The organism is Photobacterium obscurum (genome assembly GCF_026191635.1).
In the GTDB taxonomy this organism is placed as follows: domain Bacteria; phylum Pseudomonadota; class Gammaproteobacteria; order Enterobacterales; family Vibrionaceae; genus Photobacterium; species Photobacterium obscurum.
Genome location: NZ_JAKRRW010000017.1, coordinates 1 through 57,671, shown reverse-complemented (window position 1 = coordinate 57,671; position 57,671 = coordinate 1). Strand labels below are relative to the sequence as shown.

Annotated in this window: 37 protein-coding genes; 29 read left to right on the top strand and 8 right to left on the bottom strand. The window is 47.7% G+C overall.

What is annotated here, in order from left to right:
• Positions 1-157 precede the first annotated feature (157 nt).
• The 13 genes from MD588_RS18580 to MD588_RS18520 all read left to right on the top strand — a co-directional run bounded on the left by MD588_RS18580 (position 158) and on the right by MD588_RS18520 (position 18,012).
• On the top strand, positions 158-1,573 hold the full coding sequence (locus MD588_RS18580; protein WP_265699098.1) for an SLC13 family permease: 1,416 nt from the start codon (positions 158-160) through the stop codon (positions 1,571-1,573).
• A gap of 17 nt (positions 1,574-1,590) precedes the next feature.
• A complete protein-coding gene (locus tag MD588_RS18575; RefSeq protein WP_265699097.1) occupies positions 1,591-2,916 on the top strand; it encodes an ATP-binding protein in 1,326 nt (441 codons plus the stop codon).
• Positions 2,917-2,925: 9 nt separating this feature from the next.
• Positions 2,926-3,399, top strand: a complete 474-nt coding sequence (locus MD588_RS18570) for a response regulator (protein WP_265699095.1) — start codon at positions 2,926-2,928, stop codon at positions 3,397-3,399.
• 219 nt (positions 3,400-3,618) lie between these two features.
• Positions 3,619-4,533, top strand: coding sequence for a pseudouridine-5'-phosphate glycosidase (locus tag MD588_RS18565; RefSeq protein WP_265699093.1), 915 nt, complete (start codon positions 3,619-3,621; stop codon positions 4,531-4,533).
• Positions 4,534-4,678: 145 nt separating this feature from the next.
• Positions 4,679-7,219: a zinc/cadmium/mercury/lead-transporting ATPase gene (locus MD588_RS18560; RefSeq protein WP_265699092.1), complete on the top strand. Its 2,541-nt coding sequence runs from the start codon at positions 4,679-4,681 to the stop codon at positions 7,217-7,219.
• A 314-nt stretch (positions 7,220-7,533) separates the two neighbouring features.
• Positions 7,534-8,301 (top strand): uridine phosphorylase, encoded by a 768-nt coding sequence (udp, locus tag MD588_RS18555; RefSeq protein ID WP_265699091.1) that lies wholly within the window; start codon positions 7,534-7,536, stop codon positions 8,299-8,301.
• 1,066 nt (positions 8,302-9,367) lie between these two features.
• Positions 9,368-11,968 carry an alpha-glucosidase gene (gene ygjK / locus MD588_RS18550; protein WP_265699090.1) on the top strand — a complete coding sequence of 867 codons (2,601 nt, stop codon included), beginning with the start codon at positions 9,368-9,370 and terminating at the stop codon, positions 11,966-11,968.
• Positions 11,969-12,207: 239 nt separating this feature from the next.
• Positions 12,208-12,885 carry a TetR/AcrR family transcriptional regulator gene (locus MD588_RS18545; protein ID WP_265699089.1) on the top strand — a complete coding sequence of 226 codons (678 nt, stop codon included), beginning with the start codon at positions 12,208-12,210 and terminating at the stop codon, positions 12,883-12,885.
• A gap of 40 nt (positions 12,886-12,925) precedes the next feature.
• Complete coding sequence (locus MD588_RS18540; protein ID WP_265699088.1) at positions 12,926-13,678, top strand: outer membrane lipoprotein-sorting protein; 753 nt, start codon at positions 12,926-12,928, stop codon at positions 13,676-13,678.
• 24 nt (positions 13,679-13,702) lie between these two features.
• Complete coding sequence (locus MD588_RS18535; protein ID WP_265699087.1) at positions 13,703-14,932, top strand: ABC transporter permease; 1,230 nt, start codon at positions 13,703-13,705, stop codon at positions 14,930-14,932.
• A 1-nt stretch (position 14,933) separates the two neighbouring features.
• A complete protein-coding gene (locus MD588_RS18530; RefSeq protein WP_265699172.1) occupies positions 14,934-16,151 on the top strand; it encodes an ABC transporter permease in 1,218 nt (405 codons plus the stop codon).
• Positions 16,152-16,153: 2 nt separating this feature from the next.
• Positions 16,154-16,837 carry an ABC transporter ATP-binding protein gene (locus tag MD588_RS18525; RefSeq protein ID WP_265699085.1) on the top strand — a complete coding sequence of 228 codons (684 nt, stop codon included), beginning with the start codon at positions 16,154-16,156 and terminating at the stop codon, positions 16,835-16,837.
• A complete protein-coding gene (locus tag MD588_RS18520) occupies positions 16,834-18,012 on the top strand; it encodes a hypothetical protein (RefSeq protein WP_265699084.1) in 1,179 nt (392 codons plus the stop codon). Before MD588_RS18525 ends, MD588_RS18520 begins: the two co-directional genes overlap by 4 nt.
• 77 nt (positions 18,013-18,089) lie before the next feature.
• Here the strand turns inward: MD588_RS18520 and MD588_RS18515 are convergent, their stop codons facing one another.
• The gene (locus MD588_RS18515) at positions 18,090-19,256 is read right to left on the bottom strand and encodes a Card1-like endonuclease domain-containing protein (protein WP_265699082.1); all 1,167 of its coding nucleotides are present in this window, start codon (positions 19,254-19,256) and stop codon (positions 18,090-18,092) included.
• A gap of 391 nt (positions 19,257-19,647) precedes the next feature.
• On the opposite strand from MD588_RS18515, the gene treR reads away from it, so the two are divergent.
• The 4 genes from treR to MD588_RS18495 all read left to right on the top strand — a co-directional run bounded on the left by treR (position 19,648) and on the right by MD588_RS18495 (position 24,690).
• Positions 19,648-20,595 carry a trehalose operon repressor TreR gene (treR, locus tag MD588_RS18510; protein ID WP_265699081.1) on the top strand — a complete coding sequence of 316 codons (948 nt, stop codon included), beginning with the start codon at positions 19,648-19,650 and terminating at the stop codon, positions 20,593-20,595.
• A 195-nt stretch (positions 20,596-20,790) separates the two neighbouring features.
• The gene (treB, locus tag MD588_RS18505) at positions 20,791-22,221 is read left to right on the top strand and encodes a PTS trehalose transporter subunit IIBC (RefSeq protein ID WP_265699079.1); all 1,431 of its coding nucleotides are present in this window, start codon (positions 20,791-20,793) and stop codon (positions 22,219-22,221) included.
• A gap of 130 nt (positions 22,222-22,351) precedes the next feature.
• Complete coding sequence (treC, locus tag MD588_RS18500; RefSeq protein ID WP_265699078.1) at positions 22,352-24,028, top strand: alpha,alpha-phosphotrehalase; 1,677 nt, start codon at positions 22,352-22,354, stop codon at positions 24,026-24,028.
• Between the two features lie 32 nt (positions 24,029-24,060).
• Positions 24,061-24,690 (top strand): DUF1349 domain-containing protein, encoded by a 630-nt coding sequence (locus MD588_RS18495; RefSeq protein ID WP_265699077.1) that lies wholly within the window; start codon positions 24,061-24,063, stop codon positions 24,688-24,690.
• A 52-nt stretch (positions 24,691-24,742) separates the two neighbouring features.
• Here MD588_RS18495 and MD588_RS18490 read toward each other — a convergent pair whose 3' ends face one another.
• Positions 24,743-25,381, bottom strand: a complete 639-nt coding sequence (locus MD588_RS18490) for a LysE family translocator (RefSeq protein ID WP_265699076.1) — start codon at positions 25,379-25,381, stop codon at positions 24,743-24,745.
• Between the two features lie 339 nt (positions 25,382-25,720).
• Between MD588_RS18490 and MD588_RS18485 the strand changes: the two genes are divergently transcribed.
• The 8 genes from MD588_RS18485 to MD588_RS18450 all read left to right on the top strand — a co-directional run bounded on the left by MD588_RS18485 (position 25,721) and on the right by MD588_RS18450 (position 42,685).
• Positions 25,721-26,329 (top strand): DUF1449 domain-containing protein, encoded by a 609-nt coding sequence (locus MD588_RS18485; RefSeq protein WP_265699074.1) that lies wholly within the window; start codon positions 25,721-25,723, stop codon positions 26,327-26,329.
• A gap of 160 nt (positions 26,330-26,489) precedes the next feature.
• A complete protein-coding gene (locus MD588_RS18480) occupies positions 26,490-28,565 on the top strand; it encodes a flotillin family protein (protein WP_265699073.1) in 2,076 nt (691 codons plus the stop codon).
• Between the two features lie 106 nt (positions 28,566-28,671).
• Positions 28,672-33,594, top strand: a complete 4,923-nt coding sequence (locus MD588_RS18475; protein WP_265699072.1) for a DNA repair ATPase — start codon at positions 28,672-28,674, stop codon at positions 33,592-33,594.
• Entirely contained in the window at positions 33,581-34,282 is a 702-nt protein-coding gene (locus MD588_RS18470) for a phospholipase D-like domain-containing protein (RefSeq protein WP_265699071.1), read from the top strand. Before MD588_RS18475 ends, MD588_RS18470 begins: the two co-directional genes overlap by 14 nt.
• Positions 34,283-34,290: 8 nt before the next feature.
• Positions 34,291-35,355 carry a toxic anion resistance protein gene (locus MD588_RS18465; protein WP_265699069.1) on the top strand — a complete coding sequence of 355 codons (1,065 nt, stop codon included), beginning with the start codon at positions 34,291-34,293 and terminating at the stop codon, positions 35,353-35,355.
• Positions 35,356-35,564: 209 nt separating this feature from the next.
• Positions 35,565-37,430, top strand: a complete 1,866-nt coding sequence (locus MD588_RS18460; RefSeq protein ID WP_265699068.1) for an MFS transporter — start codon at positions 35,565-35,567, stop codon at positions 37,428-37,430.
• 682 nt (positions 37,431-38,112) lie between these two features.
• A complete protein-coding gene (locus MD588_RS18455; RefSeq protein WP_265699067.1) occupies positions 38,113-38,967 on the top strand; it encodes a hypothetical protein in 855 nt (284 codons plus the stop codon).
• 25 nt (positions 38,968-38,992) lie between these two features.
• On the top strand, positions 38,993-42,685 hold the full coding sequence (locus MD588_RS18450; RefSeq protein WP_265699066.1) for a zinc-dependent metalloprotease: 3,693 nt from the start codon (positions 38,993-38,995) through the stop codon (positions 42,683-42,685).
• Positions 42,686-42,935: 250 nt separating this feature from the next.
• Here MD588_RS18450 and MD588_RS18445 read toward each other — a convergent pair whose 3' ends face one another.
• Both MD588_RS18445 and yccS read right to left on the bottom strand, forming a co-directional pair.
• Positions 42,936-43,256 carry an antibiotic biosynthesis monooxygenase family protein gene (locus MD588_RS18445; RefSeq protein ID WP_265699065.1) on the bottom strand — a complete coding sequence of 107 codons (321 nt, stop codon included), beginning with the start codon at positions 43,254-43,256 and terminating at the stop codon, positions 42,936-42,938.
• Between the two features lie 80 nt (positions 43,257-43,336).
• Positions 43,337-45,502 (bottom strand): YccS family putative transporter, encoded by a 2,166-nt coding sequence (yccS, locus tag MD588_RS18440; protein WP_265699064.1) that lies wholly within the window; start codon positions 45,500-45,502, stop codon positions 43,337-43,339.
• A gap of 250 nt (positions 45,503-45,752) precedes the next feature.
• Here yccS and helD point away from each other — a divergent pair, with 250 nt between their 5' ends.
• Positions 45,753-47,858, top strand: coding sequence for a DNA helicase IV (gene helD / locus MD588_RS18435; protein ID WP_265699063.1), 2,106 nt, complete (start codon positions 45,753-45,755; stop codon positions 47,856-47,858).
• Positions 47,859-47,886: 28 nt separating this feature from the next.
• Here helD and MD588_RS18430 read toward each other — a convergent pair whose 3' ends face one another.
• From MD588_RS18430 to torT, 3 genes are all read right to left on the bottom strand, one after another.
• Entirely contained in the window at positions 47,887-48,873 is a 987-nt protein-coding gene (locus tag MD588_RS18430) for an alcohol dehydrogenase catalytic domain-containing protein (RefSeq protein WP_265699062.1), read from the bottom strand.
• Positions 48,874-49,058: 185 nt separating this feature from the next.
• Positions 49,059-49,517 carry a methylglyoxal synthase gene (locus MD588_RS18425; protein WP_265699061.1) on the bottom strand — a complete coding sequence of 153 codons (459 nt, stop codon included), beginning with the start codon at positions 49,515-49,517 and terminating at the stop codon, positions 49,059-49,061.
• Positions 49,518-49,673: 156 nt separating this feature from the next.
• Entirely contained in the window at positions 49,674-50,756 is a 1,083-nt protein-coding gene (gene torT, locus MD588_RS18420) for a TMAO reductase system periplasmic protein TorT (RefSeq protein ID WP_265699060.1), read from the bottom strand.
• A 93-nt stretch (positions 50,757-50,849) separates the two neighbouring features.
• On the opposite strand from torT, the gene torS reads away from it, so the two are divergent.
• Positions 50,850-53,789: a TMAO reductase system sensor histidine kinase/response regulator TorS gene (gene torS / locus MD588_RS18415; RefSeq protein ID WP_265699059.1), complete on the top strand. Its 2,940-nt coding sequence runs from the start codon at positions 50,850-50,852 to the stop codon at positions 53,787-53,789.
• A gap of 67 nt (positions 53,790-53,856) precedes the next feature.
• Positions 53,857-54,495, top strand: a complete 639-nt coding sequence (locus MD588_RS18410; protein ID WP_265699058.1) for an HAD hydrolase-like protein — start codon at positions 53,857-53,859, stop codon at positions 54,493-54,495.
• On the opposite strand, the gene MD588_RS18405 is transcribed toward MD588_RS18410, so the two are convergent.
• Positions 54,492-54,626, bottom strand: a complete 135-nt coding sequence (locus tag MD588_RS18405) for a hypothetical protein (protein ID WP_265699057.1) — start codon at positions 54,624-54,626, stop codon at positions 54,492-54,494. The two genes, MD588_RS18410 and MD588_RS18405, sit on opposite strands and share 4 nt — an antisense overlap.
• A 102-nt stretch (positions 54,627-54,728) precedes the next feature.
• Here MD588_RS18405 and MD588_RS18400 point away from each other — a divergent pair, with 102 nt between their 5' ends.
• Positions 54,729-57,527, top strand: coding sequence for a M16 family metallopeptidase (locus MD588_RS18400; protein WP_265699055.1), 2,799 nt, complete (start codon positions 54,729-54,731; stop codon positions 57,525-57,527).
• Positions 57,528-57,671 lie beyond the last annotated feature (144 nt).

Here is a 57,671-nt window from a genome sequence, read left to right as displayed (position 1 = left end):
CCGTTTGGGTATATACCTACCACGCAAGTAGGACATCTTGCAGTAGGACTTTATGTCTGTTGTCGTTTCTTCCGACTAATAAAAGCTTCGGAATATCACAAAGGATGAATACAGCCATGAGGGAACAATTTTTTTGTTTTAAGGGAATAACCACGTCATGCGTCAATACATAAGGTACATTGTACCGATTCTGATACCTCTCCTGATATTAATCTTGCCGGCGTCGGCATTTCCGGTCGAAGGTCTAACCGTGATCCAGCAGCGAGTGATAGCCATTTTCCTGCTTGCAGCTTTGTGCTGGGTATTGGAGCCTATCCCGATTTATGCCACCTCTGTGGTGATCATCGTACTGGAGCTGCTGCTACTGTCCAATAAGGGGCTCTATTTGTTCAGGCAGGCTGAGGGGCAGCCTCATTTCGGTGAATTACTGACGTATAGCGATATCATGGCGACGTTTGCCAGCCCAATTATCATGCTGTTCCTTGGTGGTTTCTTTCTCGCGATGGCAGCGACCAAATATCGTCTGGATGTGAACTTGGCGCGGGTGTTGCTGAAGCCATTTGGCACCCAGCCTAAGTACGTCATGTTCGGTTTGATGCTGATCACTGCAATCTTCTCTATGTTTATGTCGAATACCGCGACAACGGCGATGATGCTATCGATATTGGCACCCGTTATCGCGCTATTTGGAGCTAAAGACCCGGGTAAAATTGCCTTTGCGCTATGTATTCCGGTGGCAGCTAATATTGGCGGTATCGGCACCCCAATCGGAACACCACCGAATGCCATCGCCCTGAAGTACCTGACCGGCGAGAACCTGATCACCTTTGGCGAGTGGATGTTTTTCGGGGTGCCTTTCGTTGCCGTACTGCTGGTTTTCGCCTGGGTACTGATCAATATGCTGTATCCGGCCAAGCAGGAAAAAATCGAGCTGACAATCAAAGGTAAGTTTCTTAAAACGCCTAAGGCTATGACGGTTTACATTACTTTCGCCCTGACCATTATTCTGTGGTTGATGGGCTCATCGCATGGAATGAACTCCTATACCGTTGCACTCATCCCGGTGGCTGTTTTCTCCTTAACCGGCATTATCAACAAGGAAGATCTGAAAAAAATCTCCTGGGATGTACTCTGGCTAGTCTCTGGCGGTATTGCCCTGGGGTTGGCTCTCGACCAGACGGGCTTGGCGCGGCTGATGGTTCACAGCATTCCATTCGATAGCTATTCACCTTATATCGTTCTTGGCGGTTCAGCACTACTTTGCCTTCTGATGGCTAACTTTATGTCGCATACAGCTACAGCCAACTTACTGATGCCAATCATGGCGGCGCTGGGTACGTCAATGACATCTCTGGTTCCGCTTGGTGGTGAAATCACCCTGATTCTGGTAGTAACGTTCGCCGCATCGCTGGGCATGTCATTGCCAATTAGTACCCCGCCGAATGCACTGGCTCATGCAACAGGCCATGTCGAAAGCAACCAAATGGCACGCGTCGGCGTGATCATTGGTGTGGTGGGGGTGTTATTAAGCTTTGTCATGATCTGGGCATTACACCTCATTGATCATATTTGACAGGAAGCGGAGAACTAATGCATCAACCGAAAGCATTACAGCGCATCATTGATGTCTATTTTCGGGAACCCTCTCGAACTATTGCAGTTAAAGCTGGCACGCAGGTGCTCAAGCAGGATGGTTTTAACGATAAGTTGTACTGGGTGAAGAAGGGAGAGCTTTCTGGTTATCTTTATAACGAAAACAGTGGATTGACGGCAAAAGTATTTAGTGTCGAACAGGGCATGTTTTTCGGTGTGCACAGCTTTTTCGCCCAGACTTTGATGGCATCGACCACGGTTATCGCCGAGAAAGATAGCGAGTTAGCTTGGATTGACCTAGAAACTGAAGCGGTGGAGCCCGAAACATACGGCTCTTTCAGCGAACAGTTTATGCCTGTCATGGTACATGAACTGGCACAGCGTCAGATGCTTACCGGGATGCAGGCACTGGAGAAAGAGAAGGCATTGCAGAAGCTCTATGCTGCAGAGCAGATGACGACATTGGGTCAACTGGCGGCCGGTATTGCTCATGAACTGAACAATGCCGTCGGGGTACTGAGCAGCAAGACCGAAGGGCTACAGAATGCTATCTGCTATTTCTTGGAAGAAAACAAGCCAGAAGTCAGCCCCTATCTTGATCTTGGTATTTGTGACGGCCAGTCATCGACTTCTGCAGAAGTACGAAAACGCGCCAAAGAACTGCAGGAAAAGCATGATTTATGTCGTGACAAAGCCAGACAGCTTGCTCGTGCTCAACCGAAAGGAGAGATCCCGGATCACTGGCTCGAAAACCTTGATGAGGCATTGCAGTACTGGGATATGGGGCGCGATCTGCATGATATGCGCTTAGCGTCGAAGCATGCCGCCAGTATTGTGCGTTCGGTAAAGCAACTTGGCGGCACGGATAATGCTCGGCAGCCGGATCTCGATATCAACGATACGATCCATAAGTCGCTTTCGTTGCTGCAGAGCAATCTCCGTCGGGTCAATGTGGTCTTGCGTCCGGCAGTGCTACCAACAATGACTGCCAGTGCCACCGAGTTGGTGCAGGTGTGGGTGAACATTATCAAAAATGCCTGTGATGCGATGGAAGATACTTCCGAGCCGCAGATAGAGATTATCACCCGACATTCAAAAAACCGCTTGCTCATCACCATCAGTAATAATGGGCCGATGATTGATGAAGCCACGCGGAGAAAAGTTTTTCAGCCAAACTTCACCACCAAAAAAGGAGGGTTGTCGTTTGGTTTAGGACTGGGTCTGTCCATCGTTCAGCGCATTGTCCATAGCTATGGCGGGACGATTGCGCTAAAGAGCGACCCAGAGAAAACCAAATTTCGGATTAAATTGCCAATCGCGTAAGGGATGGTTATGGAAAAGCTAAATATCATCTGTGTAGATGACCAAAGGGAAGTTCTGAGTGCGGTACTGAAGGACTTGTCACCGCTGAATGATTTTTTTCATGTAGAAGATTGTGAATCGGCGGATGAAGCATTGGAACTGATGGACGAGCTGGATGCTGAAGGCGAGTTTGTTGCATTGGTGATCTCGGATCACGTGATGCCGGGGAAAACCGGTGTTGAGCTACTGACGGATATTTCTCAGGATCCACGGTTTGTGAAGACGAAAAAAGTATTGCTGACCGGTCAGGCGACCCACCAAGATACCATTGCGGCCATTAACCGCGCCCGTATCGAGAGCTACTTTGAAAAGCCATGGAAAGCTGATGCACTGCTAACTACGGCGCGCAGCCTGATCACCGAATATGTGTTCGATATGGGGCTCGATTACCAGCCTTGGACCGACATTCTGGATAACAGTGTGGTATTCAGACGCCTTCGCTAGTGCCTGACGCCACAACTTCAGTGTAAGTATGAATGCAGGGACGTTTCTTTCCTGCATTCCCTTTCGTTTTTCCGCAGTTATCTTCCATCCCGGCTCTAAAACTCTAACTCCCAGTACCAATAGTGATCAGATGACCTGTCTATTTGCTGTGCTTGCAAAGGCTTACTACTATCCAAACAGAGCAGGTTTGTAGGGCAACGAAGTTGCAAAGGAGGCTGTATGTTAGAAAATTATCTGGATATTCATCCGGAGGTAGCAACAGCCCTGAACCTAGATAAGCCTGTTGTTGCCCTTGAGTCGACCATCATTTCTCATGGCATGCCCTATCCTCGAAATGTCGATACTGCGCTCAAAGTGGAGCAGGCTGTCAGGGAAAATGGTGCCGTACCTGCAACGATTGGGATTGTAAAAGGTCGACCGAAAGTAGGTATGACCCCAAAGGAAATTGAATCTTTAGGCAAAGCGGGGCAACGGGTAATTAAAACCAGCCGCCGTGATATCCCATTTATTATTACGAGGAAGCTTGACGGAGCAACAACGGTTGCATCGACCATGATCCTGGCGGATATGGCAGGAATAAAGGTATTTGCCACCGGCGGTATTGGTGGTGTTCATCGTGGGGCTCAGCAAAGTTTTGATATCTCGGCAGATTTACTCGAATTGGCTCAGACCGACGTCGCCGTTGTCTGTGCGGGTATCAAATCGATTCTCGATATTGGCCTGACACTGGAATATCTGGAAACACAGGGCGTTCCGGTCGTCGGCTACCAAACGGAGATGTTACCGGCTTTTTATACCCAGGAGAGTGAGTATGGCGTTGATTATCAGCTTGATACACCCGAGCAGATTGCATCGGTAATGAAGACAAAGTGGAAGATGGGGCTGAAGGGGGGAATGGTTATTGCCAATCCGATACCGGTACAATATTCGATGAACAAGGTGGTGATTGATAGCGCCATTGCTGACGCATTGGATGAGATGGAGAAAAAAGGGATCAGCGGTAAGGCTTCAACGCCATTTTTATTGGCAAAAGTAGCCGAGAAAACGGCTGGAGAAAGCTTGAAATCAAATATTGGGCTAGTACTTAACAATGCGAAACTGGCTGCGCAGATTGCTGTGAATTACTCAAAATAAACAGTAATGCATAGCCTCTTTCCACTGTTGTCGAAATATTCTCCCGCCTCATGTATTTTTACTCTTTTCTCCCTTGACCTTAGACCCGACTCCAAGGTTTATAGTTAGTGTATTGGTCATACAAAGCATACCGAGGAGAGCGATCATGTGTGCACAATGCAATAATAAGAAACCACATATTCATTCCGTAAAACCCGCTACGGCATCAGCAACTTCAGTTAAGGTTGAGAGCGGCGCTACTCAGGGCTGTTGCAGTGCGACAACCTGCACTCATATTCAGTCGACAGAATCAGAAAATAACTGTGAGTCCGGCTCCGACGATGACCCCGCGGCCGGTCGACGTCTAATACATTCTTCATCAATTCTCGCTGATAGTGGGGTAAAACCTGCTGTATTCTCAATGACATCAGCATCCTCTGCTCTGCATTCAAAAAAAACGAAGCAATCTTTCAGCCATAGCCTTGATATGAATCACCAAGCGGCGCCTTCTGAGGAGGCGGCCAGTTGTTCAGGAAGTTGTTGCGAATCGGCAGTATTACTAGAAGACGAGCAGGCAGTCGAAGAGGCTTTGAACCAATCAACTCATAGCAAGACCTTGAGCTGGAAAGTACAGAATATGGATTGCCCTAGCTGCGCCAGTAAATTGGAAAAAGCCATATTCAGCATTGTGGGTATTGAAACTGCCAAAGTGATGTTTGCGACACAAAAACTGGTTGTTAGCTGTCGCTCCGAAGACATGGCTGCAACAATTGAACAAAAAGCGAAACAAACAGGATTCCCTTTGGTTTCAGCGCGCAGCAAAGACAGTGAAACGGAAGGAAAGAGCCTTCTACAGCAGAATACTCCCGTCATTATCATCGCATTGATGATGCTGCTGTCTTTCTTGGTAAGCCGGAGTTCGGAAACCTACGGTCTGATTGCATTCACCTTGACGACTCTGCTAGGTCTGCTTCCTATTGTAAAAAAAGCCATTGCGCTTGCTAAAGGTGGAACCCCGTTTTCTATCGAAACCTTGATGAGCGTGGCGGCTATTGGCGCATTGTATCTGGGCGAAACCGCCGAAGCGGCAATGGTCTTATTGCTATTTTTAATTGGTGAACAGCTTGAAGGATATGCCTCCTCCCGTGCCCGGAGTGGTGTTAAGGCCTTAATGGATCTTGTTCCTGAACAGGCAACGGTTATCCATCTTGATGGCAGTAAAACAAAGGTTGCAGCCGAAGATCTTAAGAAAGGAGACATTATTGAGGTTGCACCGGGCGGGCGTTTACCGGCGGACGCGGAATTGCTCAATACCATTGCCAGTTTTGATGAAAGTGCGTTGACCGGTGAATCGGTGCCTGTCGAGCGCCAGCCTGGTGAGCAGGTTATGGCTGGATCCTTGGTCTCGGATAAGGTTGTTCGCCTGAAGATTGTGTCAGAGCAAGGTGAGAACGCCATTGATAGGATTTTGCACCTTATTGAAGATGCAGAGTCCCGCAAAGCTCCGCTAGAACGATTCATGGATCGGTTTAGTCGCTGGTACACTCCGGCGATGATTGTGTTGGCTGCGCTTGTTATCGTCGTGCCGCCTCTGATGTTTGCCCAATCATGGGATGAATGGATTTATAAAGGGTTGACGCTATTGTTGATTGCCTGCCCTTGTGCGCTGGTGATTTCAATACCGGCGGCGATCACTTCGGGACTGGCTGCTGCAGCACGTCGAGGTGCACTGATCAAAGGTGGCGCAACATTAGAGCAGCTCGGCCATATAGAAATGATTGCGTTTGATAAGACCGGTACTCTGACTCAGGGTAAACCTGTAATGACCGATATTGTTAGCTGGGATGGGGACAATAACAAATTACTCCGACAGTCAGCTGCAGTAGAGGCTGGTTCTTTGCACCCGTTAGCTCAGGCCGTCGTCAAGGCTGCCGAGCAGCGTGGTTGGCCGGTAACTGAAGCGGAAGATCGCGAAGCGTTACCAGGACGAGGTATCCAAGGTGTGGTTGATGGCGATACCCTGTTGCTTGCGGCGGCTGATCGTTTGCCAGAATCTGTTGTCCTGAGTGAAGAGCAGCAATCTGATGCTCACCACCTTGAAAGCGAAGGTAAAACATTGGTTGTTGCTGTTAGAAATGGCCTGCCGGTGGGAATGATAGCCTGGCGCGATAACCTTCGTGACGATACCCCAAAAGCAATAAAGAGCCTCAAGGCAATGGGAATCCAGTCTGTGATGCTGACTGGGGACAACCCGAGAGCCGCTGCGGCCATTGCCAAAGAGATCGATATCGACTACCGGGCAGGCTTGCTTCCGGCAGATAAAGTCTCCGAGGTTGAACGGGCTAACCTGAATGCAAAAGTGGCAATGGTTGGTGATGGAATTAACGATGCGCCAGCAATGAAGACGGCTTCTGTAGGGATTGCTATGGGAGGCGGTGCGGATGTTGCGCTTGAAACAGCAGATGCAGCATTGACGCATAACCGAGTGTCCGAGCTGCCGACTATGATAGCCCTATCAAGAGCGACTTTAGTAAACATCCGCCAAAATATCTTTTTGGCGCTGGGACTTAAAGGCGTGTTCTTGGTGACTACCTTGTTTGGTCTAACCGGTTTATGGGTGGCGGTACTGGCTGATAGCGGAGCGACAGCCTTAGTGACGCTTAATGCGCTTAGACTATTGCGCTTCAAAGCCAAAACAGAAGAATAGTGGTCAAAAAGCGGTCGTAAATGGCAAAAAGAGCACCACCAAAGTGGTGCTCTTTTTGTCTTTGTTTTTGTGATACAGAGCATAAGTAATCGATTTTCTGTGATCTACCTCTCTCTTTTGTGAGAAATGAAATTAAGTGTATTTTGATCAATGTGATTACCGTCACTAAAAACTGTGATTCTATCAGCTATCGTTAACGGGTGTTCTGAGAGTACTTATTGCTGAGTACTGCCAAAACAATGATTAATTTTGATGAATAGCCGCTGGCCTCAAACTTCCCTAACGAAGCGGCATACTATAAAAAGGATATGATTATGTCTGACAACACAGTTTTCCATTTAGGCGTAAACAAAGCAGATCTTAACGGCGCAGAGCTAGCAATTATTCCAGGTGATCCAGCACGAGTTGAAAAAATTGCCAACCTAATGGATGAGCCAGAGTTCCTAGCAAGTGCACGTGAATACACTGTTTACCGCGCAAAGCTAGATGGTAAATCTGTTGTTGTTTGTTCTACTGGTATCGGTGGTCCGTCAACATCTATCGCCGTAGAAGAGCTGGCTCAGCTAGGTGTTCATACTTTCCTACGTGTAGGTACAACAGGTGCAATCCAGCCACACATCAATGTGGGTGACATGATCGTATCGACAGGTTCAGTACGTCTAGATGGTGCAAGCCTACACTTTGCTCCAATGGAGTTCCCAGCAGTTGCAGACTTCAGCGTAGCAACAGCAATGAAAGCAGCTTGTGATGCAGACGGCGCGACAGTACACACAGGTGTAACAGCGTCTTCAGATACTTTCTACCCAGGCCAGGAGCGTTACGACACATTCTCTGGCCGCGTAGTACGACGTTTCCAAGGTTCAATGAAAGAATGGCAGGAAATGGGCGTTCTTAACTTTGAAATGGAATCAGCAACACTACTAACCATGTGTGCAAGCTCAGGTCTACGTGCTGGTTGTGTTGCAGGTGTCATCATCAACCGTACTCAGAAAGAAATCCCAGATCACGCGACATTGAAAGAAACTGAAGCGCGTTCTATTAAGGTGGTAGTTGAAGCAGCTCGCCGTATGCTAGCCGAGTAACTGTTACCACTGGTTATTTGCCTCAATCTCATTATCGGGAATGCTCATTTATGGTTATAAACTCCGCGTTCCCTCTTCGAGCTTGAGGCAAATTCCTGCGTGCTAGCGAGCTACTACTTCTTAAACCGATGCCTAGGCATCGGTTTTTTATTGCCTGGGATTTTAGCGTTGGAAGTGCTCATTGATTATCATCAACAGCGCGCTTCCGCCTCGTTCTCCAATAAAATCTCGTCGAGTTTGTATACCATTAACTTTTCTAACCGATGCTCAGGCATCGGCTTTTTATTGTCTGGGTTTTAACGTTGGCAATACTTATTGCACATCATTAACTGCGAGCTGTAGCTTTGTTCTTAAATTTTTCTATTCGACTTATTGTTATTGATGCTTATCTGGTTTGCTTCTATTTGTTTTAACCAATAGATATGGTTGATGTATGAGTTTAGCTTGGATGAAACTATTGGATCTAGCAGTCTCAATTACATTGATATAGCTCTCATTTTTGCCACTTAATCTTTCTACATATTTATTCTCATCCTCTACGTTTTGTTCCCATGTCTGTTTTTTGTGCTTGTTATTGTAACGCACGAGACTTTGAAGAAACCTTGTTTGCATAGCTGTTACATTATTTTTAGTAAAATGTATATTCGAGGTCTTGGTGAGATGATTCTGATTTATTTTCTGTGATGCTACACGAAAAAATTAGTGGCTAAAATTTAGTTTAAAGATGATTAATGTAACGAATGAATTTTTTATACACCTGTTTTACATCGAGGTTTTATTGATTTTTATATTATTGATTACAAAGAGTATGTGATGTTGATTCAAGGATGATTTATGCAAATGAGTGAGATTGAATAAATACTGAATGAGTATATAAATGTTAAAAACATAATTGATTTAGTGAAAAATAAAACCGTGATAGCGATCTATTTTACTTAAACTTTTACCTCATATTATCTCCCTCGTTTTACAAGCCATGAAACTTAGGCAGTGGCATACAAATACCCGTGCATCACGACAAACAATCCAGACACGGGAATACAAAGATAATAATGGGGGAACACCAATGACATTTCGCAAAACGCTCTTAGCCGTTTTAATCGGTTCGACTGTGGTCCTTGCTGGCTGTAACAGCAGCAGTAGCAGTAGTAACGACGGTAAAACCATCGAACTTCCAACGCCTCCCGTAAGTGATTTCATCAATGTGATTGACCGTGCTGGTAACCCTGAATACCTACGCGATTATGATGAGTACAGTAACCTGAAATATAACGCATTTGTTGATAACGGTGCTTGGCATGGCCATCTGCTTCCTGCTGATTCCGACGGTTACGGGGCTTTTGGTGGCATCATGCAGGTGACGCAAGAGTATGCCCACTTTATGTCGAATCAGGAGTTCGACAAGCTTCACCTCGTTGATCAAACCACAGGCCAGACGATTGACCTGTCAGCGGCTGAGGCAACTGTCTACAGTACTCCTGGCTCATTGGTCCAGGTTCTGAAGACTGACATGGTTAATGTTCAAATGGTTTTGCGTTTTGTCACTGACCGCACGTCATTGGTTGAGACTCAAATTACAAACCTGACAGAACAGGATATGGATCTGCAGCTCGTCTGGGATGGTGAGTTACTGCAAAATGCATTATTGAATGACAAGCTCGAAGCTAAATCTGTCGATGAGATGTATCCAAAATACAATCGTCAGATCAGCGCCCTTCATAATGGTATCAAAATTAATTTCGGTGATATGAAAGGAAACTGGGCAATTCGAAATGATGCCGATGCCGAATTCCGTATCGAACGTTCTATTGATACTGATACGGTTGCAAAAGATACCTCATTTGAATCTGTTGGTGAAATGTCAGTGGCAGCTGAAGATACCGCGACTATCTATACCACTTATTCAAACCTTCATAACTTTAAAGAAGTACAGACAGAAAGAGAGAAAGTTGCTGATATCTTGGCACACCCGCAGCGATATATGGAACAAGCCCAGCAGCGCTGGGATGGTTACCTGGCGAAAGGGATCACCAACAACCAGGCAACACCGGAGCAGGCTCGCGTAGGGGTGAAATCTATCATGACCCTAAACGGTAACTGGCGTTCGGCTGCCGGTGACATCGAGCAGGCGACGGTGACGCCGTCTGTGACTGCTCGTTACTTCTCAGGGAATCTGACTTGGCCGTGGGATACGTGGAAACAAGCTTATGCCATGGCGCACTTTAACCCAGATGTGGCGATGGATAACATTCGTACTGTCTTCCAATTCCAAGTGCAGGCTGATGACGTGATTCGTCCGCAAGACAAAGGCTACTTGCTGGATGTGGTGACATACACCAAACCAGAAAGCCGTGGTGGTGCAGGTTCAGAGAACTGGAATGAGCGTAATACCAAACCATCACTGGCTGCATGGTCAGTCATGGAGGTATATAACGCCCTGAGGAACGAATTTGATCGTCCGGCCGATGCTCAGGCATGGATTGATGAAATGTATCCACATTTGGTTGCGTATCACGATTGGTGGCTGGCTAACCGTGATCATAATGGCAATGGGGTGCCAGAGTATGGCGCGGCGGTGGATCCGATGCATAATACCGATGATGGTCATATGTACGTATGGGTGAAGTCGGCAAGTGATTTGACTGAAAATACCGATCTGGATCAAACCATTGATGGTGTTCCTGCGGTCATTAAAGACCCTAAAAACGAAGATTGGTACCAGGTTGTCGGCATGAAGAACTACAACACGGTACTGGATAAGATCACCTATGAAGCGTTGCACGTAGGTTCGCAAGAAGCGGCCGGCTGGGAATCGGGCATGGATAACGCCGCCCGCTTTGGTTTTATTAACTCTGAGCAGTTAGCGCAATATGCCTTAGACACCAATCAAACGGTTGAAGAAGCGAAAAAAGACTGGGAAGTCCGCTTTGCAGAAAACCGTTCGGCTGAAGATGAGTTGCTTGGATTCTCCATGCTGCAGGAGTCAGTCGATCAGGCCTCTTACATGTACTCGGATAACAAATACCTGGCAGAGCTGGCTAAGTTAGTATCAGAGGGGACTAAAGGTAAAGATCGTGGCCAGGAATTCCTGACTGGCGCAGAAAAAATCAAAGATTATATTAATACTTGTATGTTTGACTCTGAGACCAACTTCTATTACGACATCCATATGAATGTTGAAGCGGATGGTACGACACCTAAGCCTTTGGCTAACGGCTGTGCTGGACTACCAATTAAAGAGCGGGGCCGAGGCCCAGAAGGTTGGGGGCCATTATTCAACGGCGCAGCGACACAAGAACATGCTGATAAAGTTGTCGCAACTATGATGGATCAGGATGAGTTCAATACTTCTGAGAAGTACCTTGGTGAAGGGATTTCGTTGCCAACAGCATCGCAATCGAACCCCGCTTATGATGCCGATATCTACTGGCGTGGCCGAGTCTGGCTGGATCAGTTCTATTTCGGAGTGCGGGCAATGGAAGAGTATGGTTATGGTCCCGAGGCAATCCATATGGCCAATGAGCTATTTGCCAATGCGGAAGGAATGACAGGGAACGGCGCGATTCGCGAGAATTATAACCCGGAAACCGGAGCGGTACAGGGGGCGACAAACTTCTCCTGGAGCTCAGCCCACATGTATATGCTATACCGTGAATTTTTCAAGTAAGACAGAGCGCTATACATAATACAGCAATACAAAACGCCACCGTGATCGGTGGCGTTTTTGTTGGTTTAGCTAGATATAACTAGTCATTGATGAACTATGCATGAATGTTGCGTTGATCATAATTTAAACAAAAGAGTGGCAGCTTAATTTGTATTGCATAAATGCTGTGTATATATTTTAAGCACATACCGACGGTCGGTCGGTTGTGTGTTTATTGAACGATTGCAGAGAAAAGTCCTATGGCCAGAGTTGTAAAAGCCCCAGAGGAGCGACGTAGTGAATTTATCGTAGCCGCGCAGAGCCTGTTCTACACCAAAGGGTATGAGAGCACATCCGTTAATGACCTGATCACTGCCGTTGGAGTCTCAAAAGGGGCTTTTTATCATTATTTCGATTCAAAGCAGGCGGTTCTTGAGGCTCTGGTTGATGACATGCTGTCGGATTACCGCCAGCTGGTGGGGGGGCTTGTTACTGATCCTAAATTAGATGCAATCAGTAAATGGAACCGGCTGCTTGAGATAACCAATAACTGGAAGATTGAACAGAAAGAGGGGCTGCTTAGCTTTACCAAAATTATCAATATGGAAGAGAACTTGACGCTTAAGCATAAGCTGAAGACTAAAAGCATCAAGCTACTTGTTGTCGATTATGCCGCGATTATTGAGCAAGGGATTAATGAAGGTGTGTTTGATGTCGAGTCTCCTGTTGTTGTCGCAGAGTTGGTGGTTACGGTGTTGCAGGCATTTTCTGAAGGGCTCACGGATTTGTTGCTCAATCAAGAGGGATATGAGCAACCGCTGCAGTGCGCAATAACCAAGCTTAGGACGACACAAGCCTCGGTAGAGCGGATCCTAGGAGCACCTGCTGGTTCGTTATTGCTGATTGAGCCAGAAACGTTATCAGCTTGGTTTGAGTAAGCGCCCGATTTGCATCGTAACCTTTACTGAGGGAGAGATTATGCGTGTTTTATCCACTATCGTACTTTGTTTGATAGGCATGTTTTCAGTATCGCTCTACGCACAGACGGCGACCGATATCGTAAGAAAATCGGATCTGCAGATGCGCGGAGATTCCAGCTATTCCGAAGCAACCATGAAGATCATCCGTCCAACCTGGACTCGCTCGATGAGTATGAAAAGCTGGACCAAAGGGCTGGATTTATCCTTGGTGTTGGTGACAGCACCGGCAAAAGACAAGGGGAGTGCCTCACTCAAGCGTTACCGTGAAATGTGGAACTGGATCCCAAGTATCGAAAGAGTGGTAAAAATAGCCCCCTCGATGTTAAGCCAGTCATGGATGGGCTCAGATTTCACCAATGATGATTTGATCAACCAATCTTCTATTGTGGTTGACTACCGGCATCAGATGGTTGGTAAGGAAACGTTTGATAATGATCCTGCCTGGGTGATTGATGCTTATGCCAAGCCTAATGCGCCGGTAGTATGGAATAAAGTGCGGTTGTGGATTTCCCAGAAAACCTATCTGCAACGCAAGGTCGAGTTCTATGATGAGTTTGATGAACTGGTTAACACCATGACAACTTACGATGTGAAAATCCTTGGTGGGCGCCAACTTGCAACGAGAATGGAGATGATCCCAGCGGATAAACCCGGAAACAAAACCCAGATAGTCACTCACCAGGCCCAATTCGACTTTGACATCAAAGACAGCTTTTTCTCTCAAAGTCAGATGAAAGCATTGCGCGACTAAGCTTGCTCGGCACGTGGAGTCTATATGTTAGTGAAATTAGCTTGGAGAAATTTGTGGCGTCAAAAACGTCGGACGATCCTGACAGCGTCGGCATTGGCACTGGCGTTGGCTTTGTCGTTATTTATGCGTTGTCTTCAAGAAGGGAGCTATGCCAACAATATTGAGAATGCGGCCCGTTTCTATACCGGGCTGCTGCAGATTCAGCATCCTGAATTTTCCGAAAGCCAGAGCATTGATGATTTACTGCCCCTGAGTGAACCGTTTATTGCACCTGCTAAGAACCACCCGAACATCAAGCGGATTTTACCCCGTGTAGAGTCCTTTGCGTTAGCGGCTGCGGGGGATAAGTCGAAAGGGGTCATGGTGATGGGGGTGATGCCCGAACAGGAAAATGACTATTCGGGGATTGCCGACAAGCTGAGTGAGGGGGAATTTCTGACTGCCGATGATCAGCAGGTTTTGATTGGTGAAGGCCTGGCCCGTTTTCTCGAGTTGCAAGTCGGGGATGAAATTATTCTTTATGGCCAGGGCTATCGGGGGCAGACAGCTGCCGGTCTGTATCGCATCAAGGGAATTTTGGATTTTCCGATGCCCCAGCTTGATAACCAGTTGGTATATATGCCGTTGGCTTTGGCCCAGACACTTTATAGCTCCGGGTCGCAGGTAACGGCCTGGGTGCTGCATACCAATGTGTTGTCTGACCTTCCCCAGACATTGGCAGAGCTCGCTGAAGGTTATAACGGGCAGGCGCGTGTACGTGACTGGCAGGACTTGTCTCCGGAGATGGCGCAGCAAATTGTGATGGATAAAGTCGGCGGTATTATCATGATGTATCTGCTCTATGGCGTAGTGGGTTTTGGTCTGTTTGCCACGCTATTGATGATGACACTAGAGCGGCAGCGTGAATTCGGTGTCATGCTGGCTACAGGGCTGTTACGACGAAAGCTGCTTGTGCTTATCAGTATTGAATCGATGTTTATCGCAATGTTTGGTGTGGCTATCGGGCTGGTTATTTCAGCGCCGGTTTTAACTTGGTTTTACTTTAATCCGATAGAGCTCACAGGCGAGACAGCCGAGATGATCCTGGAGATGGGGTGGGATCCTGTTCTCCCTGTGTTGCTTGAGCCCTGGTTGTTCATCAACCAGATTGTGATCGTCTTGGCTCTGCTGGTTCTTTGCATGATCTATCCGATGTGGCGGGTATACCGCCTGGATTTAGTCAGTGCGCTGAAAGGAGGTGGCCATGCAGGTTAATATGCTGGTTAAGTTGGCCTGGCGTAACTTATGGCGCAATAAATTACGAACCGGCATCATGCTTAGTGCCATGATATTTGGACTGATTGGTGTTGTCAGCATGATGGGTTTTCTCACCGGCATGTATGGCAGCATGATCCATAACGCGATAGCCTGGCAAACGAGCCATATTCAGGTACACAACACCCGCTATCTCAATAACCCCGACATCAATTCAACCATTGTGAATGCTAAGGCAATAATCGACAGAATTCAGCAGCAGCCTGGTGTTATTGCCTGGTCTCCGCGCTTTCTAGCCGATGGCATGGTAGCGTCGGCGCGGAGTAGCCGCGGAGTAAGGATAAATGGTATCGACTTGGCGTCAGAAGCGCAGGTAACCCCGTTGGCCAGTAGTATCAAGCAAGGCGAGTGGTTGTCGTTAGAGGGGCGAAATCCGGTATTAGTGTCAGGTAAAATCGCTGAGCGGTTACGGCTGAAGGTTGGGTCTAAAGTGGTGCTGACTTTTACCAATGCTAGCGGTGATGTAACGGGTGCTGCATTTCGGGTACGCGGAATATTTAAAACCCCATCGTCGGGTTTTGACGAGGGCAATGTATTTGTCAGGCGTGCCGATCTTATGGCATTGGCCGGTATTGGCGGTGTTCATGAAATAGCGGTATTGCTTGATGACGATAATGCAGCCTTTGCGCTCAGTGATAAATTACAAGGCCTGACATCAGAGAAAAATACCGTCCGTGACTGGCAGCAGGTACAGCCAATGCTGGCATCGATCATTAACCAGATGGGGACCAGTAATGCAATTATGCTCGGTATTTTTGTGGCGGCCCTGGGTTTTGGGATCGTCAATATCATGCTGATGTCGGTATTCGAGCGTACTCGTGAATTTGGGGTATTGATGGCTGTGGGTATGCAGAAACACAAGGTATTTCTGCTGATCATGCTGGAGACGACATGGCTCGGAACGACAGGGGCATCATTAGGAATATTAGGCGGTGTCGGGCTAATGCACATGCTACAGCAAACGGGTATTCCCCTTGGCACCATGGCTGAAGGGTTAGGAGCCTTTGGTGTCGATACCATCTTATACCCAATAGTTTCCATGAGTGATTATCAAATGATTTTTATGACTGTGGTTGCTGCGAGCATGCTGGCTGCACTCTATCCGGCGCGCCAGATCCTCAAGCAGCGCCCGGTTGATGCTATGGCGGAGAAACATTAATCATGACGATTCAAACCAGCCAACTGTGTAAGACCTATAACCAGGACTCGGACTATCCGGTCCATGCGGTGAAAAACCTCGATTTAACCATTGAGCAGGGGGAATTTGTTGCTGTAATGGGACCGTCAGGCTCTGGTAAAACCACCTTGCTGAACATGCTCGGTGGGATCGATCAGCCATCATCCGGTGAAGTTCGTATTGATGATTGCGATATTTGCGAATTAAAAGAAAAAGAGCTAATCGCTTTTCGCCGTGATCATATTGGTTTTATTTTTCAGGACTATAGCTTGCTGCCGGTCTTAACTGCATTGGAAAATGTCGAATTCGTCATGCAGTTGCAAGGGCACAGCGAAAAGGAGTGCCGGCAAAGAGCCAGCGCGCTACTGACACAAGTTGGTCTGGCTGATCAGCAGCATAAGATCCCGGCCAAACTCTCTGGCGGTCAGCAACAGCGGGTAGCAGTAGCACGTGCCCTGGCCCCGCGGCCTCGTTTTGTGATGGCCGATGAACCCACCGCCAATCTTGATGCGCAGAGTACCGCAGAGCTGCTTGATATTATGCAGCAATTAAATGAAAAAGAAGGCACGACGTTTATTTTTTCCACCCATGATCCTAGGGTGATCAAACGGGCCCGACGGGTCATTGTATTTGAAGACGGTGAACTGAAGGAGGATCGTCGCCAGTGAAGACAAACACCTTGATTGCAGGTGTCTTCGTTAGCCAATTAAGCTTTTCGGTGCTGGCACAGATCCCTGGACTGGAACCCGAAAAAAACTGGGATTTGAACGGTTACGTGAAATACATGGCGACCGGCATTTTTCCTGATGAACAAAATAATGGCCTTGATCACCTGGTACACCAGCGCTTCAATTTCGAGTATCGGTTTAGCAGTGATGTTCGTTTTAATCTCGGGATGAGAAATCGTCTATTGTTCGGTGATACCGCCGAAACACCAGGTTATGGCAAGCTGATTGGTTTTGACCCCGGCTATATGGACTTGTCTACTAATTGGTTGGACAAGAACGGAGTTGTCGGTAATTCCCAGCTCGATCGGATCTATCTTGACTGGCAGAAACAGGATTGGCAATTGCGTGCCGGCCGATTCAGGATCAACTGGGCGATGACGACATTATGGAATCCCAACGACATCTTTAACTCTTATTCTATTTATGATTTTGACTATGAAGAGCGGTCAGGAAGTGATGCTGTAATGGTGAGCCGAAAGCTTGGTTTTGCCAGTTCAGTTGACGTCGTTTATAACCCGAGCCAAGACAGCGAGCTGGAAAGTTATGCCGGGCGCTATCTCTTCAATCGTCAGGGCTGGGATATGCAGTTGCTTGTGGGAAAATCGGGGCTAGATCGAGTTATTGGTGCCGGGTTTGCCGGGGATATCAAAGGAGCCGGTTTCCGAGGCGAGTTCAGTTGGTTTGATCCGGTGCGAGATGATTGGCAGGGCGAAGAACTGGAGTCATCGTCAGTAGCCAGCGTAGAGGTTGATTACAGTTTTGGCGGCAAGCGAAACTGGATGGCACGCGCGGCGCTGCTGCATATATCAAATCCTCAAGAGCCGCAAAGTGCATTGCTATTTCTGAATCTTCCGCTGACAGCTCGCACACTGAGTTTCACCAATCTGACGTGGTATGCCGATGCCAGCTTTGATATATCCTCATTGAGCCGGCTGACATTCTCTAGCACCTACTATGATGACGGTTCATTTTTCCTTGGGGCGAGCAATAGCTATTCACTGGCAGATGAATGGCAGTTGTTAGCGGTTTTGCAGCGTTTCGATGGCGATAGTGAGAGCTTGTTCGGGCAAACGGCCAGTACTTTGGCCTTTTTGCAGCTGAAGTGGAGCTTTTAGGGGGTAAACAAAGCTCCTAGTTCATGGTTCATAGAATCTAATCCAGACACAATGAACCAGGAGCTCGTTATCTGTGTTTAAGCCATATTGTGGCTCTGGCCGCCGGCATCTTTGAGCCAGTTGTGCAGGTGAGTTTGCAGATCACCAAGTTGGTCCGGGCCGATAATTGCCAGCCCCAAATCTTGGGCGCGGACTAAATCATGGTGGCGCAATGGTCGGAAGCTAACCAGCATAGCGCGTGCCTGCAGGCCACCAAGTAAGTCTCGCAGCGATTCCAGCTTGTACAGTGTATCATCACCATCGTCACGCATGCCTTTGGTCTTGCACTCAATGATGTGAAGCTTGTTATTGACCACCGTTGCGACATCCAGTTCGTTGCGAACTTCACGTTCACCAATTTTACGGTAGACCTGAACCCCCAAGGAGTGATCCTGAATAGTTGGCAATTCGCTCTGAATTGCACGTACCGTACTGTGAACGAGATTTTCTAGCCACTCACCATTGGCAAAGCGCCGCGCTTCTTCGTGTTTGAAAGTCAGTACGCCGTTTTGGTAGGTAGCAAGACCGGTTTCTTCAAGGTCTGACAGCAGCATACCGAGCTCTTTGTAGCCTTGCTGCTTTTCACTGAGCGCAACATCCAGTTTTTGCTCTTTGCGGCAGGTGGTTGCCAAGTAGTTCAGGGTGGCTAGGCCCGGGCCGAGTTCCAGTGCCGAACTTGCCCAGCGTTGCCCGAGTTCCCACAATTGATCGTTGAGCGATTCTGGCACAGTGGTTTCCGGCAACTCACAGCGTGCACCAAAAATAGTGAGGTAGTCAGTGAGTTGAATACGGTCTTCGACTTGCTGTTGCTCACGGTCTGATGGATATAGCCAGCACATTTCGTCACTGAACGGTTCGATCACGTAAATCGGCCAATGGTAAGTACGGAAAACTTCATAGGCAGAAAGAAGACGGTGGCGCAGGCCACAACTGGCATTAAACCAGACTTCGGATTGCTGTTGCTTTAGCTGTGCGGCGAGTTCATTAAGACGGTTGCGGATTGATGAAATATTGATTGAGTCAGAAATGACGAAGAACTCGGCTTGAATATTTCTCGGAATAAGAATCGAAGCCAGGCGATCATATTGCTCCCGTTGCGACTCAGTACCGATAAAAATCATTTTATCAGCGGGAATACCATGGTCGAGCAAGGGGGTTATGAGTCTTACCGGATCCTGATCGATAATGCCAACGTGAGTAATCATAATCATCCTTATGCTTTTACTCGTGTGGGCACATTAAAATGGGAAAGCAAAAGAATAAGCCGACACGATTGATAGCAATTTATAGCTTTAATTATTTTTTGATAATACCAAACAGACATTGTTCGGTTTGATACCAGATATGGGGGCAGTTAATTGAAAATTCAAGTCACTACTGCCATTGGGCTCAATTTATCTGATTTCGCTCCAAGTTATGTCTGCTTACTGTAAGTATTTGTCATTAATCGTTAGTTTGTCATTATTTTGATTGCGGGGGTATTCGACGCAATTTAGCTATAGTTGAAAGTGATTTTGATATTGCAGTGCTGAAAATGATTGAAATCCTGAGCCTGACAGTGACAATAGGGAAGATTGTATTAGCCAGTATTGATTTATGACTCAAAAGCTCACTATTTTAGATATTGCGAAATTAGCCGGCGTTGGAAAATCAACGGTCTCTCGGGTTTTAACCAATGACCCAAAAGTGAAGCCTGAAACCCGTGAAAAGGTTGAGCAGGTGATCCGGGAGTCGGGCTATGTGCCTTCAAAATCAGCTCAGGCCATGCGCGGAGGAAGTGCAAAAGTGGTTGGGATCATTCTTTCTCGCCTGGACTCGCCTTCGGAGAATAAAGCGGTCAGTGGGATCTTGGAAGTGATATATCAGGCTGGTTACGATGCCGTTATCATGGAAAGTCAGTTCAGTGCCGAGAAAACCAATGAACATCTTGCCGTGTTGCAAAAGCGTAATGTTGATGGGGTGATAGTATTTGGTTTCTCTGGCTGTGACATACAGGCTGTTGAATCTCTCGAGCATAAAGCTGTCGTCATTGCGGTCGATACCGACAGAGTTTCGTCTGTGGGTTATGACAATGCCGGTATTATCGAGTTGGCGATGAACCGGTTTATTGAGCAGGATAAGCGTCAGATCAGCTATGTTGGTGTTGACCCGAGTGATAAAACAACAGGTTTAATGCGTTTAAATGCCTATAAAGCGTGTTGCGAGCAGGCAAGTATCGAACCGCGCTACAGGACAGGCCAGCTTAGCCATGAAAGTGCCTATCAGTTAACTGATGAGCTGATTCACTCCGATACCCAAGCCATTGTATGTGCCAGTGATACCCTGGCAATGGGGGTTGCCAAACGGCTTCAGGAGCTTAATCGTACCGATATTCAGGTTTCTGGTGTCGGAGCCACCGATCTCCTTTCATTTATTTTTCCCAATACCTTCAGTATCGATCCCGGTTATTATCAGGCTGGGCGTGCTTCTGCCAACTTGCTTATTCAGCAATTGAGTGGCCAGCAGACGATTACTCACCTAACCCAACAGGCGAGCTTGCAGTAAGCGTTCTAAGATCATTTTATAGGCAATTGCCAGCACATTAAACAACCAGACAGTGTGAACTGATTCACGCTATGGGAATGTTCCCATTTATTTATCGCTTTGGGTTTGCCATGATTTGTGTCGCAGAGTGGGAACATTCCCACAAACAGAAAACGATAACGACATTCCCTATTAAATACAAACATGGACATCGGCATGAGTAAGATTAATCGACAGCATATCGAGAGCCTGGTGGAACTAATCGGTGGCAGTGACAACATTGCTAGCGTCAGCCACTGCTTGACCCGCCTGCGTTTTGTTCTTAGCGATACTGACAAGGCTAACGTCAAAGAGATTGAAAACATTCCAATGGTGAAAGGGTGTTTCACCAATGCTGGCCAATTTCAGGTTGTGATCGGCACGGAAGTTGATGAAGTATATAAAGTTTTAACTGAGATGACCGGCAGTGCCGGTGCCAGTAAAGAAGAAGCCAAGGTCGCTGCCCGCCAGAATATGAGTTTGCTTGAGCGTGGAATCTCACATCTTGCCGAAATTTTTGTTCCATTGCTTCCTGCCATTATTACCGGTGGTCTGATTCTTGGTTTCCGTAATGTCATCGGTGATATCCGGATGTTTGACGGCCAGACACTGACAGAAATCAGTCAGTTCTGGGCGACGGTTCATTCTTTCCTCTGGTTGATTGGTGAAGCGATTTTCTTCTTCCTGCCGGTGGGTGTGTGCTGGTCGACAGTGAAGAAACTTGGCGGGACGCCTATTTTAGGTATTGTGCTGGGGGTCACTCTGGTATCACCGCAATTAATGAATGCCTACCTGATTGGTCAGCAAGTTCCGGAAACCTGGGATTTTGGTTTGTTTGTGATTGAAAAGGTTGGTTATCAGGCCCAGGTTATTCCTGCGATGCTGGCCGGTATTGCGCTGGCGTTGATTGAAACCAACTTGAAACGCATTATTCCGGCTTACCTGTATCTGGTCATTGTCCCGTTTGTATCAATTATTCTGTCAGTAATCCTTGCCCACGCATTTATTGGTCCATTCGGCCGTATGCTCGGTGACGCGGTTGGTTATGCAGCCAAAGTCGCGATGACTGGTGATTTTGCAATCCTTGGTGCGATGGTTTTTGGCTTCCTGTATGCACCTTTGGTCATTACCGGTGTTCACCACACAACCAATGCCATCGATCTTCAGTTGATGCAGGACATGGGCGGAACGCCAATCTGGCCGTTGATCGCACTATCAAATATTGCCCAGGCATCGGCAGTCGTCGGCATTATCTGGATCAGTAAAAAAGACAACGAGCGTGAAATCTCAGTTCCAGCTGCAATTTCTGCCTACCTAGGGGTAACAGAGCCTGCGATGTACGGGATCAACCTCAAGTATAAGTTCCCGATGCTGAGCGCCATGATTGGTTCTGCTATTGCTGCGGCTATCTGCGGTAGCGCGGGAGTAATGGCAAATGGTATTGGTGTGGGTGGTCTGCCGGGGATCCTGTCAATTCAACCTCAATACTGGATGGTTTATCTGATTGCGATGCTGGTGGCTATCATTGTACCAATTGCCATGACCTTGGTGATGTACAAGCGAGCACAGGCTAAAGGCGAGATCGAGCAATCCCCTCAAACTGCTTAACAAGCAACTATATCCAACGAGATAAGAATGCTCGCTGAATGGCAACATCTTTTTCTCGATGGGTATTATCAGGTCGCCGTCATCATTCGGCGGCCTTATCAAAATTCAACAAAATATCAGGCTAGACACGATGAAAGAGCAATTTGAGTGGTGGCGTACGGCGACTATTTACCAGATTTATCCTAAAAGCTTTTGTGATAGCGGAAGTCAGGGTACGGGCGATATTAAAGGGATTATTTCAAAGCTCGATTATCTGAAAACACTTGGTGTTGATGCGCTTTGGCTGACGCCTGTGTACTGCTCGCCGATGATCGATAATGGCTATGACATTTCGGATTATTACAATATTAACCCTGAATTCGGCACGATGGCTGATTTTGAGCAGTTGTTAGCACAGGCGCATCAGAGAGGGATCCGGATTGTTATGGATATCGTGGTTAACCATACCTCGACCGAACATGCCTGGTTCCAGTCAGCGCTGGGTGACAAAAATAGCCCGTACCGTGATTACTATATCTGGAAAGACCCGGTCGATGGCGCTGAGCCGACTAACTGGCAGTCGAAGTTTGGCGGAAATGCCTGGGAGCTGGATGAATCAACCGGTCAATATTACCTTCATTTGTTTGCCAAAGAGCAGGCTGATCTGAATTGGGAAAACCCAAAGGTCCGTCAGGAAGTCAAAGAAGTGATCAGCTTCTGGGCCGAGAAAGGGGTCGATGGTTTCCGCTTGGATGTGATAAACCTGATTTCAAAGCAGCAAGACTTTCCGAACGACTGCCTGGGCGATGGCCGTCGCTTTTATACCGATGGGCCACGGGTGCATGAATACCTGCAGGAAATTAGTGAGGCGGCATTCAAGAAGTACGGCTCTGTGACTGTCGGAGAGATGTCTTCAACTACCTTGGAGCACTGTCAGCAGTATTCCTCACTTGATGCGAAAGAGCTGTCGATGGTGTTTAACTTTCACCATTTGAAGGTTGATTATCCTAACGGCGAGAAGTGGACCAAGGCACCGTTTGACTTTCATCAGCTAAAACAGATTTTCAATCACTGGCAGCAAGGGCTCAACGGCAAAGGCTGGGGCGCTTTGTTCTGGTGTAACCACGATCAGCCTCGCGTTGTTAGCCGTCTTGGAGATGATCAGCAATACCGTGTTGAGTCGGCCAAAATGTTGGCGACCTCGGTACATATGCTGCAGGGCACACCGTATGTGTACCAGGGCGAAGAGATTGGGATGACCAATCCAGGCTATACCTCGATTGAGCAGTACCGTGATGTCGAGAGCACCAATATGTACGACATCATGGTGAACCAGCATGGTGTAAGCGAGCAGGATATGCTGGCGATTTTGGCTCAGAAGTCCCGTGATAACTCAAGAACGCCGATGCAATGGAATGACAGCCAATATGCTGGTTTCTCGAAAGCACAGCCTTGGTTGGATGTCGCTGAAAACTATCCGGAAGTGAATGCTGAAAAAGCCGTTGCCGATGACAATTCAGTTTTTCATTTCTACCGACAGCTGATTGCGCTACGCAAAGACATAGAGGTGATCACTACTGGCGATTACACCGATTTAATGCCGGACCACGACAGTCTCTTCTGCTATAAGCGCGAGTCACAATCGCAGGTTTTGGTTTGTATCAATAACTATTATGGCGAAGCGGTTGAGTGCTTTTTGCCGAAAACCATTGCGGTCGAGCAGGGTGAGTATGTGCTGTCAAACTACGCGGGTGTAAGCGAACAAACTCCGTCGCACTGTTTTGTTTTGCAACCTTATGAAACCCGAGTATTGCTGATTAATCGTTAATGGCAGCAAGCAGTGTTGACAGGGATTAGGTAATGAATGCTGAAGCAATGACGTGGCTTAACAGGCCAAAACAATTTTCGGTGAACGACGGGGAACTGACAATCGTGACCGAACCTGAAACGGATTTCTGGCAGCGCAGTTATTATGGTTTTCAAAACGAAAATGCCCCGGCGCTGCTGGCGACCATTGACGAGAATTTTACCCTGTCGGTCAGAGTTCGCTTTGAATACAAAATGCGTTTTGACCAGGCTGGGATCGTCATATATCTCAACAAGGACAACTGGTTCAAGGCATCTATTGAGTATGAAAATTCAGACTTGTCGCGGTTAGGCAGTGTTGTGACAAACTTTGGCTATTCAGACTGGGCGAGTAATGATATTGCATCGGTGAATGAGGTGTGGTTTAGACTCAGTCGCCGTGGACCGGATTTCCTGATTGAATCGTCGTTGGACGGCAGGAATTATCAGCAGATGCGTGTGTTTCATCTTCATCTGTTGGGGGAAACGAAACGGGAGATGGGGTGGGTGGATCCCCCGCCACCGGCTTCATTACCTATCAGCGTGGGCTATTATGCCTGTAGTCCGCAGGATTCAAGTTTTGTAGCACGGTTTGACGATATCAAGTTGGGGTTATGCAGTTGGCCTGCTAACGGGTCAACGTGAAGAATAAAAAAGAGCGCGTTGTGCGCTCTTTTTTTGTATCCAGATTCGGCAATTACGGAGTAGGAACCTGTGAGGCTAATAGCCAAATCGCCAGAACAAAGAATATTAACCCCATAAACTTGTGCTGGTTGGTTCTGAACTTCTCGTTCTTTAGCAGCGGTTGACCCAGGCTACCTACCATGGTGACAAGAAACAGGTTGAAGAGTAACCCTAGTACGTTAAGCAGCAAGCCTAGTACTAACATTTGCTCGCCAGACGTTGCTGTAACCTGGGCGGAGACAAATTGTGGCAGGAACAGCACGAAGAAAATCAGTGCTTTGGGGTTCAGTAAGTTACTGATTACCGCACGGCGGTAAAGCGTCATTGCCAGACCGGAAGCCTGTTCGACATCAGGTGCATCGGCCGGTTTGGTCCGCATGCAGTCCCAGCCCATTTTTAGCAGGTAGGCCCCGCCTAAAAGGCGCAGTATTTGCAGCGCTAGCGGGTTGACAGCGATTAGTGCTGATACGCCCATAGCCGCAAGAATTGTTAACACCACTCCCGATGTTGCATTCCCCAAGCTGGCGAAAACACCGACCTTTTTGCCGTAGCTCAAACTTGAGCTGGCAATTAATAACATATCTGGCCCGGGGATCAGTAAAAGGGCAACTACAGCGGTTAGGTAAACCGGAAGAATGGAGAAATCGATCATTGTTACAGTGCTGTTCAGAAATTAGGGCTGGATTCTATATCTAAATCCAGCTCAATTGAACATTAAATTGCGTCAACGTGGTTAAATTTTCTGCACCTCTTATTGTTGGTGGTTTTTTAATCTAATTCGACGAAGGCTGAGTGTTCTTATCTCTTGGCTGTGATGCTAGCCCTGACAAATGCCGTCTATACCTGCAGTTATTGACTGGTATCGGGTGTGAGCCAAGCCGCAAAATGACTTCCTGAACACCGTTCACCTTGTTGATGTTTAATCAATTTCATATTATGTCAGGATAGCTGGGCTTTGTTGTATTTGTTTTATTGATTGTGGTGTCTGTGAATGACTGCTTTTCTTGATGTTTTGATGTCTTATCCGGTAATTGTCTTTTCAGTGCCATTCTGCTTATTTTTTGCATTAATGCTGATTGATCTGATTTTTGATTTATCAGACGGGAGCTTGGGGGATGCCGAAGGGGTTGAACTCGATTCTGCCTGGTCAGCCAAGTTATTTTTGCCGCCTATCGTTTCGCAAGTGCCTTTGCCCGTAGCGCTTACCGTCAGCACATTTGTCGCGATGGTGATGACTTACTACCTACAGCAGTTTCTGTTCGGTGTATTGGGTGGCATTATTTTTTATGCGGTCACTGCCGTTGCCTTACTGGTGATTTTTTATCTCTCGCTGCATATCGCGGCATTTTTGCTAAAGCCGTTGGGCCCGGTATTCAATGCCAAGAATGCCTTTGCCAAGATTAATTTTGAGGGGATGAGGGCTGTGGTCAGAAGTAGCCAGATCTCTAAGCAGTACGGCGAGGTTGTTATTCGCCAAGGGGCTAATGAAATCCAGCTGGATGTTTATAGCGAGGAAGAGAATGACATTCAATATGGCGATGAAGTCGTCATCATTTCTAAGCATCCTGATCAGGATAAATACCTCGTTACCAAGATTTAAATTCTCTCGTCATTGACGTTTCGACGACGTAGTTAACTTAAATACTAAGTTAACTAAGAGTCACACTATTCTATTTTGTTTACAAAGGAGTTGTACGATGGTTTTGTCTCCAACCATGATATTTATTTTTGCTGGCATTGGAATCGCTTTGGTGATTTTAATGTTTTTGACAGCACGTTACCGCAAAGTGCGTAATGAAGGGGAAGCATTAATTATCAATGGTATTGATCGTACTCGTGCATCTCTAACGGGTACCTTCGTCTGGCCGGTGGTTAATCGTGCCGAATATATGGATATTACCCGGAAAAAGATTTCGGTAATTCGCAGCGGACGAAAGGATCAGGAAGGTGAGGAATACGAAGGTCTGCACTGCAAAGATAATATTCGTGCTGACTTAAAGGTGGATTTTTATATTGGTGTCAACCATGAAGAAGACGACATCATTAGAGTTGCCAAGCTATTTACGACAATTGGGGCATCAAACCCAGATCGTCTAAAGGAACACTTCCAGCCTAAGTTTTCTGAAGCATTGAAAACAGCCGTCAAGCAGTTCAACTTTGAAGAGTTGCTTACCAATCGCCGTGCCTTTAGGGATGCTGTTGTCACCGTGATCGGCAGCGAGATGGACGGATTTAAAATTTATGATGTGGTTATCGATAAGGTCGATCAGACAGCCCTTGATGCGCACGATCCGGATAATATTTTGGATGTTGAAGGGATCCGTAAGATCTCGTCGATCACGTCAGTTAAAAATACTGAGACCAATGCGATCCGCCAGGATGAGCAAACGTCGATTAAAAAGAAAAATGTTGAAGCCGAGGCAAACCGCCTGCAGTTAGACAAGCAGGAAAAAGAGAGTATTGCCCGTACCCAGCGCGAAGTGGATATTATTAAGGCCCAGGAACATGCACTGGCCGAGGAAAAGCGCCAGGAATATGAGCGTATTACTCGATTGGCACAGCTTGAAACTGAAGAAGAAGTGTCGAAGAAAAAAGAAAGTGTCGACATGGAAGTTGAAATGACGCGAATTGCCAATCAGCGTCAGGTGGCTATTCAGCAGGAAGAGCTAAACCGTGCTGTCGAGACGGAAAAGGTAAGAACGGAAACGGAAGTCGCACAAAAAGAAATGGACAAAGAAACGACCGTGGAAGAGGCATTGAAGTCGGTCGCGGAAACTCGTTCTCAGCGCGTTGAAATTGAACGTAAGATTGCACGCGAAGAGGAAGAAACTGAAAACTTGCGTGTTACCGAGCAAGTGAACCGTCAGAAAAAAGTGCGGATGGTAGAGGCTGAATCCGAAGCGGAAGCGAAACAGCTTGAGCTTATCGTGGCAGCGAAAGCGGAAAAAGAAGCCGCCAAAGAGAAGGCAGATACCCTGCTGATCGAGAATGAAGCAGAAATTAAGATCCGAACCCGCGATGCTGAGAACGAGCTAGCGGTCAAGACGCGTATTGCTGAGGCTGAATACGCGGTAAAAGCCAAGGAAGCAGAAGCTGATTACATTGCCAAAGAGAAAGCAGCTGAAGCTGAATACATTAAGCAAGAGCGTGATGCGGCGGCGAAAGAGCGTATGGCGCAGGCTGAGAAAGAGCATATCAGTGCAACTGGCCTAGCTTCCGTGGAAGTTGACCGCGAGCGCGCTGTAGCGATTAAAGAAACTGGCGAAGCACAAGCCTTTGCACTGCAGTCGGCAGGCGAAGCGGAAGCCGAAGCACTGCGTGCCAAAGGGCTGGCGGAAGCTGAAGCGCAGACTGCCCGCTTTGAAGCGGCTCGTCAGTATGATGATCAAACCCGCGAGCACGACAAGTGGGTAATGCAGCTGCAGCAGCAGAAAGAGCTGGAGATTGCCCGTATCACTGCTCAGCAGGAAGTTTCATCTGAGAGTGCGAAAGCCTTGGCTCAGGCCTTGGCTGCTGCCGACATCAAGCTGTTCGGTGGTGAAGGTATGGAACAAATCCGTCGTACCGTTATCGATTCAGCGGCTCTGGACAACCGCTTCACCGAATCTGAAGTCTTGTCCCCTCTGGTGAGCGAATATATGAACGGTGGCCGAAGCTTGCCGCAAGACTTGAAAGATATTCTGGAAAATACCGATCTTAAATCGAATGATATCAGTAATATCGCGATTGCTAATTTGCTTAATTCAGCAAAGAGTCCCTCTGATCTGGTAACCGCATTGAAAAAGACCCTATCAGGTAGTGCTGATAGCGCTGGTGATAGTTCCTTCGATAGCTAGTCGATCGACAATATTCCCCTCACGTTGAGATGTGAGGGGGTATTCAAAGACACAGCCTGCTCTTAATGAGTAGCTTTCAAGAACCAGCTTTCAAGGATTGGGTAAAGTGACAGAACCAACTGATAACGCGATTGACAAAGCGGTTAGTGAGGCTGGGGCTTATGAGGTTCTCAAGTCCCGGCTTTCGCAGCAAGGCGAAAGCCTAAAAGACCTGGCTCAGGCGTTTAACACGAAACGGCAGGAAACGTTTGGCGGCAGTGAATTTGCGCTGACCGGCAAAGCCAATGTTCAGACCGATACGCGCAGTATTCCGGTGGATATGGCGCAGGTGAATGGCCAGCTTTTGTTTGGCTATCAAGTGTATATGGGATTAAAAACCGCACCGGCGCTGAGTGATGTTTTTGGCCTGTATAACCTGTCTGAAAATGATGATACATATCGGATAGAGCCATTAGGGCTAGACAACTCATTTTTAAGCGATCCCCAGTTTAACCATGAGTTTACCGAGCTCTTTACCTACTATAAAGATGCTCGCCTGTCGCAAATTTCCCGCCATGAAAATATGCTGTATCTGGCATTTCAAATCGGTATGCGGGCGGAGGATCGAAAAGTCTTCAGGTTTGAGATCCGCCATGATGGGGTGCGATACCTTGATGCCAATGGACAACAGGCACTAACTGCCGCGTTGCAGCATGATTTTGAGTGGACCGATACGACTCGTGATAATCATATAAGCGGTGAGCACCCGCATGTATCGGTGAAAGACCGTTTGTTTGTCGAGTGTGTGGGGGGCGATCTGACAATCAAGGTCGAAAATAACACCGCTCAAGGGCAGGGCATTTATGCCGAACCTGTGGACGATGCCTACCAGACCATCGCTGACGCTGAGATTGCCTATGCCGAGGTGGGCGAACTCATTGTTCTGAAGGTACTGCCCAACCGGGAAAAAGATTACCGCTATTTTATCTATAATCCCCTTAACCAGCAGGTCGTCAGGGCCGATGCGATTGGCATCAGCGCCAAGGCGCTGCCGGAAGATCACGGTATCCTGTACTCGCATGGCTATGTACTGACCAACGGTGAAACCAAGCAGTTTGACGAGTACTGGCAGGGGCTGCGCTTCTTCAAGCATGTCAGCTCGCCCAATGGTGAAGATCTTCTCTATTTCTTTTTTGACGTCGAGCGCGGTTCGTACGTTCTCTATACTTACAACCTGATTGAAAAAGCCTTCTCGTCACCAATGCATAGCCATGGATATAGCGTCTATCCCGATGGCAGGATGTTGATGTTCAAGGTCTCGGAAAATGCCGAGGCGTCGACTATTCACCCGCTTCGCATCTGGCAAACACCTTTTACCGATGTTGAGCATTATGCCCAGAAAAACCGGCCCGGAGCGGATCCGTTTCTGGTTAACCTGGGGAATGCCGAGCTGGTACGAGCCCTTTCTTCGCTCTTGTCAATTTGTCAGCTGGCACAGGCTGATGACGTCAGTCAGGCGGCCTATGAATCGCTGCTCAAAACATGTCAGACAACGCTGGATCACTATCACTGGCTGAAGCATACGGCTGCTATTGGACTTGGCGAGGCCGTTAATCAGTTGATGGCGACGGCCGATCGCATCATTGATGAGTTTGCTAAAGTGCGCCAACTACAGCTTCATGCCGAGAAAGCACTAGAGCAGCAGCAGACAGCAGTCAGCGACTTGGTCGGTATGCTGAAATTGGCCCCCCGTGATGAAGCGAATACCTTGTTGACATTACTGGCTCAGATTAAATCTGAAGTCGGTAATGTGATGGCCTTACGCCAGCACCGGTATATGCCAGAGCATTCCGTTGTGGCGATGCAGGAGCAACTCGATCATCAACGGCAAAGCTTGAATGAAATCCTTCTTGGCCTGTTGCAGGAAGAAAAAGCCTACCGTCCCTATAAGCAGGATATTGCTTCGATTGAAGATCAGCTGTTAACGATTGAGAAAACCGCTGAGTTGGCAACGTTGCAGCAGCGCGCCGATAAAGTTCGGGCACAATTGGCGCTGGTAACAGAAGAAGTGGCAGAGATCGAAACCGATGACCCGACCCAGGCAACCCGGATCCTCGATCTGACCACAGAAGTGACGGCCAAGCTTAATGCTATTTCGGCTCGCTTGAGACAGAAGCAGCAGGCATTGCGCGGTGATGAGGCCAAGGCGGAGTTTAGCTCCCAGTTCAAGTTACTGGCTCAGGCTGTCAATAGTGCGATGGAGCAGGCACAGACTCCGGAGCAGTGTGATGACCAACTGGCAAAGCTGATTGGTCAGCTGGAAAAACTAGAATCGCGCTTTGCCGATTTTGATGAGTTTCTGACCGAGATCTATGCCAAGCGCGATGAAATCCAGTCGACGCTGGAAGGGCACAAACAGCAACTGGTTACCGCCCAGCAGAGACGAATCCAAAACCTGAATCAGGCGGCTGATGTTACCTTCAAGAGTATCGAAAAGCGGGTGGCTCGGTTTGAGGATGTCGCGGCGCTGAACAGCTTTTTTGCTACCGACAATATGGTGCAGAAACTGCACCAGCTCTCTCAGTCTATTTGTGACTTGGGGGATAGTGTTAAAGCCGATGCGATTGATAGCCGGATCAAAGCAGCCCAGGATCAGGCGTTGCGTGCGTTGCGCGACAACAAAGATATTTTTGAACAGGGTGGCAAGGTGCTTCGCCTCGGCAAGCATAGGTTCAGTGTGAATCAGCAGGCGCTGGATCTTAGCCTAGTTGAGCATAGTGAGGCGCTCAGCCTGCATATTTCGGGCACGGAATACTATGAGCCAGTGACCGATCAGGCGTTCCTTGAACTACAGTCTTTTGCCAAGTTGGATGTCTCCTCGGAGACTGAGACAGTCTATCGCGCCGAGTATCTTGCCTACAGCCTGCTAAGAGCGGCCCAGCAACGCAAAGATGGCCTGGCGATAGATGACTTGCTGCAGGCGAGCAAAGGCGGTGTGCTGTTAAAGTTGATTCAGTCCTATGCAGCTCCCCGTTACCGCGAGGGCTACGTCAAAGGGGTCCATGACCACGATGCTGAGAAGGTACTGTCAGCATTGCTGCCATGCTATCAGCAGGCCGGATTGCTGCGCTTTGACCAGGCATCGCGGGCAAATGCTCTGTTGTGGCTGGTTACCACGCCGGATGATCAGGCAGAGCAATGGCGCAAGCAGGCAACCAATGCCATGTTGATGAAGCAGCACCTTTCTTCAGATACGGCCTTCGAGGCAATTAAGGCTTCGCTGGCTGACCAGATGCCCGAGAATGTTCCCTGCAGTCGTGAGCAAAGCGCTGATTACGCCATCCAGCTACTGGGGCAATCCGGATTGCAGGCTGATGTGAGCCGGGATGCGATCGAGCTGTGCGATGTCTATCTGTCATTTCGCCGTAGCTTAGGCTGGCAGCCGGAGAAGACGGTCGATGCCAGTAAATTTGCCGATCACTTGCAGTGGCTGAGCGCCTACGCCAAACACCAGCAGCAAGGGCTGGCATTTGTGACCGAAGCGGCAGCATTGGCCACTATCCGTGACAACAACCGGGTTAAGCTTCATGCCGTCGATTTTTCACTGCAGCTAACGGTAACTGGATTGTTGGGCGAGCACCCGCGGGTAAATGGCGGAGAGCTAGTCATTACCCTCGATGACTTCTTGCTTCGCTGTCAGCATCATGATTCTCATACCATTCCTCAGTACGATGCTTACCTGAAACAAAGAGCAGCATTGCTGGAAGTTGCTAAGAGGACTATTCGACTGAATGAGTTTAATCCTCGTCCGCTGACATCGTTTGTCCGTAACAAACTGATCAGCGAGAGCTACCTGCCGCTCATCGGTGACAATCTTGCGAAGCAGATGGGGGCATTGGGAGATAATAAGCGTACCGATTTGATGGGTATGTTGCTGCTTATCTCGCCACCGGGCTATGGTAAAACAACGCTGATTGAATATGTGGCCCACAAGCTGGGACTGGTTTTCATGAAGATCAATGGCCCGTCGATTGGCCACGAGGTAACATCGCTCGATCCCAAGGATGCACCTGATCAGAATGCTGCCCGGGAAGTTGAGAAAATAAACCTCGCCTTCGAAATGGGCAATAACGTCTTGCTGTACCTCGATGATATTCAGCATACCAACCCAGAGTTCCTGCAGAAGTTTATCTCGTTGTGTGATGGTACTCGACGGGTGGAAGGAAGCTGGAAAGGGGAAACCAAAACCTATGATATGCGCGGGAAGAAGTTTGCAGTTGTCATGGCCGGTAACCCGTATACCGAGTCTGGAGATGTGTTTAAAATCCCCGATATGCTGGCTAACCGCGCCGATATTTATAATTTGGGCGATATGCTCTCAGATCAGAAATCGGCCTTTGAGCTGTCGTTTATCGAAAACTCCCTTACTTCAAATGCTGTGCTTGCCCCGCTAGCTACTCGGGATCTCAATGATCTTTATCAGCTGATAGCGATGGCTAACGGCGAGAAGGTGGCGCTGAGTGATTTGGCGCACCCTTATTCAGCGACCGAAGCCAATGAAATTGTTGCGACACTTGAGAAATTGCTGAAGGTCCAGCGAACCGTACTTAAGGTTAACCAGCAATATATTGCCTCGGCTGCAACCGCTGACGAGTACCGTGTCGAGCCGCCATTTAAGTTGCAGGGTTCGTACCGCAATATGAATAAGCTGGGTGAGAAAATATCTGCCGTGATGACGGACGATGAGCTGCAAACATTGCTCCAGGATCACTATCAGGGAGAGGCGCAGACGTTAACCGCTGGAACTGAAGAGAACCTGCTGAAGCTGGCGGAGTTACGCGGGGAGATGACAGATGAGCAGCAGCAACGTTGGCAGCTGATCAAAGATGGCTATTGTCGCAAGCAGCAGGTCGGGGATTCTAATGATCGAGCCGGTCAGATGGTCCAGCAGATGGTGGCGTTGAATCAGAACTTGACCCAAGTGGCCCGGACTCTGACTTGTCGCTCTGATATGAATGTGGGTAAGGAGAGCGGCAATGACAAAGTTTGAGGTTCAGGATTTGCTCCTACAAAGCTTTGAAGACAGTAAGCTGGATAATTCTGAGCGCCGTTCGTTGGCTGAACTATTAGCGTCGGCGGAGTTGAAGGCTGATGAACTAGCATACTTGCGCAACCAGAGCTTTCAGTTGGTTCAAAAAACATTGAGAGAAGGCGGAGATGGCTTGTCGGCATTAAAGTGGCTTGAGCAAGTTATTAAGCAACTCGACAAAGCACGTGGCGGAGATTGCGTAGCGGTGGCAGAGTCTTGGTTTTCTCCGGGAAATAGTTGTTTAAACGGAATTAAGAATCAGCTTCGACAAGCCGTGAAATCCGTCGATATTTGCGTGTTTACGATCGCTGACGATTATCTGACCGAAGCGATTGTTGCAACATATAAACGTGGGGTGAGGGTCAGGATTATTACCGATAACGATAAGATTAATGATATTGGCAGTGATATTGAACACCTTTCCCGCCAGGGAATTGAGGTTAAAGTGGACGATACTCGCTATCACATGCACCACAAATTTGCGCTTTTTGATAATGAGCGACTGATTAATGGCAGCTTTAACTGGACCCGGAGCGCATCGCAATATAATTCGGAAGATTTAACATTGACCGATGATAAACGCCATGTTCAGGCATTTTCTCGCCATTTCGAGCAATTATGGCGCTCTTTCCCCAATTACAGTGAATAAGGAAAGTTATGACTCAAGAATTATCGAGTGCAATTGGGGGGCGGCTAGATGAAGCCGACCACCAGCAGGCACTAGCACTGGCAGAGCAATTCAATCCGTTCGACACGGTATCTACGCTGGTCTTTGGTAAAGAGGCACTGCAGAGTATTACTGCTTTCTCGGATCGGGTACTGGCAGATGTCAGGGCAAGAGATAGCGGCGAGGCCGGAGATATTCTCCATGCTATGGTCACCAACATGAGTAGCTCTCAGTTTGATGATCTTAATAAGTCGAGTTTTCTTTCGCGCCTACCGTTGATTGGTGAGTTGTTCCAGTCTTTCGGTAAGTTTGTCAAAGGGTTTGATACTATCAAGGCCCAGCTAGATGAACTGGCAGGCCGGCTGGAAGCTCAAGAAGTAAAGTTGGCTCAGGATATCCAGCAACTGGACGGCCTCTATGAGGAAAATCTAACTCTGTTACAGCAGTTAGATATTTATATCCATGCTGGCAATATTCGGCTTGAGACGTTGAAAACTGTCGAGTTGGTCGCTCTAAAAGACAAGGCTAACGAGAGCTCTGATCCTCTGGACAGCCAGGCCCATAGAGATGCACTACAGGTGATGTCACGGCTTGAAAAACGTGTTCATAATTTGTCTCTGGCCCGATTGGCGGCCATTCAGACCGCGCCTCAAATCCGCCTCTCCCAAGAGGGTAATAAGATGCTGATGGAAGATATCCAAGATATCATTCATAGCACTTTGCCTCTGTGGAAGCGTCAGTTCCTGATTGCTATCTCGAACTATGAGAAAGAAAAAGCGCTGAAAGTAACTCGAACAGTCAAAGACTACACCAACAAGCAGTATGTTCGTAATGCCGAAAAACTAAAAGCGCTGGAAGAGCAGATATCGGAAAACTATCAACGTGGTATTTTGGATATTGAGTCACTGCAGACCGTGAACCAGTTAACGATCGACACCCTTAAAAATACGCTTAACCACGTCAAAGAAGGACGTATCAAGCGTAAACAAGCTGGTAAGGCACTAGAACAGGCGGAGCAGGATTTGAAGTTTGCCCTGCAAGAAACCTTCGATTAGATGCTCGTCTGATCGTCAATAAAACTGAGTGAAGGCAACAATAAGGTTGTTTTCACTCAGCCATCTTTCAACTTTCATAATATTGTTGATCTGCCTCGTAAGTTAAAATTATCTCTGATAAGTAATTGTACACTGTTCGATTGTGGTGTAGATTAAAAACACACCGAAGTAACATTCATCGCAAATCGAGATAACCACGAGGAAAGGTTATGAATCAGTTTACATTGCTCAGCCAAAGGCGCTTTTTGCCGTTCTTTCTAACTCAGGCGTTTGGTGCATTCAATGACAATCTTTTTAAGAATGTCCTGCTATTGTTTATTTCTTTCTCTGGCCTTTATAGTCAAGAAGCGAGTACCGCCCTGATTAACCTGGCTGCTGGACTGTTCATCCTGCCTTTTTTCTTGTTATCTCCGATAGGCGGCCAACTGGCAGATAAGTATGAAAAGTCTGCTTTGATCCGAAAAATAAAGCTGGCTGAAATTGCGATTATGTCTGCCGGTGCTGTCGCGCTATGGTTAAACTTCGTACCGGGTTTGCTGGTGATTCTGTTTCTGATGGGGGCGCAATCGGCATTATTCGGCCCGGTAAAGTTCGCTTTGATGCCCCAACACCTTGATGAGAAAGACTTGGTTGGCGGAAATGCGGTTGTCGAGATGGGAACGTTTGTCGCTATTCTTGGTGGTACGGTTGTTGCTGGCTTATTATTTGGCACCGTCGCTTCGGCGATGCTAGTGGCGATATCGGTATTGGCACTGTCGATATTGGGTTACTTGAGTAGTCGGTTTATTCCACAGGCAAAAGCTAATGACCCAGCGTTAATCGTTAATTGGAACCCGCTGACGCAACTGGCGAAAACAGTAAACAATGCGCGGAAAGACCGGACTATTTTTCTCTCTATTTTGGCTATCAGTTGGTTTTGGTTTGTAGGAGCCACCTATCTCACTCAACTTCCCAATTTTGCACGCGATTACCTTGGTGGTAACCCGCAGTTGGTTACATTGCTCCTGACCGTGTTTTCTGTCGGTATCGCGACGGGCTCGCTAATTTGTGAGAAGCTATCCGGCGGTCAAATTGAACTGGGCATTATTCCTATCGGCGCATGTGGGATCAGTGTCTTTGGCATTGACCTGTTTTTTGCGAGCCAGCAGGTTGTTGTAGAAGCCAATATTACAGTGAGCGCATTCCTGGCACAGGCCGGTAATTTGCGAATGCTGGTTGATCTTGCGTTGGTCAGCGCTTTTGGCGGTGTGTTTGTGGTGCCGTTGAACGCCTTGATCCAGAAACGTAGTGATGAGAAATGCCGGGCCCAGATCATTGCGGCCAATAATGTGATGAATGCTTTGTTCATGGTGCTCAGCGCAGTGGCTGCTGTTTTGCTACTCAATGTTTTTGATTTCACAATTCTTCAGCTCTTTCTTACCCTCTCGGTAGCTAATGCATTGGTTGCAATTTATGTGTTCTCTCAGGTGCATGAATTTCTACTGCGTTTTGTTGTGTGGCTGCTGACCCATACGATGTACAGGGTAAGTCATAAAGATCTGGATAACATCCCGCAACAGGGGGCAGCGGTACTGGTGTGTAACCATGTCAGCTATGTCGATGCCTTGCTGATTGCTGGTTCCTGTCGCCGCCCGGTCCGCTTCGTCATGGACAAAAATATTGCCAATATGCCGTTGGCCAAATATGTGTTTAGGTGGGCGAAAACTATACCCATTTGTGCCCAAGGGAAGTCGCCGAAAATATACGCGCAGGCCTTTGAGCGGATCAGTGAAGAACTCGCGGCCGGTGAGCTAGTGTGTATTTTTCCTGAAGGTAAGCTAACCCGAACCGGGGAGCTTAATGAATTCAAAAAAGGGATCGAAAAGATTATTAGCAGGAATCCGGTGCCGGTGATCCCGCTTGGGCTTAAAGGTGTTTGGGGATCTTTTTTCAGTCACAAGAAAGGGCGGGCATTCACAACCTTGCCTTCCCGTTTCTGGTCGAAGGTAGAAATCATTGCAGACAGGGCCGTTGATCCCAAAGATGTTTCTGCAAGTCGACTACAGGAAAAAGTTGGAGCCTTGATTGAGAATTAGGTGTTAGAGAGCAAAGCAGTGAAGCAGCGCCCTTGGGCGCTGCTGCGTTTTAGCTTGTCATTTATACAGAGATTGATTCATTGATGCTCGTTTCATGATCTCAAAAATTAAAAGCAGAGTATCGCTTGGTGATACTTTTGGGGCCGTCAAGTAATACGAATTAATTTGCATCCCATCCTATTGCATATTTAAATGATTTTAGTTAGATTTTTTACTCTAGATGGAAATTTAATCGCCTTGTTACAGGAAGGTAACAATCCTTATAAAGCTGAAATGGACTTCTTTTAATATGCAGTACTACTTTATATCCCACTGACATTCGTCCCTAAGACGATAGTGCTAAGACGAATCCAAAATTATATATTCAGTATTAATTAATACTCGACTATAGGTTTCTCTGTTATTTGTATTTATGGCATATTCAAAATTAGCTATAGATATAACTAAAGCCTAGCTGTTATATAAACCAGGCTTTCGTTGTGTCTATTTATATGTCTAGTAGTAAGTAGTTAAACATGGTTATTACTATTGTATTTAAATTGAATAGGAGGGTAATGAACGATAATTAGGAACTAGGGATATTGTCAAATGATGTCCGTTAGCATAATAACCAATATTATTCTCATGCTAAAGGAAAAGGGCTATACAGTATCTTTATTTGTTTGTTTTACAGGAATTTAAAATGCAGAACACAAAATCACATCGTGTTCGGCTAATTGCACTGGCTATTTCTTCATTGATTTCTTTCTCAGCAATTGCGACAGAAAGTACCGGAAGTGTTATTGAGAATGGGGAGGATACCGATTGCAAAAGCGTAGTCTCTATTATAGATGGAAGCTTTTCAATTGGTTATGACTCTAATTTTTACGATAAAGATGATTATCGTTCTGAACGGAATTTATCGTGGGACCTTTCGTTACAATTACCTCTCAGTGAACAATATAAGTTGTATTTAGCAACCGGCGCATACCGAGCACTAGAAGATGAAACTGGCGATTTTTGGAACGATACAATTATAGGGTTGACCCGTTACTCCATTTTGAGTTTTGGAGAAACTGGTAGTGTTGATATTGCAGGACAATTTACCATACCGACATCTGAAACCTCGCGAAAGGATGATTTGATCACGGCATTTCGTATTGCGATGCCTGTAAGTATCGAATATGGAAATACCAATCTTTCAATGACGCCCAGAATTAGGAAGAACTTTCACCGTTATAAAACAGCGGGTGGGCGTTCATTGACGGAGTGGATATATGGCATCTCACTGGCGGCAGATTATTCTGCGGATAAATTTTCAGCCGGCTTATCAGCCCTAGCTGGGAATACTATCAGCTATCAGGGAACTAGGCGCGATAGCTTCGATTACGGAACATCAGCGTACGTAGCCTATCAATTTACAGACATTGTTTCGGGGGCTCTCGGTATTTCTTCATCAGGCTTCTATACCGATGCAGAACGAGGAAATTTGGGCGACCTTGAACTATTTGATGCCGACAAAGCGGTATATAACGCAACGATAAGTTTCTCTTTTTAGGGACAAGCATGTAAAGGAATGCGACATGATATATAAAAAACTGGCCTTAGTGTCGGCCATTGCCACCGCTTTGGTTGGCTGTGGGGCTGATGACCAAGCCTATGACACGCTAGCAAAGCCTGATAGTCAGGTTGATAAAACCCAAATAAAAACAGATCAGGTATATCTTTATATGCCTTCAATGGCAAAAGCGCCGGATTATGCTGTCAGTATGGCGCCTTTTACACAGGGGCAGGAAAAGCTGGTGACCTTGCAGTTTGAAGGTAACGTAGACGAAAGTGAGGCTGGTGGTCTTTTGGTTCGAATGATCAGCCCCGATGTGATCAGCCAAGACGAGATTGATAAAGAGCAGCTAGGCCGCTGGACGGACGAGCAGTCAAATCAACGCCCGATTATGACTATCCCGGGTGATTTTGTTGATTATCAATGCCAGGAAGATGATTACGGAGACTGCACAAACAAAGAAGAGAAGGTCGATGAGAATGAAGTCTCTTGGCAAGATCGAAAATTCTTTGTGCCAGACTTTGCTAATGTGGAAGTTCATGAAAAGAGCTGGGATGACGTATTTACTTATTCGACCGGCTGTTACACGAAATCTGGCAAGCCGCGTCTGGCTCGGGATCCTAATTCGGACTGGAAGGGCTATGAAGTTACCCAAGATGGCGTCATTAACTTTGAAATTGAACAGGAATACAGTATCGCCAACAACTTCAGCTGTTTAATCAATGCATTGGACAATGCTGATTTTGATATGAGTAACCTGACTTTTACGGTTTCGCATTTTTACTCATTGGTGCCGCTGGATATGGTACGTTCGCCATCTCTCCGCTCGAAAAAAAGCAATGCCTACGAGCCGATTGTTTACCAAAAAGGTGATGAAGATACCTATGGATTCTTTGCTAACGAGCAAGGGCGTCCTGATGCTTCGTATGTTGGTGGCCAGTTCGACCAGAAATTCAACTATCTGCATCGTTTCAACCCCAAGCTTGAAACGATTGATTACCACCTCTCTAACAGTTTTGACTTGAATGATGATACGCGTTTTTTCAAGACGATCACTAAAGATGTGATTGCCAGGATTAACCCGCAGCTCAAGCGAGTAGGCGTTCCGCAAATCAAGCTGATCGAACCGTCAGGCAAACAATCTGGTGATCTTCGTTACAATGTGATCAACTTGATCGATGAGCCTTTGCAAAATGGACTGGCGGGTTATGGCCCTTCTGCAGTTAACCCGTTAACCGGTGAGATCGTTCATGCCCATGTCAATCAGTACTCTGGTGTTCTTCAGTCAATTTCTGACTGGCTCTGGGATAAGGCGGTTATCGACTACAACAAAGGTCGAGTTGAGCAAGTTGTCGCAAAAAGTGCCGAGAAAGCAATGCCAGCAGCCAAGAGAGCAACCGATGGAACGAGTGTTCAGTCGGCGGCACCACTGCTAGATACTTCAGCCGCACCGGTAATCGCTGATGCGTACCTCGAAGAGCATATGCGATCAGAGCCAATGGCTCATGAGACAATGATGCAGGCTCTGAAAGCCTATCAGGAAGAGCGCGAAAGTAACGAGGGCTATGAACCAACAGTTAGCCAGTTAGCGGCGTTGCAGAACCTTGAGCAGCGTTTCTGGTCAGAAAACAACATGTATTCGGTCAATAATCTACGAGCAGGCTCGACCTTTAAGTCATTGCCGACGAAGGTGGGCGATCGTACTTTTGACTATCAGGATCCTGCTCTGTGGCGCGAAGGAAAAGTGGGAGAACCGGGTTACTTGAAGAAGTGGAAAGAGTTGCCAAGCCATATCCGCAATGAGCTAGGTATCTTTTTGGCCGGCGCCTATTACACTAAAACTCTGGTTCACGAGCTGGGCCATAACTTGGGCTTGCGTCATAACTTTAAAGGCAGCAATGACCAGGATAATTACTTCCGCGAAGATGAGCTTGCTGCGCACGGCTTGAAAACGGTACCGGGCTATTCGTCTATCATGGACTATAACCCTTCCATGCTGAATGCATTGCCGGTTTACGGACCGTATGATTTGGCAGCGTTGCGTTTTGGCTATTCCCGTCAGCTGGAATTGCACCAAACGGTTCAGGTTGAAGACTCAGAAGGCAAGGGAAAGTCAGCTGTTAAGGTCGGCTATATCGGTGTTTCCAAGCTGGACGAAAAGCTAAGAACAGAAATGTTCGCAGATGGCAGTCGTTTGTCTGATGATGTCTTTGATGGTGTAGTGAAAGGCATTGCACAGTATTTGGCCAGTAATAACGGTGATCAGATCGCGCTAAGAGAGTTTGATTTTTGTACTGACGAAAATGTCTCTTTGAATGAGGACTGTAACCGCCATGATGAAGGGCGTAACCGCGGTGAAATTGCGGCATTTAAGTTAGAGAGCTACGAGGATCTTTATTCTAACCGTACTATCCGTGGTCTGCGTGATAAGTTCAGTGAAGAAACAATCGTAGACTATGCGAATGGCCGTATATCGACCTTTATGGATTGGCGCAACAGTATTCAGGACTTCGATCGTTGGAGACAGTTCATGTCTGGTAGTTTTACCGATGATCTATACCGTCTGTATATTCCGTTGGCAGACCCATATTGTAGCGACGAGAATAATGCCTCCACCTTTACTTATGATATGTATTGCGGCTCGCCAACAGCGGTTGATAGCGTTCGGGACAAATTTGTTAATATCTTAATGACACCGGATCATACCTGTGAGTTGAAAGATGAGGCTAGCGGCCAGTATAGCTATCGTAGTTTAGCTGACATTATTGATGAGTATGGTTATCGGAATAATTTCGATGTTAACTATGTTCCGGAGTCTTGTTTTGATCCAGGCGTGATTAAATCGCTAGCAGAAGACGAGAGCCCACGGGTAGTAATGGGAGAAGTCGGTAAGTACCTAAATAGCGGAAGCGCGCCACGTCCGGCTCCGGTTAACAACTACTCTAACTATATTGACTATATCGGCCACTGGCCAGACCGTCTGGCGGCTGCTGTTGGGCTGGTTGAGCGCATTGGTGTCCGTCGCACAACCGATCGCTCAACGATGGCATTGTTTGATCTGCTGGATGTTGTCATGATTGATGGTAGGCCAAATGTTCTTGATCCAAAAGCAGATGTTCTCGATACCATTATCAAAGGGGAAAACCGTATATTTCTGAATTTCAAAGATGCAAACGGAGTTTATTATTCGCCGAAGGGTGACTTTGAACCTTGGTCATGGTCTCAGACGATTGAGCGTATGCCATATTACGGAAGCTACTCAGTCCGTAACTACTTTAAGTTGCCAAAATATAGCGAAGTGCCTTTGAATAAAGCGATTTTGACGGCGATGGTGGAGCATTCCGCTGGCCATATGGTTGATCAGCGAGATGAAGAATTTGCGCGTTCGATTACGATGCGAAGTGAGCCAGGCTGGCAACCTGAGCCTTTACTATATGTTCGCAGTAATGGCAAAACTTACTATGCGGCATCAGATAATACCTATGCTCAGGACATGATTAAATTTATCAGTGAGTTTGATGCATTGGTGGCAGCTGAGAAGAGTGGTACTGACTTAACGACCGTTAAACTTGAGGTGATTGCGTTAGAGAGCTTTCAAGATGCGGCGAAAAGAGCGGTGTTAGTCAAACAGTATGGCTATCAGAAGCAAAGCCTTGAAAACTTGCCTGTGTATAATACTCAAGCAACGTTGGAGAGTGATTTGCTGAACCACTAATTATTTGCTTCCACGCTGTGTGGATTGATGATTAAACATTTAACCCCAGTTTATACTGGGGTTTTTTCATATAGCAATGATAGTAAAGTGCTGTGCATTGAGAAGATTGTCGACATGCTGAGAGTGCCAATATTGTATGAATTATGATGATAACGAAATGTCATACAGATCCAATGCAGGTGCGCTTTCTGTTAGTTGTCGGATACGGAGCCACTTGGTTTCTGCAATATACATCATGTTGCCTTATTAGTTACAGGCCATAGTCGCGCTCGACTTTGGCAATTCTGAGCTTAAAGGTTGCATACCACTTTTCACGTCCTTTTTCCTGAGCAACTTGGTGGGCTGAGTTTGCCTTCCATGCTTTGATTGCTTCTAGATCCTGCCAATAAGAGACGGTAATTCCAGTATCTTCTCTGGCTGATTCCATACCTAAGAAACCCGGTTGTTGACTGGCTAATACCACCATTTTTTTAGCCATTGCCTCATAGCCACTGTCATCGCCATCGGTTCTTAGCGAGGTGAAGATGACGGCATAATAAGGCGGCTGTGGTGTGTTTGCTATTCCTGACATACTGACTCCTTTCAGTAATCTATTTTTTCCCCAATAGCTTGGCTCTCAGTGATTCCCGGCATCTAGCTATTGAGGGATGGTTAAGCTGTTTCTTTGCGGGTCCTTGCTGCCAACTTATTGGCCAGCGAGTGCAGCTCCGGCAGCATACGCTGGATAAGGTGAAGTTGCTGCAACACCATACGCACAGAAGTACAGTCCTCGTCCCGCCACTGGGCAAGGCGCTGCTCCAGTTCGATATCGGAGTCCGGGGCCTGTCCGCAATGGTTGCCGTCGAGTTGTTGCGCCAGACAGTCTAGGTGAGCATGGATCTGGCGGTGCGCCTGCGAAACAAGATGGCGCTCGTCCTCAAGGCGGGTACGGTGTGCGCCCAGAGCAGAGATATAGCTCAGCATTGCATGGTTGAGAGTAAGAAAACGGAAGCTTTCGTCAGTCGCCATACGGTATCGGCCGGGCTCGGCTAGCATATTGCTGATAGCGGTACTGAGCTGGGCATCTGTGTTGTGGGCATCTCGACGGGCTACACGGTAAGTGAGGCAGTCTTTTTTACCAATGCGATACTGACCCATGATCTGACCGAGGTAATCTCGGTTAGTTGTAATTGCCGACGCCATTACTTTGTGCAGGCGGTGAGCCTGCCAGTCCGGCAGAATAAAACTGACGGCCAGTACGGCCAGCAAACACCCCAGCAGGGTATCGCCAAGGCGCGGCAGGATCACCGCATAGCCTTCACCAAGCTGGTTAAAACAGAACAGTACCAATAGGGTAATGAACGCCGTTGCCAGGCCATAGCGTACAGTACGGAAGGTGAAGAACAGTACCCCGGCGAGTACCATCAGCACCAGTTGGCCTTCCTGTCCCGGGAATAGATATAGTAACGGGATCCCGGCCAGCAGTCCGCCAAGCGTACCCAAAACGCGCTGTACCAGTTTTTGGCGTGTTGCGCTGTAGTTTGGCTGGCAGACAAACAGGGTGGTAAGCAGGATCCAGTAACCTCGCTCCAGTTCAAGCGCCTGAATAACGCCATAGCCGACCGTAAGGGCAATCGCCATACGCAGGGCATGGCGGAACAGCATGGAATCCGGCTTGAACTGGCTGGTCAGACGCTGCCAGCGCTCTTTCATACTGCGCGCTTCAGTATCGGCCAATTCAATATCATTGCCTGTCTGCGCTACGTCCGGATTGCTGACATTCGACAGCTGGCGCTCGACGGTTGCGAGGTTATTAAACAGGTACTCAAGTTGGACTAGAAATGTTCGCCATTGTGGGTTGTGCTGATTTTTCAGATACAGCAGTGATTCTTGCAGCTCGTCGAGGGCCCTGACACTCTCGGCGCCATGGCGGTAAGGTTTCCCCATGGCCAGTGCATGCGAGATTGCCCGGCAGGCATTGGCCTGGGTAGCAAGCAGGCGCTGAAAGCGGAACAGTACATCACTGCGCTGGAAAGCTGCTGCAAGATCCTGATATCGATAATGCGATGAACTGGCACGTTCATGGATATCTTGGGCCAGGAAGTAAATTTTAAGAAATTTGTCGCCGGTTTCATTGGGCTGACCACGACGGGCACGATGCAACAGGGTTGCTTTGGCACTATTGAGTGCCGCGACTACCCGGGCATTTTTTCCTGCCGCTTCAATACGTAATGGCTGGGGAACAAGATTTGAAACCGGTTCGAAGAGCTTACTTTTGCTGTCCAGGTAAAGAGCAAACTCACTGAATACCGAAGCCAGGCTTTGCTGCACCGGTTGGTTTGGCCATAACACTTGCCAGGTGAGAGAAAGCAAGCCGTACCATGAGGCACCTGCCAGTAGCAACATTGGCTGGTACCAGAGATTGGTGCTGCTATCGGCACCCAACATGGTATAGACCGCCAATAATAATGAGGCAAAAGCGATACTGGCGTAACGAGCCCCCATAGCCCCGAGCATGATGAAAGCGAACGTTGAGGTAAACAGGCCAAGTGCAAACAACAGCGGGTAGGGAAATAAAATTTCTATCGACAGCGCGGCGATCAGGAAGCAGACCAACGTCATTACCAACGCTTTGATACGTCCTGTCAGGTTATCATCGGTTTCTGCCAGTGCAGAAGCTATGATACCTAAAACCAGTGGCGTGACTTCAGTGGTGGCATTCAAGTACCAGCACGGTAGGGCGACCCCGACCAAGGCAATAAAAACACGAATACTGTAGTTAATTCTGTCGTTCGCCCAATAGCGGCGTAAAGAGAGTTTTAAGCGGCTGGTTTGCATGTTGGCTCAGCTAGTTAGATGAAGCGGTAAAGATAGCAAAGTTCGTATACCAAAGGGTATAACTCCTCTATAAAAAATAATGACGAACGCATTTATTAGCAGAAATTTTACGCAAATGGCTGTTTCGGTGCTATGGCCTTACCGGAGTTCTTGCTACTCTTTATATCCAAGCCGCATCTATAGAAAGATCTTATTTAGTTTATTGATGTGATTTGAGTGTATTTGTTTTTGGATAGCTTTTGGTGGCAGCATGCGTTTAACGGCCGGTTGGCTAGCACAGTGGTTAGTTCAGGGTGATTATTGCAGTATCGCACTGGGTGAAAATTGCCTGATTTTAGATAGTCAGAGTGAAACGGAAGAAATTCCTTTTGATGACTGGGATGGCGCGATTGCTGTTCACCGCGGTGTGGTGTGGGGGTCTTTGGAGATAACCTCAGCCGATCAGGATTATTGCTGGATAGTACATGGCTTGCCATGGGCGCAATGTAAGCAGTTTGCCAGCATACTGCTCGATGCCTACCGGAGCTGGGCTCAGGGGCGGGTTGAGAAGTTGGATGCGGTGCTGCCTGATATGCTGCAGCGGATTGATAACTTCATGGGACAATCGACGTACCTACGCCAGTCTGATCACCATAGCCTGCATCAGTATTTACAGCAGTCTTTGGCTATGACAGGGCTAACCCATGAATTGGCAGCCTCATTTAGGCCAATGGCCTTTGAGAGGGTGGAGCCTTGGCTGGAAGACAATACCGACTGGGTTGAAGGTACCAATCAGCAGTGGCTACGACAGGAGGCCGATAAATGGTCTTCTTGGTTCGATAAATTCGAATCATCACCACTTAATGATTCGCAACGGGAAGCCGTACTGATCAATCAAGACCACAATTTGGTGTTGGCAGGAGCTGGGACCGGAAAAACCAGCGTGCTGGTGGCTCGAGCTGGGTATCTTATTGCTAATCAGGTTGCTCAACCCGAAGAAATATTGATGTTGGCGTTTGGCCGTAAAGCGGCGGAAGAAATGAGCGAACGCCTAAGCCTGAAAGTAAACAGCAATATCAAGGTTGCCACCTTCCATAGCCTGGGAACCCAAATTATTCAGGCCGTAGAAGGGGGGATGCCGAACGTATCGCCACTGGCGTTGGATGAAAAGGCCCGTGCGAACTGGATTGCCGAGATGCTGACCGAGCAATGGCAGACCGCAGCGTCGGCCAAGCGTTGGCAAAAACACCTGACACAATGGCGGATCCCCGGATTCAAAGCTGATAATTCACTGGAGAAGCAAGCCAGAAGCGAGCAACTGGCTGCGTGGATCTGGCGCCATATCGAGCTGATTGGCCAGCGGGGAGCCAATAAATCTGAATTGAGCCAGAGCATTGAAGAGAGTGAAGGCAAGGCATCCAAGCCAAAAATGAAAAGCGAGCTGGCACTGCTATGGCCGTGCTACCGAGCCTATGAGCAATACCTGAAGGCCAATAAACAGATCGACTTCAATAGCATGATCCAAAAGGCGACGGCGTACGTGGCCGAAGGGAAGTTTGTGCCGGAGTGGCGTTTTGTTATGGTGGATGAATATCAGGATATCTCACCGCACCGCCTGGCGTTGATTGAAGCATTATGCCAGGCGAAGAAAAGTGATATGCCACACCCTACGTTGTTTGCAGTGGGGGATGACTGGCAGGCCATTTATCGCTTTGCCGGTGCCGATGTCAATCTGACGACAGGGTTTGAAGCCCGTTTTGGATCGAGTCATATTACTGAGCTTGGAACGACCTATCGTTTTAACAGTATGATTGGCGAAGTCGCTAATGTGTTCATTCAGCAAAACCCGCAGCAGCTGAAGAAAAATCTGACTAGCTTCAAGAAACAAAAACGTAAAGCGGTGACATTGCTTTGCCAGGATTTACTTGAGCAGGAGCTGGTACAACTGGCATCGCAGAACAGTAAGTCGGCAGATAGCTCGCCGGTATCAGTGTTGTTGCTTGGGCGTAATAACAACCAACGGCCAGAAAAACTGAAAGCGTGGCAGAAACAGTGGCCGCAGTTGGCACTGAATTTCATGACCTGCCATGCCAGCAAGGGGCGTGAAGCGGACTATGTCTTCGTATTGGATGTGAATAAAGGGGTTTTCCCGGCTCCGGATCGTGAGACAGGCCTCGCGGGTTGCCTGCAGGCGAGAAACGAGCACTTTACTGATGCAGAAGAGCGCAGGCTGTTTTATGTCGCACTGACTCGAGCAAAAAAACACGTTTGGGTTTGTGCCGATCCAGAAAAAACATCGCCTTTTGTTAATGAGCTCATTGATGAAAAATACCCGGTAATGAACAAGATCAAACGGGTGAAGGTTACCAAGGGCTGATCGAGGTTCTTGGCTGTGTTCGTCACAACTATAGTGTGGTGACAGTCGCAACCAGCTTGCCACTGTGGGTCTGCTGTTTCAGCGTTTCCAGTCCTTCTACCAGCCTGTCAAAAGGTAATACCTGCTCGATCATTGGGTCGAGCTTTCCCTCGGCAACAAGGTTACTTAAGGTGTTGCCGATATCGGCCAGATGGTGGATATGTTCAAGGGTACCGTGGGCGTAGGTACCATGCAGGGCAACCTCATGTATGCTTAACGCTTTGGTGGTGGCCAATAGCGGTACCTGATTGAACTGGTCGGCAACCATGACTATCTCACCGTTATAGCGAATAAGGGCGCTCATCACGCTGCCTGATTTTGCCGATACACAGTCAATGACGGCATGAACGAGCTGATCTTCAGTTAGCTCTATGAGCTTCATTGCAATATTGTCGGTTGTCGGGTCAAGAACCGCGTCGGTGCCATATCCGAGTAGGCGTTGGTGATGCCGCTTCTCAGCAATCGCGTAAACCGTAGCTCCTGCCAGTTTGGCCAGTTGCACGGCAAACCCTCCTACACCGCCTCCGGCGCCAGTAATCGCGATTTTTTGTCCAGGATGAACATGGAGTTTATCGTGGACAGCCAACCACGCGCTATACCCGGCACAGGGCAGGGCGGCGGCCTGTTCAAAACTGACTTGCTCGGGGATACGACTCAGGGTATACGCTTTGGTGGTCGCGTAGTAGGCGAAACCACCACCATGGCGGGGATCGGCGAAGCATACCACACGGTCCCCGGGCTGAAAGTGGTTCACATCTTTGCCGACTAAGGCGACAGTACCGGCAACATCCAGCCCGATAATTTGCGGGTATTGCCATGTGGCATATCCCCAACTGGTCAGCTTGTAATCAATCGGGTTGAGCCCGACAGCCGCAACATGAATACAGACTTCGTCAGCTGCGGGCGTTGGTTTTGCTGCGCGGGAAAGTTTAAGGCAGTCGAGTCCTTCCGGGCGGGTAAGTTTCCAAGCTTTCATGTGCCACCACCGATTTTCCTGTATTTTTTTATGCTTATAAACATAAACCGAATTTCAGCAGCTTGCCTGATAAGGATTGAGATTATTGCTGTTTGTTCGGTGGTTTGTTATCTGGAGCAAATAAAAAGCCCTCTTGTGAATAAGAGGGCTTAACTTGGCGAACTATGTTGGTTGCAGAGTCGAGATTAGCCTAAACGTTCTGTTAGGTAGGCATCGTAATCCGGAATTTCGATCTCAACTTCTTCTGCCAGTTTTGGTGATGAAATCATGAAATTGGCGCTGGCACGGTTAGTTGCGACCGGGATGTTCCAGACTGCAGAAATTCGAAGCAGGGCTTTTACGTCCGGATCATGCGGAACGGCATTGAGTGGATCCCAGAAGAAAATCATCATGTCGATTTTGCCTTCGGAAATCAGGGCGCCGAGCTGCTGGTCACCCCCCATTGGGCCACTTAGCAGGCAATTGACGGGAAGGCCTGTTTCACGGGATATCATGTGTCCGGTGGTTCCTGTTGCATACAGGGAATGGCCTTGCAACTTGTCTTTGTGCTCTGCTACCCAGCGCAAAAGATGTGTTTTGCAGTTATCGTGCGCTACAAGTGCAATGTGCTTGTTAGTTTCCATTTTGCGGGTCGTTACGTGCATCCAGGACTCCACTAAGATACGTTTCGTGAAAATATTACTGATAGAAAAATCGATTGATATTAATATCAGAGCCAGTCAGAGAAGTACAACGCAAAGCGTTGAAATCAAAGGTGGCTAACAATAATGATAGAAGCATATAGTGACGATAATATATTTCTATCGCTGTACCTGGTGGTCGAAGACATTGAATGCCGGCCGAAATTCTGCCGGTGACAGAGAGTCTGTGATGACCTTTCTCGGCAGGTGTGTCGGTGTTAGTCCCTCGATGAGTGGGGAAACATCGCGCTGGATTGGCTTGTTTTCAAGGTGACGAACAGCCTGGTCAATAGATAGCATAGCCTGCTGAGCCATCTTGTCGGTTGGCGCAAACAATATTTTTCCGCGACGTAACCCACGGTAGACACCGTGACTGAGATACGTGGAGACAACGCTTATTTGATTTGATTTTTCATTGGCACGTAGCTCACTGATCGCGACCTCAGCTGCGACTGCGCCGCCAACGATGTAGTCAAGGTGGAGTCCCCCGGCCAATAGTTCCTGGATCAGGTTGCGTTGTAATTCCTTGCTGTTGTCTGCCCATCGGGTTGTGACAATATTGATGTCACTGTCCTTGACGGCGTCACGGAAGCCCTGGGTCACAGGTTTGGTTCCGCCACGCTTTGCCGGGCCGGGTAACAGGGCGATATTAACAATACCGCTTCCTCGCGGGTGCCGTGCTGCCAGAAACTCACCTGTTTTTTGCCCCATGTCATACCAGTCGACTCCGACTTTCGCGGTAATGTTTTTTCGGGTGTCCGGATCGTTCATATTAATATCGTTGATGGTAGCAAAAACAGGAATATTGCCAGTGAGCTGCGATAGCATTCCATCATAGGCGGTACTGTCGACGGTGCCGAGGATGATGGCCTCTGCTCCCCATTGGCGACAGTCCAAAATCTGTGCCTGTTGTTTCGCCAAGTTAGGGTAACCACCAGCTTCCAAGACTTTCAGTTTGACGCCTAATTCTTTTGCATGCTCGACCATGCCGTAATTAACAGATAGCCAGTAGGAATCCTTCAAGTGGGGATATACGGCACAGATTTTCCAGGCCTTGCTTGCGGTTTTAAGCGGCTGGTATTTGAGCGAATGTGATTGCTTACTCTCCGCAAAAGCTGGCTTGTGGCTGACGACTTCGACGCCATAAGCTGAATCGAGAGAGAAAATGAGTAATAAGAAAGAAAAAAGCCGTATTTTATTCATGATTAATAGCATCTATACCGTCATCGCTGGCAAAATAGTAATGTTTTATTTTGTGTGGTTAAACCTAATTTTTTCCTGTTGTGGTTCTTCTGTATGACATTCACTCCTAGCGGCATTGGTCGAAAACTTCTGATCGCCTTCTCGATGATGGCCGGGCTGATGATAATTGCAGCCGTTATCGGCGTAGCTGGCTTTTCTTTGGTCGCCAAGACGGAACGTACGGTCATTAACTCTGCGGTTCCGGCGCTGGCAGAGGCGCGTGAACTTTCGGACTTGAGCACCCGAATTATTTTTACGGCACAGGTATTGGCAAAGTCTAATGATGAGCGGGAAAGGGATCGTCAGGGAAAAGCGCTGACGATTCATATTCAGGGATTAAAACATAGCCTTAATGAGTTGGAGCAATACTCTTTTGAACCGCAGCTGATGGAGAAGCTGGAGGATGACGTAAGAAGAATTGTTGATAACCTGGCTATGTTAGGCTTACTTGTAGGGCGAAAGATAGACTTGCAGGCCGAAGTGAAAGCATTGACTGAAGAAATGTCCAAGGCGACGCTGCAAATTGATTCTCTGTCCCAGTCTCAGGTTTCTAATGCCAATACCATTGCTGTGGCAAATGTCTCGCGTATCTACGATTTGGTTGATGCTGGTGATGACCAAGCTGTTTTTAAAGCGCTGGATAGTTTGGTCGAGGTCGATATGGACTTATCTGAGCGTTTGTTTGAATTGCGTTTTCTCTCTTTGCAGGTCATCAATATGCTTGATGACTCCAACCAGGTGAGTGACATTAAGTCGTTATCAGCGTTGAAACGCCGTTATAACAACGCCGTATCTGTCATGCACCGGCGGGTAAAGTCAGTGGAAGATCCAAGTCGCTCTAAGCAGTTGTTGGTGTTGACCCAGACACTGAAGCGGGGCGGTTTGCTGTTTGGTACCCAAGAGCAGCTGTTATATGCCAAAAAGGATGTTGAGCGGATGGAGCAGCAGAATCTGGTGCTGTTTCAGCAATTGAACCAAACGGTGGATGGGATTATCACTGCCGCAAATGAAGGGACACAGCAAGCGATAACTCGAGTCGATGAGACATTGACAGTTGCAAGGAATAGTCTGATCGGTATTTCCGCCGTCGGTATGCTTGCTTTGGTCTTGATTATGTGGCGCTACGTCTATGCCAGGGTCATACGTCGGATCAATGATTATAGCCAGGCTCTGATGTCGTTGGCGCGCGGTGATCTTGATATCCAGCTATCAATTCGCGGAGAAGACGAACTGGCGCAAATGGGGCGGGCGATTATGGTTGCCCGTGATACCGCTTCCGAGCGCCATCGTCTGGCTCAGGTTGAGCGAAAAATTCGCCATGAATTACAGCAACACAAAACAAGCCTTGAACGTTTGGTCGCGCAGCGAACTAGCGAGCTGGAGAAAGCCAACTGTAAGCTAAACCAGGAAGTGAAGAACCATGCCGAGGCGCGCTCAGAAGCTGAGCGTGCTAACCGTGCCAAGTCGGCATTTCTCGCAACCATGAGTCATGAAATCCGTACGCCGATGAACGGAGTTTTGGGTACTGCATCTTTGCTTGCCGATACGGGGCTGACAGAGAAGCAGGCCAGATACCTTGAAGTGATCAACCGTAGTGGTGAGTCTTTGTTGGACATCCTCAACGATATTCTGGACTACTCAAAGATAGAGGCTGGTCATCTTGATATCCGTAAGAGTGACTTTTCGCTTTCAGAGCTGGTTTCCGATGTTTATGACATGCTGGAAAACCGTGCGCTGGCAAAACGGATTAAGCTGAGCTGCCATATTGAAGCCGGTATGAATGATTACTGGATTGGGGATGCAACTCGTATCCGTCAGGTACTGGTGAACCTGGTCAGTAATGCGATTAAATTTACGGATGAAGGTCAGGTTCGGATTAATGTAAGGCCAGACCCAACGTTTGCCGATGAGCTATTGTTTGAGGTCGAAGATACCGGTGTGGGTATTGCGACCGACGAACAACAGAGTATGTTTGATGCTTTCCAGCAGTCGTTGGAAGGACGCCAAACCGTCGGAGGAACAGGACTCGGCCTGGCAATCAGCAAGCGAATTATTGAGGCGATGTATGGTGAGATCGGGGTTCGCTCGACACCGAATGTCGGTAGTTGTTTCTGGTTTACTTTGAGTATGGAGCCGGGGGAGCGCTCTCAGGTTATTGAGAGTGCCAGCCAATCCGCGCCTGCCGCACATATTTTGCTGGTGGAAGACAATCCGGTAAATAGCCTAGTTGCTGAGGGCTTCTTACACCGGCTGGGCCATAGCGTGGTGATCGCAGAAGATGGCAAGCAGGCTGAGCAAGTGTATCGAGAGCAAGAATTTGATATTGCCTTGCTGGATATCAACCTACCGGATACTGATGGAGTAACGCTACTTCACCGGTTACGTCGGATAGAAGAAGTGCGGCATAGTGACAGTTGGTATGAACCAACGCCAATGGTTGCCTTTTCTGCGCATGTATTCCGTGAAGAGGTTGAAATTTACCTGGCTGCAGGTTTTGCCAGCTTTCTTCCTAAGCCGCTGGTTGAGAAGCAGCTGATAGAGGTGATAGGCGGGATCTTATCAGGTGATCAACGCGTGATGGTTGATACCGGCGATGACACGCAACCAATCCAAATAGAACAACAGGAGCAAACAGACGTGGTACAAGGTGAAACGTGGCCGATACTTGATGAGTCCGTACTGGGCAGCGATCTCAAGGTGCTGGGCGAGGCACAGGTGAATAAGTTGATTGGCCTGTTTATTGACTCTTCTTCGGAGACACTCAGCAAACTGCTGGGCTCAATTGCCGAGGGGGATTTGAATAATGTTTCAAATTACGCCCATACCTTAAAGGGGGCAGCAGGTACCATGGGGCTGACTCGATTACACAAAGTGTGCTTGGCGTATGAAAAAGCGGCCAAAGAGGGCAATATCGACCACCTTGAAGTCGATGAACTGTCAGTGGTGTTTGATGAGTCCAAGCAGGCACTGGCGACGGCTTTTTGTCAAAGTTGACTAGTTACCTGAGCTGATATCTATTGATTGCACAATAATAATTGCCATAGGGAACAAGGAGGTTTCAGTGAGTTATGAATGGTTGGTTTTTGATTTAGACGGCACGATTAGTGATCCTAAGGAAGGGATCGTGAGATCGTTCAATTTTGCCCTGTTGGAAAATGGCTTTGCTCCACGAAGTGAAGCGGAGATTGCAACGTATATTGGCCCACCGCTAGATAAGACTTTTATCGAGTTGACCGGGAATCATGACCCGTTATTTATTGAGATGATGGTGGCTAAGTATCGCGAACGGTATGCTGATGTAGGTTATGCAGAGAACCATTTGTATCCGGGAATCAAGCAAACATTGATTAACTTGAAGGCGAGTGGGAAGTGCCATCTCGGAGTTTGTACGTCAAAGCGGGCTGACTTTGCCGAGAAAATTTTGGCAATGTTTGGCCTTGGCGAGCTGTTCGAGTTTGTAAGCGGTGGCGATATCGGGATTGAAAAATGGCAACAGCTTGAGCAACTTCGTCAACATGGTGTGATTAGTGATTCTACAGTAATGATCGGAGACCGTGCGGTAGACCTGACCGCTGCCCGCCATAATCAGCTCGACTCTGCGGGAGTCTTGTGGGGCTATGGTTCCGAGTTTGAGCTGAAGCAGGCCTCGCCAACTTATTTGTTCGATAAGCCAGAACAACTGGTTGAACTATTGCGCTAAGGGTGCAAGTTTCCCCCCTCTATTAGATCTAAGCCAACTTTTTGTTTCATACACATACCACGGCCAATACCGTTAACGGTACTGGTCATAGCCACCACATTCAAATAGTCATTCAATACGCTTATCAGCATATTAACCTTATCCATTAACTGATATTGAAAAATTATATATTTCAGCCGCTTGATAATTGTATGATAATAAATTGGTTGAATATCTAGATTCGGTATCAGTATATGGAAATAAAAAGGTTAGTTAGACCTTGGGGAATTATTTTTGCCACCTTGTTGCTGGTGGCTTGCCAGCATTTGCATGAACCACAATCGCTTGAGGTGGATAACCAGTGGCTGCAAGGGCAACTGAAAAACGGATTGCAATATCATTTGCTACCAGTTAGCGGGGAGCCAGTTTCACTTCGCTTGCTTGTTCATACTGGTGCCGTTGATGAAACGGCTGAGCAGGCCGGGTATGCACATTTCCTTGAACATATGGCGTTTCTTGGCAGTGCCGGTTTTGGTGCTAAGAATGTTGAGTCCTTGTTTGTTGATGCGGGAGTGTCGTTTGGACATGACCTGAATGCGTTTACGACGCATGATGTAACGAGTTATCAAATCGATCTCCCGAATAATCAGCGGCTGGAGAGTGCGATGACCTGGCTTGGTGATATTGCCACTGGAAAGTTAACGTTGGAACCTGGGCTTATTGAGAATGAAAAAGGGGCTGTTTTAGGCGAATTCCGGTTTGCCCAACGTGGTGACAAACCCGCCGAGCTCAAAGTCTTCGAGGCGTTACTGCAAGGTAGTCGTTATGAAGGCAGAGATGTGCTTGGTACCCAAGACAGTATCAAGAGCCTGAGTCGTGACGGCTTACAGGCTTTTTATCATGCCCATTACTTACCTCAAAAGACAGAGCTGATTATTACTGGTGATATTGATCGTAAGCAGCTAGAACCGATGATTTCACGTTATTTCGGTGAATCAGAGCAAGCCGCCGATCAGCTCGTCACAGCCAGGCCTCAAGAGGAAGGGATTGCAGGGCTTACATCAGAGCCTTTGTTTATTTCTGGCGCAGCAGGGCAACAGGCCGGAATGGCTTTGTTGATGGAGTTTAGTGACAGCCAGGTGACGACTGATATTGAGTATCAGGCTTTGCTTCTTGAAGATACGGTGATCAGGGCTATCGCACAACGGTTGAAAGATCGGCATATAGAAGCTCAGTCGCCACTGCTTAATTCATTTGTCAGCACTAGCCTTATTATCAATCGTTACATCGGTGAGATAGTCGTTGAATTTGCTGAAGCGGATCGGCTGGCGGCTCAGCTATTCTTTGCTGAAGAATTAGCTAGCTTGCGAGATCACGGTGTAGGTGATGTTGAGTTAGCCACGATTAAAGAAACGTGGCGAAATCAGGTCAATAGCCTAGATACACAGTGGTTGAACAAAAAAGCTGTCGATTTTTCCGAAGATCGCCTTTACACCCTAATGGAGGGTAAGACACAATTGCCGAAGGAAGCGGTTCGCAGCCAGCTAAAGCAATTTGTCGCATTGCTCGATAAAGAAAAGCTGAATAAAGCAATCAAACAGTATCTTAGTGCAGAAAACAATAAGCCGGTTTTACTGCTAACAAGGGAAGAGAACACCGAGAAAGCCAAAGCGACATTTGCTCAGTTCCAGAAGCAATTTTCAGATGCAGGCAAGGAGCTGTTGATGGCTTCCTCTTCAGATACTTTTCCGTTGCCTGAGAAAGGGGGAGAGATCACTTCTTATGAGGCGATTGAGCCAACGACACATCGCTGGACATTGGAAAATGGTATCGAAGTTTGGTTAAGGCAGATGCCCGAAGCCGGTGGTGATGTTCATCTATATCTGATGTCATCCGGCGGGATGGCGGCATTGCAACCAGAATTGCACCCTGCGGCTAAAATGGTGGGGCCTGTCTTTGACCGTAGCGGGTTGGCAGGTTTTTCCGCATCGGAATTAGATAAGTTATTACTTCGCCATAATACCTATCTTGAGTCGGTTCTTTGGGAAACCTCACATGGTTTATATAGTGAAACGGGCAAGCAGGAACTTCCGTTTGCACTATCGGTGCTCAACCAGGCAATAACTGCTGCGAAAGTGAATGAGCAGCAATTTACGGCGGTACAACATGAATTAGTCATCGAGCAGGATAATTGGCTGTCATCTCCGTTCGGTAGCTTTGTCAGTCAGGTTGTCGGGACGCTTTACCCTTCCGAGAGTCCGATGCAGATCGTAACTGGGGATGATTTTGCGCAAGTCACACCCGATCAGGTGCAGGCTGTTTTTGATACCTTGATGAGGAAAAAACGTAATTATACCCTGGTTGTCAGTGCTGATATCGAGGTCGGGGATTTCAACAGGATGCTCAGACGTTATGTGGCCGGTATTGATTTTGAGCCCGCGGGTGTAATTACTGATTATCGAACTGAGCCGAAGGTCTCAGTTGCGTCGAAGAAAGTAGCGGAAGCGGTCGATAATACGATTAATTATGAGCTCAACCTGTTTTCTCAGGGAGAGCCGAAAACAACCCGGGATCGGTTTACCTCTGAGTTGTTCTATCGGTTACTGGATAAGAGGTATCGTGATGAGCTGCGCAATGCGCAGGGATTGAGTTATGACCCGTATGTCCAGCTGACCTGGTTTGATGGCAGTGGTGAGGCGCTGGTGGCATTTCTTGTTAACGCGGCGCCCGATAAATTAGATGCTGTGAGAACGGGCACTCAACGGGTACTGGATAATGCAAGGAAGGGATTTACCGCCGCTGAGTATGCTGCCGTTAAGTCACAGCTGGCAGCAGATCTGAAATTAGGATTAACTAACCCGCATGAACAGGCGCGGATACTCAGTAGCTTCCTGCTGTTTGGTGCAGACCCGCAAGCGGTAATTCATCCTGAGAAGATCATGTCGACACTGACATTGGCTGAAGTTAACGCGTTGTCTGTACGTTTGATAGGCAAGGATACTCAGCAGATGGAGGCAATGCTCACTCCTAAAGAAGGTAAACCAAAAGCTTGATGGGAGTATAAGAGAAGACACCTTTCAACAAAGCCCCGAGCGTAATCCGGGGCTTTATTTTATATAATGTTCCGTTCTGAGATAAGAGCTTTGTTGTGAAGTTCGAACTCATTCCGTCCGTAATCGAATTGGTCGACATTGGTT

Excerpts from the sequence above, each read along its gene's own strand:
- MD588_RS18515 (WP_265699082.1), bottom strand. The coding sequence starts at position 19,256 with ATGATTACTCACGTTGGCATTATCGATCAGGATCCGGTAAGACTCATA.
- MD588_RS18525 (WP_265699085.1), top strand. The coding sequence starts at position 16,154 with ATGACGATTCAAACCAGCCAACTGTGTAAGACCTATAACCAGGACTCG.
- treB (WP_265699079.1), top strand. The coding sequence starts at position 20,791 with ATGAGTAAGATTAATCGACAGCATATCGAGAGCCTGGTGGAACTAATC.
- MD588_RS18530 (WP_265699172.1), top strand. The coding sequence starts at position 14,934 with ATGCTGGTTAAGTTGGCCTGGCGTAACTTATGGCGCAATAAATTACGA.
- MD588_RS18560 (WP_265699092.1), top strand. The coding sequence starts at position 4,679 with ATGTGTGCACAATGCAATAATAAGAAACCACATATTCATTCCGTAAAA.
- MD588_RS18545 (WP_265699089.1), top strand. The coding sequence starts at position 12,208 with ATGGCCAGAGTTGTAAAAGCCCCAGAGGAGCGACGTAGTGAATTTATC.
- udp (WP_265699091.1), top strand. The coding sequence starts at position 7,534 with ATGTCTGACAACACAGTTTTCCATTTAGGCGTAAACAAAGCAGATCTT.
- MD588_RS18495 (WP_265699077.1), top strand. The coding sequence starts at position 24,061 with ATGAATGCTGAAGCAATGACGTGGCTTAACAGGCCAAAACAATTTTCG.
- MD588_RS18490 (WP_265699076.1), bottom strand. The coding sequence starts at position 25,381 with ATGATCGATTTCTCCATTCTTCCGGTTTACCTAACCGCTGTAGTTGCC.
- torS (WP_265699059.1), top strand. The coding sequence starts at position 50,850 with ATGACATTCACTCCTAGCGGCATTGGTCGAAAACTTCTGATCGCCTTC.
- yccS (WP_265699064.1), bottom strand. The coding sequence starts at position 45,502 with ATGCAAACCAGCCGCTTAAAACTCTCTTTACGCCGCTATTGGGCGAAC.
- MD588_RS18570 (WP_265699095.1), top strand. The coding sequence starts at position 2,926 with ATGGAAAAGCTAAATATCATCTGTGTAGATGACCAAAGGGAAGTTCTG.
- ygjK (WP_265699090.1), top strand. The coding sequence starts at position 9,368 with ATGACATTTCGCAAAACGCTCTTAGCCGTTTTAATCGGTTCGACTGTG.
- MD588_RS18575 (WP_265699097.1), top strand. The coding sequence starts at position 1,591 with ATGCATCAACCGAAAGCATTACAGCGCATCATTGATGTCTATTTTCGG.
- MD588_RS18465 (WP_265699069.1), top strand. The coding sequence starts at position 34,291 with ATGACTCAAGAATTATCGAGTGCAATTGGGGGGCGGCTAGATGAAGCC.
- MD588_RS18565 (WP_265699093.1), top strand. The coding sequence starts at position 3,619 with ATGTTAGAAAATTATCTGGATATTCATCCGGAGGTAGCAACAGCCCTG.
- torT (WP_265699060.1), bottom strand. The coding sequence starts at position 50,756 with ATGAATAAAATACGGCTTTTTTCTTTCTTATTACTCATTTTCTCTCTC.
- MD588_RS18455 (WP_265699067.1), top strand. The coding sequence starts at position 38,113 with ATGCAGAACACAAAATCACATCGTGTTCGGCTAATTGCACTGGCTATT.
- MD588_RS18405 (WP_265699057.1), bottom strand. The coding sequence starts at position 54,626 with ATGCTGATAAGCGTATTGAATGACTATTTGAATGTGGTGGCTATGACC.
- helD (WP_265699063.1), top strand. The coding sequence starts at position 45,753 with ATGCGTTTAACGGCCGGTTGGCTAGCACAGTGGTTAGTTCAGGGTGAT.
- MD588_RS18450 (WP_265699066.1), top strand. The coding sequence starts at position 38,993 with ATGATATATAAAAAACTGGCCTTAGTGTCGGCCATTGCCACCGCTTTG.
- MD588_RS18535 (WP_265699087.1), top strand. The coding sequence starts at position 13,703 with ATGTTAGTGAAATTAGCTTGGAGAAATTTGTGGCGTCAAAAACGTCGG.
- MD588_RS18480 (WP_265699073.1), top strand. The coding sequence starts at position 26,490 with ATGTTTTTGACAGCACGTTACCGCAAAGTGCGTAATGAAGGGGAAGCA.
- MD588_RS18485 (WP_265699074.1), top strand. The coding sequence starts at position 25,721 with ATGACTGCTTTTCTTGATGTTTTGATGTCTTATCCGGTAATTGTCTTT.
- treR (WP_265699081.1), top strand. The coding sequence starts at position 19,648 with ATGACTCAAAAGCTCACTATTTTAGATATTGCGAAATTAGCCGGCGTT.
- MD588_RS18470 (WP_265699071.1), top strand. The coding sequence starts at position 33,581 with ATGACAAAGTTTGAGGTTCAGGATTTGCTCCTACAAAGCTTTGAAGAC.
- MD588_RS18460 (WP_265699068.1), top strand. The coding sequence starts at position 35,565 with ATGAATCAGTTTACATTGCTCAGCCAAAGGCGCTTTTTGCCGTTCTTT.
- MD588_RS18540 (WP_265699088.1), top strand. The coding sequence starts at position 12,926 with ATGCGTGTTTTATCCACTATCGTACTTTGTTTGATAGGCATGTTTTCA.
- MD588_RS18400 (WP_265699055.1), top strand. The coding sequence starts at position 54,729 with ATGGAAATAAAAAGGTTAGTTAGACCTTGGGGAATTATTTTTGCCACC.
- MD588_RS18580 (WP_265699098.1), top strand. The coding sequence starts at position 158 with ATGCGTCAATACATAAGGTACATTGTACCGATTCTGATACCTCTCCTG.
- MD588_RS18425 (WP_265699061.1), bottom strand. The coding sequence starts at position 49,517 with ATGCACGTAACGACCCGCAAAATGGAAACTAACAAGCACATTGCACTT.
- MD588_RS18445 (WP_265699065.1), bottom strand. The coding sequence starts at position 43,256 with ATGTCAGGAATAGCAAACACACCACAGCCGCCTTATTATGCCGTCATC.
- MD588_RS18430 (WP_265699062.1), bottom strand. The coding sequence starts at position 48,873 with ATGAAAGCTTGGAAACTTACCCGCCCGGAAGGACTCGACTGCCTTAAA.
- treC (WP_265699078.1), top strand. The coding sequence starts at position 22,352 with ATGAAAGAGCAATTTGAGTGGTGGCGTACGGCGACTATTTACCAGATT.